Source organism: Ramlibacter sp. (assembly GCF_035548915.1).
Lineage (GTDB): Bacteria > Pseudomonadota > Gammaproteobacteria > Burkholderiales > Burkholderiaceae_C > Ramlibacter.
This window is the reverse complement of the sequence record NZ_DASZSE010000054.1, coordinates 112,509-167,734: the sequence shown is the minus strand read 5'-3', so window position 1 is coordinate 167,734 and position 55,226 is coordinate 112,509. Positions and strand designations below refer to the sequence as shown.

The following is a 55,226-nucleotide window of genomic DNA, read 5'->3' as shown; positions in this document are numbered from 1 at the left end:
GGACAGGGCGCAGTCGTAGGGGTCGTTGAACTGGAGGGGGGAATTGAAATAGATGACCTGATTCTTCAGATTCTCTAGCGCCTGCGGGGAAAACGCCTCGTACTTGTAAAGCCGTGCGGGCTTTTCCATAGTCAGGATTCCGCCCGCTTCGTAGCTGCTTGTTGGGAGCCTTCTGTAGGCTTCACCGATGCCGCACCCTCCGGCAATGGGTTTAGGTTCGCCACGAATGTTGGCAACAGGCGTTTGCCCTCCAGCAGTTCTAGGGTCAGCGTGCGAAGACGTTCCTGTTCACTTTCAAGGCGGCCATGGGCCGTTGGGGAGTAGGTTCCGTTCTTGATCTGCGTCTTGTTGAAGTCGTATCCAACTGCTTTCCCCATTGCGTGGAGAAGTTCTACTAGCAGGTCCACTCTGCGTATGTTCCACGCCTGAGCTTCCATTTTTGTCTGGCCCAAGTGATCTAGGTACTGTTGCCAGACATCGAGGACGGCCTTCTCGGCAGGTCGCTTGGGGGAAAACTCCAAGTCGATTCTGTTGAGTGCTTCGACGTGCTGGGGCGATACGCTGTACGCACGGGTAGCCATCAGAATCTTGAAGACTTGCAGCTTGCGCCCTCGCTCTTCGTTCAGATCGTCCAGCCAACGGGTGACTTGAACAGCGATCAGCGGGCTCAACGCTGTGGAAAGGACCATGAGCACGTCTGTGAGAGTCATGGCTCATCAGTTTAGAGCGGACCTGAACAACTGGCTTGCAAGTTTGTTCAGTTAGCGCAATACCGCTTGACGGTCGCAACGCTAGACCAAACCGACCTCGCGGTCTGGGCGATGCTGGCCGAGTGGCTCATTCTCCACGCCTTCACAAGTTCGGGGTGGCAGCGCGTGACCTTCCAAGGCTCTCCTTGCCCCTGTGGGTCTTGCCGGTGGCCAGCGAGTGCTTCCCGTGCCGTATGCCTGCCCTGCGCCGTGCGTTCGTTGATGCGCTGACGTTCCATGTCCGCGACTTGTGCGAGGACGGCTAGGATTAGCTCGCCTGCACCTTCAGCGATCACGCCGAGCCCCCGAACATCCACCGACACCTTCCGCTTCAGCGGAGCCCGGACAGTGGCCTGAACGTCGAGGGCATCCCGCCTCAACCGATCAACCGCGTAAACGTGGATGGTGTCGTCTTCACGAGCGCACTGGAGCAGTGCAGCGAAGCCGGGACGCTGGGCAGCAGGGATGGCCCCGCTGATACCTTCGTCGGTGAACTCCTTGTCGAAGGCTCCACCCAACGCTGCCCGCTGGCTTTCGATGTTCTGGTCCGTGGTGCTGACCCGGTAGTAGGCGAGGCGGCTCATGTGCTGGCTCGATCATCAAGCGAGATGTTTACAGCGGCAAGCCTAGTCAGCGGAATTTCCATCGGGGCATGGGCTAAATGTCCCTCGCTGCCCGTCGGGACCGCTCATCCGCATGCGAAACACAGTGCTATGCGTCCTACCGAACTCGTCGCCGTAGGTCACGAGGCCCCATACGTACACGATGGCATCGCCGTTGTTCACTTCCATCCGCATTCGCTGCGTCACGTTCTGACCCGTGGTGGCATGCAGGGTATAGGTGTTTCTCGGCCCCATAACTCCCATGCCACCCCCTTCAAGATGTTCGAGGTCGAACTGCAATACTGTGTCTGCATAGACAGTCTGGATGTTGGCTGTGATTCTTACGTCGTGTGCAGGGGTTTGCCCAAAGTTCTCAATTAAGACTGTTGCGGTGAGTGGACCCTCGCCCTGCTCGTACTTGGCGGTGATTTGGCGCACATTGAGATATGCGCGGAGTTGCTTTTCCGCCTTGTCTTGCGAGTCCTTCACAAGTTCTGCTGTGGCACCCCAAAGCTTCTTTGTGAAGTGCACAAGACGGTAGGTGACCCCGACAAGCAAAGCTGTCAGTACCACCAGCCAGAATTCCATGGACTCGTAGAACGGCTCACGTTCCATGGGGCCATGAGAAGACTGCGTTACGTGGGTTTGCTGTGCGGCCATCGCATGATGTTGTCGCCAACCCCTTCAATCTGCCCGCCGATCCGAACTACAGCTGCCACAGTGTAGATTGGAGCCTCTTGGAAAGGAGAGCGCGTGACAAAGTCATTTTGGATTCCACTAGTCCTTGGGCTCTCAGTGCTGGCGCTTGGTTGGGGCTACCCCTCCGCTGAGTCGCTGGGCCTATCCAAGACAAGCGCTACGGTCTTCGGCGCCCTCCTGCTCGCTCTGGCAGGGGGCTTGGCATGGGTTTTCCGTGAAGACGACAAGACGCGGTCTGGAGGACGTGGTGGGGATGCACGTGCTTCCAATGGCGCAACAGCTATTGGAGGCGACGGGGGCCGCTCAGGTGTTGCCAGCGGAGGCGATGGAGGTTCTGCGCGGGCAAGTGGGACAGGGTCACGTGCGAAGGGTGGACGGGGAGGAGACGGATAGAACAGGCCATAGGCCAACTCGGTCACTCTGCCGCGCTCTTCTTGTTTTCGGGGGTCGGAGCGGCGTATGAATGCAATAGCTGCCTCGCCAATTCAATCGCCATTTCTGCTGACATGGTCACAGCATGCGTGTACACCGGCTGGCGTTTGTTTTCATCGACGTATGGTCCCCGGTTCCCAAAGGCAATGCGGACGAAGTCGCCATCCCGGGAAAACATAAAAATTGGTCCCGCAAATTCTTGGATGCCGGCACGAAAGCCAGCCTGCCAGTCATCCGCATCGAGCCCATGAAACTTCTTCGTGTCTGTCATAGGTGGAGGTTCAGTTTGAAGGCTTTGCTACAGGATAAGCCCACGCCGAGCAAAGCGGTATCGGGAGGCGACGCAATGGTCGAAGGCAACGCGAGCACGGCGATGGGGGGCGATGCGGGAGACACCGTAATTGGCCCCGGCGGGTCGGGCGGGTTGGCTCGCGTGGTCGGTGACCGCAGCCATGCATTCGGTGGACGCGGCGGGCGAGGAGGCGTCGGCTCCGGCGGTCCCGGTGGCGATGCTGAGGTGCTGGGCGACGATTCCTCTTGCTATGGAGGAAACGGTGGTGAAGCAAATCAGCGCGACGGCAGAGGCGGACGAGGAGGGACGCCGCACAAGGCCGTGTTCGACATGATGGGGCTCCCATACCGGGACATGAAGCTGCCGTACTGGGCGCCCAACCTGATTCCGGGACGTGGAGGTGACGCAGGCGATTCACCGCAGCACATTGCCCGGCGTCTGATCGTGGAAGAGCTTAAGCTTCGGTACTTCGCCGCAAGCGGTGTTACATACGACCGCATGGATGTGTGGTTTGACCGTGAGATCGTGCCGCTTGCATGGCTGAATGCTCAACTCCGCGCCGACGGCCATGAGTGGTCAGCCGCGATAGTCGATCAGGAGTACGAATGCTCGGACATGGTGCGCTAGGCCAGAGTCGGACCGGGTGATGGCATGCGCTATTCTTTCGGGACTTGGCCGGAATTCGCCGTCCAAGTTTTGTCCAAGCTGCGTTGGTACAGGATGAAGTTTTCAGGCGTCGAGATGGAGGCCCTCACCGCCGTGCAGGTCGGCCTGCTCACCATCTACGACATGTGCAAGGCCATCGACCGCGCAATGACGATGACCGACGTGCGCCGTGCTTCAGAAGCACGGCGGCAAGTCGGGCAGCTGGGTGCTTTCGCCTACTCCCGCGCCTTGACCGAAAACCCCGACAGCGGCGCATGCGCCCCGGGGTCGACCGGCACGTCCGATCGCCGTGAGCTCACCATCACGCACATGCCACCGGGAACCGGCCGCTGCTCGAGCACCCGGAAATCCCGCTCGAGCCGCGCGATCCACCATGCCGGGCCCTGCTGCGTGAGGTGCGCATTGCGGCCGTCGGAAAGCACCTTGGCCGCGGGGCCGGAGTGGGTCGTGAAGAAGCCGTACGGATCGCACAGCGTCGCGAGGTGATCGAGCACGTTGTCCAGCAGGTCCGGCTCGATGTGCTCCAGCACGTCGATGCAGCACACGAGCTCCGCCGGCACGGGCGGCGCGGCGTATTGGGCAACAGCGGGATCGTAGCCCTCGTACACGACCCCCGCGGGCAGTTGCAGCGTTCGCAGAAGCGACCGCTGGCTGCCGCAGCCGTAGTCCAGCAGCGACGTCGCTCCCGTGCTGCGCACGAGCGCCGTGACCAGCGGCCCGTAGACCGCGCCCACGGTGCCGTAGTCGCCCTTCGCGTGCAGTTCGGCCTGCATACGGCGGTAGTCGTCGGTGATGAGGGCGTTCGGTGGAGGCATGGCGCTGTTACTATGCCGCAAATCGGGCCCGTCGATGAAACCGTTCACCCTCTCGTACCGCAACCTGTCCGAAGCGCTCTGGACGCGCGTGCTGGAAAACTCGGCCCCGATGCTGCGCGCGCACGGCGCCGAGTTCTTCGCGCAGATGGGAAGCCTCGAGGAACTGCGCCGCAAGGCGCAGAACAACACCGGCTCGATTCCGGTGGCCACGCAGTGGATGCTGTTCGCGCTGGCCTACTTCGTGGCGCCGGAAATCGTCGCCGAGGTCGGCACCTTCATCGGCAAGTCGGCGATCGCGATCGCCAAAGGCATGGACGCGGCGGGCGTGAACGGCGAAGTGCACAGCTGCGACGTGAGCAATCATTTCGATCTGCCGAAACTCGCGAAGACGCCCGTCACGACCTACCCCGGCTCGGGCTCGACGCAGATGTTCGGCGAGATGGTGGAAGACGGCTATGCCGGCCGTGTGGACGTGCTGCACCTCGATGGCCGGCTCATGAAGGAAGACCTGGCGCTCTTGCCGCAGCTTGCCGCGCCGCGCGCCGTGATCGTGCTGGACGACTTCGAAGGCGTGGAAAAGGGCGTGATGAACCTCATGGCGCTGCGCAACACCGAACGCTTCGGCCGCCATCTGCTCGTGTATCCGCCCGAGCGGCTGCTGCTGGAGCGCTTCGGTTTGCCCGACGTGAGCACGACCGCCTTGCTCGTGCCCGGCGAATCACTCGCGTTTGCGCCTCAGTGAGGCGTTGTCCGCGAGCCATTCCTCGTAGTCCTTCGGAAAGGCCGCCTTGTAGCGCGCCATGTGCCAGAGCGCGGTGGGCTCGTCGTGCAGCACCATCGCGCTGTCGATGGTCGCCTCGATCACTTTCGGCTCGGGCGAGAAATGCAGCATGTCGAGCGCGAGCGCGTGGATGTCGCGCGCGTTGTTGCGAGTAAGCGGCGTGATGCTCAGTTCCGCGAACTTCACCTGCCGCGCGAAGATCCAGCTCGCCCGCGCCTTCGCAAGCGTCTGCTCCCGGTAGGCTGGCGAACGCTCCTGCGGCTGCAGATAGAGCTGGCTGATGCGGTGATAGTCCCACCCCGCGTAGCCGAGCCCGAGCGGCAGGACGCCGAGCGCGACCACGCGCAGGGTGTTGCGCCACATCGGCGCGAGCGCCGCGCGGCCGCGCCCATGCAGCAGCAGCACCGACAGCAGCGTCGCGAGCTGGAACGGGCCATACCAGAGCGGGTATTCGAGCAGGCTGTGCAGGCCGACCACCATGAGCACGCCCCAGGCGAGCTGGCGCACCGGGTCGGTCTCGCGCCAGGGACGATGCCTCCAGATCCACCATGCGAGGCCGCCCACGAACAGCAACGCGATGGGCACGCCGAGCTCCACGGCCACGTGCAGCGGCAGGTTGTGCGCGTTGTCGAGGATGTCGCAAAAGCGCGCGCCGCCATAGAGATGCGCGTAGTGCGCGTAGTCGAGCTCGGCGATGCCCCAGCCGAACAACGGCCGCTCCCCGATCAGCTCCAGCACGTTCGACCACAGCACCATGCGGCTCGAACAGCCCGGCGACGACGACACGCGGTCGAAGAGGCCGGGCGCTTCATACTCCGTGAAAGTCTGGAGCGCGAGCGGCAGCAGAAACGCCGCCAGCACGTAGACCGCGAGTGCGGTGAGACTCAGGCGCGTCGTGCGCGGCCCGCCGCGGTCTTCCCACAGCAGCGTGACGAGCGCGATCAGCAGCAGTTCCACGAGCCCCGTGCGCGAGGTGGACGCGGCGTTGGCCACCGCGAGCAGCGCGATGGCGAGCGCGGCCCAGCGCCGGTCGAGCCCCTGCTTGGCGAGGTAGAGCGCGGCGAGCGTGCCGATGGAGAGCTGGCTTGCGAACTGGTTGCGCTGGCGCAGGTTGCCGTAGGCCGTGCCGGGGTCGGTGTAGTTGGCGAGCCCGAAAGCGATCTCGGTCGCGCCGAAGTACTGCAGCAGGCCGAACAGCGCGGCGACGAGCGCGGCGACGAGCCAGGCCCAGGCGACCAGTTGCGGCTCCCGCCAGGAGGCCAGGCCCAGCACGATCGAGGAGCAGAACCACGCGAACATCAGCGGCACGGCGGCGGCCGACGGGCCGGGCGCGAAGGGCTCGAGCCACGGCAGCACCATGAGGACGAAGGCCACCGCCGCGAGCCACAGCGGCATCGTGGGAGTCACCGGTGCGGCGGTCCACGAGGGCGGCGCGTCGGGTGAAAGGGCCTGCGAACGGGATGGATCGTCGACCGGGGGAATCATCGGCGCGGAAATCGGTGACTGGCTCGGTGGGATCGGGTGGCTCGGTGGATCGACGGATTGCCCCTGGGCACGAAGACGGGCATTATCGTTGCTTCATCGAGGCCGAAGACCTCGAATCCGTCAAGACTGTCACATCCGCCCGCATTTCCGTCTCCCATGGCGACCATCGACGAACGGCTGCTGAACGTGGACCGCCACGGCGCGCTCGCCGTCCCCGCGACCCTCTGGCTCGTGATGGGATGGCTCGCGCGCTACTGGTTCGTGGTGGTGTTCATCCTCGTCTCCTCCCGCCGCGCGCCGGAGACGGTGCGCGTGCTGGGCGGCGACTTCTCCTGGTACATGCTCGCGCTGGAACTCCCCGCGATCCTCATGATCATGACGGCGGGCCACCGAAGCCCCACGGCCAGCCGGCTCTGGCGCGTGCTCTGGGCGCGCGGCCGCGCAATCCTCATCGCGACCGCCGCGATCCACATCGCCGCGACCGCGGCGGCGCTCGCGGCCAGCAGCGTGTGGCGGCGCTGGCCCGAACTCTTCCTCGCGAGCTGTTCGGTGCTGGACATCGCCGTCATCTACGCGCTTGCGACCGACGGATTCTTCCGCCAGCTCTTTTCCGATTTTCCCGCGCCGCCTTCCTCCTAGGGGAGCCTTCGACATGATCCGGATCTTCATCGGCTACGACGCGCGCGAGACCGCCGCGTGGCACGTTCTCACCCACAGCATCCTCGCGCGGTCCTCGCAGCCGGTCGCCTTCACGCCGCTCGCGCTTAACAACCTGAAGGATGTGTTCACGCGCGAACGCAGTCCGCTGCAGTCCACCGACTTCGCGTTCAGCCGCTTTCTCACGCCCTGGCTGAGCGGCTACCAAGGCTGGTCGATCTTCATGGACAACGACATGCTGGTGCGCGACGACATCGCGAAGCTCTGGGCGCTGCGCGACGACCGCTACGCCGTCATGTGCGTGAAGCACGATCACCAGCCGAAGGAGACCGTGAAGTTCCTCGACTACAAGCAGACCGCCTACGAAAAGAAGAACTGGTCCAGCGTCATGCTGTTCAACAACGCGCGCTGCAAGGCGCTCACGCCCGAATACGTCAACACCGCGAGCGGCCTCGAGCTGCACCAGTTCAAATGGCTCGGCGACGACGGCCTGATCGGCGAGCTGCCGCGGCGCTGGAACCACTTGGTCGGCCACGACGAGGCGGACGCCCTCGCCGGCAACGTCCACTTCACGGTGGGCGGGCCGTACTTCGCCGAGACGGCGGATTGCGACTACGGCGACGAGTGGCGCGCCGAGAAAGAAGCGATGTTGCGCGTGGACCAGCGCTCGAAATAAAGCCGCGGCTGTCCGCGCGCGGCGCTCTCAGTGCGTCGTCTTGTTCAGCAGGCGGATGTTGTTGATCAGAAGCGGCCGGTTGACCCCTTCGCGTTCGATCCGCTCCACGCCATGGAACGAACGCTCCGTCTTCGGAAACGCGACGAGGCGATTCGGCAGGAAGTCGATCGTCTTCACCCGCACGAAGTCGTCGAAGGGATGGTGCGGCCCGCCCCAGCACACGAAATTCGGGTCCTTGTGGCGGTAGAGGGACGTGCCGAGGTCGCGCATCGCATCGTCCGCGGGCAGATAGAAGAGGAAGCTCACGAGCCGGTGCGGCGCATCGGTGTGCGGGCCGATGGCGTAGCGCGTCTGGTCGTTCACGAGGAGGGCGTCGCCGCGAATCTGCAGCGCGTTGTCCACGGCGAGGATGTTGGCCAGGCGCGGCTCGAGCGCGTCGCCGAACTTCGCGACGAATGCGGCGGTGAACTGGTCGGTGTACATCCAGGCCGCGAAGTCGCGCCAGAACGCCTGCTGCGCGGGCGTCATGCGCGCGAACTCGTCGTCGGTGAAAAGCACCGTGAGCCGCTCTTCGTAGAGTCCCTGGCTCACGCGGCCGGTCTCGGAGATCGGACGCAGGCTCTCGTGCGTGGGGAAATGCTCCAGCATCTGCCGGTAGTAGTCGGACGGGAACACGTCGTCCACCACCAGATACGGAAACGGATCGTTCACGACCGGTGTCTTCGCCACGCGGTTCAGGAGGTGCGACAGCACGTGCCGCCCGCTCGCGCGGCGCGGCAGCGTGAAGCGGTAGGTCTGGTCGAAGTTGACGTCCGCGGGTGTCTTCGCATCGCGCGTGAAGATGAATTCGCCCACGCCTTCGAACGCACCGTCCTTGCGCAACGCGCCTTTGGCCTGGACTTCGTCGTAGCGAAAGCCGAGCGCGCGCAGCTGCTCGATCGCGCCCGCGTGTTCCTTCAGGTGCGTGTTGAGCTCCACGATGATGCTGCGCACCCGCGGATTCGCGAGCGTGCGCGCCGCGCCCTGCAGCACCTTGTGCTCGAAGCCGTCCACGTCGAGCTTGATGTATTCGGGCACGGGCAGCGCGCCGCTTTCGACGAGATGGTCGATGGTCATGCTCACGCTGCCTTGTTCGAAGGCGGCGGGCCGCGGCTTGAGGTCGAAGCCCACTTCGGCGCCGAACGAGTGGCACGAGCCGCCGGGCGTCAGGTCCGACAGGTACAGCTTGTCGAGCTTGAGTTGATCCGACAGCGCCACCGGAAAGGCGAGCACGCGCGACGAGAGCGCGTTCTCCGCGATGTTGGCGTTCAGGATCGCGTAGTTCTGCGCCTCCGGCTCGAACGCGTAGACCTTCGCTTCGCGCACCTTGGCCGCGAAGATGCTGTACATGCCCACGTTCGCGCCCACGTCGAGCAACACCGCGCCCTTGGGCATCGATTCGAGCCAGCGGATCGTGTCGGGCTCCTTTTGCGCAAGCGTGCGCACGCGCCACACGGTGATCTCGTTGGGCGTGTGGAAGATCATCTCCACGCCGCGGTATTGGATGCGCGCGGCCATCGAGGGCCGGTCTGCGGACGCGGGCGCCGCTGCTGTTTCGGCCGGTGCGGCCGGTGCGGCCGGTGCGGCGCGTGCGGCGGGCGGCGGCGAAACAGAGGCCGAGTCGTTCGCCGCGGGCAGCGTCGATGCCGATCCCGAGACCGCCGCGGCGGCGGCCGCGTCGCGCGGCTTCTCGTGCTTTCTCACCACATCGGAGTCGGGCGCCGCGAGCATTTCCATCACGCCCACCACGCCGGCGGGCGTTGCGACGTCGGAATCGTGCAGCTTCACGAGCACCGCGAAGCCCATGGGAACCCCCGCTCGCGCCACAACCTTGAAATGCCGCTGCAGGCGCGGCAGCCACCATTTCGGGCCCTGCTGGATCAGGTGCGCATTGCGTCCGTCGGACAGCGTCTTGCCCGCCGGCGTCGACTGGATGCTGAAGAAGCCCCAGGGGTCGCAGAGCGACGCGAGGTGGTCGATGACGTTGTCGATCAGGTCCGGCTCGATGTGCTCCAGCACGTCGATGCAGCACACGAGTTCCGCGGGAATCGGCTCCTCGGCGAATTCGGGCACGGCCGGGTCGTAGCCCTCGTACACGGCGCCCGGGGGGAGCTTCAGCGTCGTGCGCAGGCTCTGCTTGCTGCCGCACCCGTAATCGAGCACCGACGACACATCGAGCACGCGCACGAGCTCCGTCACGGCGCGGCCGTAGTAGGAGCCGGCGGTGCCGTAGTTGCCCTTGGAATGCAGTGCCGCCTGCTCGCGGCGGTAATCTTCGGAGATCAGTTCATTCATGGCATCGGCAGGCTGGGCGCCCGTTGCCTGGGGTGGGGAAGACGGGCATGATTTTCGCGGTGGACAGGACAGGATTGTCAGAAATCGACACGGCGCGCTTCGGCGTGCGGATCGCGCGATCCGCACCGGACAGCCTATCCGATCTGGCCGAGGCATGCCAGTACGGCCGCCGCGAAAAAATCCGCATGCTCGTGCTGCGCGTGGCCGCTTCCAACCAGGCGGTGCTCACCGCGGCCGAGGAAGCGGGTGCGCGGTTGATGGACACGGTGGTGACGTGGCGGGGCGCGGCGGTAGCCGGCCACGACTTGCAAGACGGCGTGCGCACCGGCTCGGCGGCCGACGCCGCTGCCGTCGACGCGCTGGCGCGCACGATCTTCGCGGGCTACGCGAACCACTACCGCAACGACCCTGCGCTGGCGCGGGCCGCGGTCGACGAGATCCATCCCTCCTGGGCGGTGCGCGCCTGCCGTGCGGCAAGCGACCGCAACGCCTTTTTGCTCGCGTGCGACGGCGTCGTGCCGGTCGGATTCGCCGCGCTCGACGTCGAACCCGAGGCTGGACTCGCCGACGTCGCGCTCTTTGGCATCGCACCCCATGCCGCGGGCCGCGGCCGCGGCCGGCAACTGCTGCGTCAGGCCGCTTCCTTCGCGGCCGACCGGGGCGCGCGCACGCTCACCTACACCACGCACTTGACGAACCTCCCGGCCCAAAGGATGCTCTGCGCGGCCGGCTTCGTGCCGCACGAGAGCCGCCACACCTTCCACCTCTGGTTCCCCGCGTGAAACCCGCCATCCCCTTCAACAAGCCCTTCATGACGGGGCGCGAGCTGTACAACATCGCGCAGGCCCACTTCTCGGGCCGGCTCGCGGGCGACGGCCAGTACACGCAACGCTGCCACGCCGAACTGCAACGGCTCACGGGCACGCGCAAGGCGCTCCTCACGCAATCCTGCACCGCCGCGCTTGAGATGAGCGCGATCCTCGCGGGCATCGCGCCGGGCGACGAAGTGATCATGCCGTCGTTCACCTTCGTCTCCACCGCCAACGCGTTCGTGCTGCGCGGCGGCGTCCCGGTCTTCGCGGACGTGCGGCCCGACACGCTCAACATCGACGAAACGAAGATCGAAGCGCTCCTCACGCCGCGCACGCGGGCCATCGTCGTCGTGCACTACGCGGGCGTGGTGTGCGAGATGCAGCCGATCCTCGACATCGCGGCGCGCCGGGGCCTCACGGTGATCGAGGATGCCGCGCAGGCGATCCTCTCCACCTGGCATGGGCAGCACGCCGGCACCTTCGGGCGCTTCGGCACGCTCTCGTTTCACGAAACGAAGAACGTGATCTCCGGCGAGGGCGGAGCGCTCCTCGTCAACACCGCCGAGGACGCCGAACGCGCGGAGATCGTGCGCGAGAAGGGCACCAACCGCGCCCAGTTCTTTCGCGGGCAGACCGACAAGTACACGTGGTGCGACATCGGCTCGTCGTTTCTTCCCGGCGAGTTGACCGCCGCATTCCTCGCCGCGCAGCTCGACGAAGCGCGAACCATCACGGATCGGCGGCTACAGCTGTGGGCGCGCTACCACGAGGCTTTCGCGGATCTCGAATCGCGCGGGCTCCTGCGCCGGCCCGTCGTGCCCGCGCATTGCGCGCACAACGCCCACATGTACTACGTGCTGCTGGAAGACCTCGCGGCGCGCACGCGCCTCATCGAGTGGCTGAAGGCCGACGGCATCCTCGCCGTCTTCCACTACGTGCCGCTCGACACGTCGCCCTTCGGACAGCGGTTCGAGCGCGCCGCAAGCGCCTGCCCGGTGACGGCGGACGCGTCGGACCGGCTGCTGCGGCTGCCGCTGTGGCTCGGGCTCGAAGCCGAGCAGCCGCGCGTGATCGAGCGCGTGCGCGCTTTCTTCGGCTGATGTCATCCGTCTTCCGGCTGCTGGCGCGCTTCTTCGGCGCGCGCTCCACCGTCTCGCGGCCCACGCGCGAGCGGATGCGCCGCTGGTGCGGCGAGGTGCAGCGTCTTTGCGCGCAAGGCTCGCTCGCGGCGGCGCAGAAAGCGCTGGATCGCTGCCCGCTCATCGAAGCGCCGCAGCAGGCATTGCAGGCGATCGAGCAGGCCGTGGTGCCGATCCTGCGCCTGTGCGAACGCCAGCGCGACGCCGAGACCGCGCTCGCCACCGAGCGCTGGGCCTACAACCTCGTGAAGCTGTACGAGCGCGCGTCGCATTACGACGCGTGCCTGCGCGCCATGGATGCGCCGCTGCATGCGCTGGGCATGCAGGCCGCGGCCGGCCGCGCGCAGGCTTCGCGCGCAAGTCGCCAACGGGTGCTGTTCTACGTGCACAGCCTTGGCGCCGAGATGGCGCACATGCAGCTGCTGGCCGAACTCATCGAGGCTCATGTGCAGTCCGAGCCGCAGTCCGCGAGCGACATCGGCATCATCGGCCGCGAAGGTCCGCAGGGCCGCTGCGCATCGATCAGGCGCATGGCGAGCCTGGGCGTGAGCATCCGCGAAGTCGGCTTGCGCGAGCCGCTGGCCGCGATGTTCGAAGCCGCGGACGACGAGATGAACCGCCAGCGCTTCGGCCAGCTGATCTTCGTTTCCATCCCCGTGGGCCTGAGCTACGCCTGCGCACGCCTGGGACCGGATCGCGTGGGATGGCTTTCGATGAAGTTCGAGATCGGGGCGATCGAGGCGCTGCGCTGGCGCTACTCGTTCAGCTGCGGACTCAGGCAAGAACGCGAAGCGGGCGGCAAGGCGTGGCTTGCGGCCGCGCCGCTCATGAACCGCCCCCCGCCGCTCGAGACTTCCACGGGCGGGCCGCCGCGCGCCGTCGCTTCGGCGCGGCGTTTGGGCACCGTGCTCTACACCGTAAATCGCGAAGAAAAGATTCGCGATCCGGCGTATCTCGATGCCGTGTGCGACGTGCTGCAGCGCTGCTCCGGCACGGCCTTCGTGTGGACCGGCCACAACGCGCTGCCCGCGATCACCAACGTCTTCGAGCGCCGAGGCCTTGCCGACAGACAGTTCTTCGCGGGCTGGGTCAGTCCCGACGACCTGCTCGGCGCGTGCGACATCTTCCTCGACACGCCCCATCTCTCCGGCACGGTGGCGGCGCGCGCGATGCTGCTCGGCAAGCCCGTCGTGACGTGGGCGGGTTCGCAGGCCTGGATCAACTTCTTCGCGGAAGCGATCGAGCGCGATGCCACGCGCAGCACGTATCCCGAGATCGCGCAAGGGCTGCGCTCACTGCGGGGAAGGGGCATCACGCTCGCGTGCGCGGACGTCAAGGCCTTCGGCGCTCAGGCGGCGCGCCTGGTGAACGATCCTGCGCTGCGTTCGGAGTACGGGGCGCTGCTGCAGCGCATTGCCGAGCGCTACTTCCTGGACTCCGCGCGCGCGGCACGCGACCACTTCGCGAATTTCAAAGGCCTGCCGCTGCCGCCGTGACCCCGTCGATGCTTTCCACCCACTGGCCGAGCGCGATCCAGGCCCAGTAGCTGTTCATGTTGTCGCGGGCGGCCTGGCGCAGGACTGCGAATGCTTCGCCACGTTCCTCGAGCGGTGCCCATGCGGCCAACGCCTCGTCGGCGCGTTCGGCGAGCCGGGAGAATGCCGCGGCCTGCGTCCTGAAGAAGGATGCCGGCATGCCGAAGCCCTGCTTGGCCGGGCGGACCAGATGATCCGGCAGATACCGCGCGAGCACCTTGCGCAGCGCAAGCTTCTGCAGCCCGCCGCCCGTGGCGAGCGGCCGCGGCAGGAATGCCGAGAGTTCCAGCATGCCCGGGCTGAAGAAGGGCGTGCGCACTTCGAGCGAATGGCGCATCGCCATGCGGTCGACCTTCGCGAGCACGCTGCCGGGCAGGTAGCTGTGGAAGTCCACGAGTCGCAGCGTCTCCACCGCATCGAGCTCCTTGCGTGCGAAGGCACCCACGAAGCGCGAGCCGATCCGCGCATCGAAGCGTTGCGCAAAGTCCGGAAAGGCGTGGGCCAGGCTCGGCCAGCTGAACATCGGCAAGCCGCCCTGGAAGTAGCTGCGGGCACATTGCAATTCCTCTCCGACCCGCCGGTCCCACGCGTAGCGGCCCAGGTAGCGCGTGTAGCCGCCGAACAGTTCGTCGCCGCCGTCGCCCGAGATCGCCACGGTCACGTGCCTGCGCACGAGCCCCGAGAGGAAATAGGTGGGCACGCAACTGCGGTCGCCGTTCGGCTCGTCGAGCCGCGCGCCGAACGCCGACGCAGCGCCCAGCAAGTCCTCTTCGGACACGATGTACTGCTCGAAGGGCAAGCCGAGGTGGCGCGCGATCTCGCGCGCGGTGTCGGTTTCGTTGTCTTCGTCGCTGCCCGCGAAGCCCGCGCCGAACGAGCGGATGTCGCTGCCGAGGTCCTTCGCGGCGATCGAGCAGACGAGGCTCGAATCGACCCCGCTCGAGAGAAACGCGCCCACCGGCACGTCGGCCAGCATGCGCGTGCGCACGGCCTGCTTCAGTTCCGCGTGGAGCCCCTCCAGGTAGCGCGCTTCGTTGAACGGCTCACCCGGCCCGGCCAGATCGAATGCGAAGTAGCTGCGCTCGCTGAAACGGCCATCCGCCGCGAAGTGCTGCCAGGTGCCGGGCTGCAACTGCGTGATGCCCGAAAAGATCGTGCGCGGCGCATGCACATAGCGCAGGCTGAAGTAATCGGCAAGCGCGTCGTCCGAGACGTCGCGCGAGAGGCCGGGCAGCGCGAGCAGCGGCTTCAGTTCGGAGCAGAACGCGATAACGTCGCCGCTTCTGGCCACATAGAGCGGCTTCTCGCCCGTGCGGTCGCGCGCGAGCACGAGCTCGCCGCTTTCGCGGTCGTACATCGCGAGCGCGAACATGCCGTCGAATCGTTCGAAGCAGGCGTGGCCCCAGCGCGCCCACGCCTGCAGCAGCACTTCGGTGTCCGATGTCGTATGAAAGACGACGCCTTCGGCTTCGAGCTCGGCCCGCAGCTCGAGGTAGTTGTACAGCTCGCCGTTGTACGCGACGACGTAGCGACCCGCCGGGTCGTGCATCGGCTGGTGGCTGCGCGCATCGAGGTCGATGATGGAAAGCCGCAGGTGCCCAAGCGTGAGGCGTCCTTCGGGCGAAGTCCAGTGGCCCTCCGCGTCGGGTCCGCGATGCCGCATGCGGCGGCACATCTCGCGCACGACTTCGGCTTTCGCGCCGGCCGGCCAGCGCGCGAACCGGTCGAGGATGCCCGCTATGCCGCACATGCTTCGCGACTCCGCGCGGCCGCGTACGCGAGCCACGCATCAAGCGATGTCTTGCGTCCACCCTTCAGATGGACGACGGCGCGCGCATCGAGTTCGCGCGGATCGAGCTTTTCGCCGTATTCGTACGAGTAGTTGAAACTCTCCGTCGGCAACGCCTTCAGCACGGCGCCGCTCAAGTCGAGTTCGCGAAACGCGCTGTAGGGATAGCCGCCGCGCGTGACGGCGTTCAGGCTCAGCTGGCCGCCGCGCCAGCGGCGCACGTCGCCGTAGAACGCCTGCACGCGCTCGTCGTCCACCAGCTGATCGTAGGTGGCGAGGTAGCGGCGAAAGAAGGCTCGCACGGCATCGGGCCGCGCAATCTTGGCCGCCATCACGCCTTCGTTCACCGGCATCATCCACAGCCGGTTGCGATAGGTGACGGCGATGTCGAATTCGCCGCAGAGCCACGGCGCTGTGGGCCCGTTCAGGAAAGCATCGCTGTCCAGGAACAGCGTGTCGGCGGTGAATGACGGCGAGTGCACGTAGGCGCACATCGCGCGAACGCGCTCGTACATCGTGCGGCCCGGCAGGGCGTCGAGTTCGACCACCTGCACGCGCTCCGCGGCGAGCGTGGTGAACGGCGATCCTGGATTCGTGACGAGCCACACGTTCGCGTGCGCGTGCCAGCGTCGCACGCTGTCGAGGAAGGCGCGCAGTACGGCGTGGTAGTCGAAGACCGACGTATCGATCGAGATGTCGCGGTACTTCGCGGTGACGCCGCCCACGTCCACGTGATAGACGAACACGTGCAGGTCCGAAGGTGCCGCAGGCGGAAGGAAGCGTGCGGCACTCGCCTCCACGATCTGGCGCGTGGCCGGCTGCAGTTCGTACCGCATCCGCGAGAAGCAGTGGTCCAGGAGCGCGCGCAGTTCGGCTTCCTTCTGCAAGTCTCCCGGTGGGGGACGGAACTGCCAGTCCGCGGACTGCGACAGCGCCTGTTCGCCTCGCGCTGCGGCAGGATCGGGTATCTGCGGTTGCTGGGCTGGAGGTGCGGCAGACGGCGCGATCGGCCGTGGCGTTCTCGGCTTGGCGACCGGAGCGACCCCCGATCGCCCCCGCTTGGTGAAGGCGAGCTTCAGCAGCCTGAAGAGCATGGGAAGAACCGCCGAGACCGTGAGGGCCGGCCGGGATGCCTCAATGCTCGCCCGACGCGGGCGCCGCGGGTGCCGACGCCTTGCGCGAAAGGTGGACGACGACGGCTTCGGTCGCGAAGTCCACGAACTCGGTGCTGTATCCGAGCTCGGTCAGCTCCCATTTGAACGCGTTGCCCAGGCGCGCCCGGCCGAACCATCCGAGCTTGTGCTGGTCGCGGAATTCGACGGCGGCCGAACACGTGTCTTCCATGATCCGCGTGAGGCGGTTCACGGAGGGCCGCTTGCCGGCCTGTTTATCCAGTTCGGGCGGATAGCGCTTGGCCACGCGGCCCGCGAGTTCGCGCGCGAATGCCTGGACGTCGGTCTTGCTGGAAAAGAGGCCCATGGTGAGCGGGAGTATGGCAGTAAAACGAAGGGGCTCCGCAGAGCCCCCTCGGAATCATCGGATGGAAGCGATCAGCCGCGGCAGGAAGCCGGGGCGAACTTGGCGATGGACGTGTTGCAGGTCCACACCGCCGTCTGGCCCGTCCAGCTCGGGGTGAGCGAGATCGTGAAGGCATTGGTACCCAGGGCAGCCTTCGCGCTCACTTCGATCTTGCCGCTCGTGGACACGCTGCCCGCGTCGACATACTGCGACGAGTTGATCACGACACCCGTGATGCTCGAGCAGCTGTTGTTCTGCTGGCATTGCTCGGTGACGGAGGTGCGGGCCGAGGAAGCGGCCAGCATCATTTCCGACACGCGCGCGCGGATGGTGTAGTCCTGATAAGCCGGCAGAGCGACGGCCGCCAGGATACCGATGATCGCCACCACGATCATCAGTTCGATGAGGGTAAAGCCCCTCTGAAGCTTCTTCATGCACTCTCCTCCTGGGATACGGCCGATCGCCGCCGGGCCGAATCGCAAGTTCCGTACCACGCGAAAAAGGGGCGCTGCGCGCCCCCGGACAGACAATTCTTGACAGCCCCGCCGGCACAATTTGTCAAGTCGACCGGCGGGCGGCGCAAATTGCGCTTAACCGCGGCAGGAAGCCGGGGCGAACTTGGCGATGGACGAGTTGCAGGTCCACACCGCCGTCTGTCCCGTCCAGCTCGGGGTGAGCGAGATCGTGAAGGCGTTGGTGCCCAGGGCGGCCTTCGCGCTCACCTCGATCTTGCCGTTGGTGGACACGCTTCCCGCGTCCACGTATTGCGACGAGTTGATCACGACGCCCGAGATGCTCGAACAACTGTTGTTGTTCTGGCACTGCTCGGTGACGGCGGTGCGAGCCGAGGAGGCGGCCAGCATCATTTCCGACACGCGTGCGCGGATGGTGTAGTCCTGGTACGCAGGCAGCGCGACGGCCGCCAGGATACCGATGATCGCCACCCCGATCATCAGTTCGATGAGGGTAAAACCCTGCTGCAGCTTTCTCATGCTCTCTCACCTCTCGATTGGGAACGGCCTTATGGCCGCAACCCCCAAGGGGCAAATTCCGTACCACCCGTAAAAAGCGTGCTTATTTCACGACTGGAAGGTTCCATGAGCAGGAACCGGCAGGAAACCGGACCGATCCTGTCAACCGGCCCGGGCCTGCGGCCCATCCGTGTCAACCGCGGCAGGAGGCCGGGGCGAACTTGGCGATGGACGTGTTGCACGTCCACACCGCCGTCTGGCCCGTCCAGCTCGGGGTGAGCGAGATCGTGAAGGCGTTGGTGCCCAGGGCGGCCTTCGCACTCACTTCGATCTGTCCGTTGGTGGACACACTGCCCGCGTCGACATACTGCGACGAGTTGATCACGATACCCGTGATGCTCGAGCAGCTGTTGTTCTGCTGGCATTGCTCGGTGACGGAGGTGCGAGCCGAGGAAGCGGCCAGCATCATTTCCGACACGCGAGCGCGGATGGTGTAGTCCTGGTAAGCCGGCAGCGCGACGGCCGCCAGGATACCGATGATCGCCACCACGATCATCAGTTCGATAAGGGTGAAGCCCCTCTGAAGTTGTTTCATTTCGTGTGCTCCTGATGTGGACACGGCCTCGATGGCCGCAGGTCCATACGCCGCAAATTCCGTACCACGCAGCGCACCGACGAGCGGATCGACGAGCGGATCGATTTGTGCGAAAGCTTCGGTCAGCGCCTTGTCAGTGGCGTTCACCGAGCCAGGCGGCAAGCTCGCGCGCGGCACGTGCGACCGGTTCGCTCCAGTCGCCGTGCACGCGTTGCCGCAGCACGGTGACGTCCGCATACCAAGGCATCCGCTCGAATCGAAGTCCGTAGCGCCATTCGGGGATGTCGGGGGCGATGACCCAGACCTTGCGTCCGATCGCGCCCGCGTAGTGAACGGTCGTATTGCACACGGTGACCACGGCATCGAGTGCCGTGATGAGCGCGGCGAATTCGTCGAGGTCCTTGATCGCCTCGGGCCAGTGATGGATTTCCATGCCGGCCGCGCGCGCCGTCTCGAGATCGGCCGCGACGTCGCCGTACTGCAGGTTGATCCACGTCGCGGGGATGTCCTGCACGAGCGGGTAGAGCGTATCGGGCGCGAAGCTGCGCAGCACCTTGCGCGTGAGCTCCACGCCGCCTCGCCACGACAGGCCGATGTACGGTGCCGGCCCGCGCTTCGCGAGTTCGGATTTCCAGTAGTCCACACGCGCGGGATCGGCTTTCAGAAACGGAAGCTGCGGGAACGCCTCGCGGCTGCGGCGAAAGCGCGCGGGCAGGTCCGCGAGCGGCACGTAGCAGTCGGCGCCCCAGGCGTCCTTCACCCATTCGAGATTGCGGTTCTGGTTGCTTGGAATGACATGGCACTGCGCAAACGAGCGCGCGAGCGTGGGCGCGACGCGCGTGATCGCCTCGACGTGCACCTTCTTCGGATTCAGCGCGAGCAGGTCGGGCAGGCACGAGGCGAACATCACCTGGTCGCCGAGGCCTTGCTCCGCGAGCACGACGATCGTGCGGCCTTCGAGCGGCTCGCCTTCCCACATCGGAAACGGCAGCACGCGGAAGAACTTGGTGTGCGCGAGTCCCCGGTACAGGTAGTCGTCCCATCCTTCGGCGTAGCGTTCGTGCAGCAGGCGCAATTGCGCGCGCTGGATGCGCAGGCCCGGCTCGTTGGGGTTGAATGCGAGCAGCTCGTTCAGGATCGCTTCCGACTCCTCGAAGCGTCCCTTGTACGCGAGCGCGAGCGAGTAGCCGCCGAGCGCCGGGTTGCCCTTCATCGGCTTCAGCGCGAAGAGTTCGTCGTAGGTCGCGAGCCCCTCGTCGTAGCGGCACGCCATCACCTGCGACGCCGCGAGCTGCGCGATGAGCCGCGGCCTGCGCGTCGGCGCGAGGTCCACCGCGCGCTGCGCCTCTTCGCTCGCCTCCGCGTAGCGCATGCTCAGGTGCAGCATCTCTCCGAGCGCGCCGTGCGCATCCCAGTCGTCGGGAGCGAGTCGAACCGCCTTGCGCAGGCACGGCTCGGCGGGCTTGAAATCGGTGACCGACGTGTACGTTCGTCCCAATGCGACGAGGGCGAGCGGCTCGTCGGGATGCTGCTTCAGGAACGCGAGCAGCGAGTCGATGCCGCCTTGCACGTCACCTTGCGCCGTGTAGAGTTTCGCGAGCTCCACCGCGAGGCGCGGGTCGTCGGCGTGGCGGCCCGCGAGGTCTTCGGCGGCGTTCATCGCCTCGTCGAAGCGTTCCTGCCGATGCAAGCCGATGATGTCGTGCCAGGCGGCGTCCCACTCGGGCTTTTCCTGCATCCGCTCGGCCCAGGCCGGCTTCTCGGCCTCGCGCTGGTCCACCGCGGGATTGACTGCCGCGAGCTCTTCCGGGGCGCGTGGCGATTCGATCGCGTGCGCCGCGGCCGGAGCCTGCGCCTGCTGCTCCTCGAGCAGCACGAGGTTCTCGCGCGCATTGCGGAATTGCGGGTCCAGCGCCACCGCCTTGTTGAAGCATTGGCGCGCGTACGCGACGTTCCCCTTGGCGGCCTGCACGATGCCCATGTTGTTCCAGCAGGTCTTGTCTTCCGGAAGGGCCCTGAGCGCCGAGCGCAGCAAGCCTTCGGCCACCGGATAGTTGCCGAGATTCACATGGCACAGTCCCAGCTGCGCGAGGAAACGCCCCTCCTGGGGATTCGCGCTGCAGGCGAACTGCGCGTGGCGCAGAGCCGATTCGCCCTCGTTCTTTTCGAAGAGAAGCAGCGACAGCCCGTAGTGCGCATCGGGCTGGCTCGGGTCTTCCTGCAGCACGGCGCGAAAGCGCCGTTCGGCCTCGGCGTCGCGGCCCTGGCGAAACGCGATCTCCGCTTCCAGGCACATCTGCACGCGCTCGCGCGCCGGTGTGTCCGGGTGCAGGTGGCTCACCGCCGCGGCCGCGTCGTCGAGGCGGCCGCGCACGATGAGCGCGCGCACCTCGTCGGGCGTGGAGACGGAGCGCGAGCGCCCGATCGCGTTGCGAAGGATGTTGCGAAGCACGCTACTTGATGCAGACGGACCGCACCTGCTTCAGGTCGGTGATGCCCATCATGATCTTCTCCATGCCGTCCATCTTCAGGGTGCGCATGCCGCTCGCGACCGCTTCGACGAAGATGTCGGCCACGCGCGCGCGCTCCTGGATCAGCTTCTTCACTTCGTCGGTGGCCACGAGCAGCTCGTGCAGGCCGAGCCGGCCCTTGTAGCCGGTCTTGTTGCACTTGTCGCAGCCCACGGCCCGATAGAACTTCAGGCGGCCGCCTTCGCCGTAGTTGTTCACCCAGGTTTCGTAGAGCTTCTTCGCCTCGCCCGCGTAGTCGGCCTTCCAGGCGGTGGTGTGCCGCAGGTCTTCGACGTACTCCGCGATGAAGGTCTTGATCTCCTCCTGCTCGGGGAAATAGCTCTCCTTGCATTCGCACAGGCGCTTCGCAAGCCGCTGCGCGAGGATGCCGAGGAGGGCGTCCGCGAAGTTGAACGGGTCCATGCCCATGTCCAGCAGGCGGATGATGGATTCCGGCGCCGAGTTCGTGTGCAGCGTGGAGAACACGAGGTGGCCCGTGAGCGAGGCTTCGATGCCCATCGACACCGTTTCCTTGTCGCGCGACTCGCCCACCATGATGATGTCCGGGTCGGCGCGCAGGAAGGCGCGCATGACGAGCGCGAAGTCGATGCCCGCCTTCTTGTTGATCTGCACCTGGCGCAGGCCCTTCTGCGTGATTTCCACGGGGTCCTCGGCGGTCCAGATCTTCGTGTCGGGAGTGTTCAGGAACTTCAGGATCGAGTGCAGCGTCGTCGTCTTGCCGGAGCCCGTCGGGCCGCAGACGTAGAAGAGCCCGTAGGGCTTGCTCACGGTCTTCTCGAGGGCTTCCTTGTTGTGCGGCGTGAGGCCGAGCTTTTCCATCGGGATCGGCTCGCCCGCCGCGAGGATACGCATCACGACGTCCTCCACGCCGCCCGCCGAGGGAATCGTCGCCACGCGCAACTCGATGTCGAGCGGGCCCCACTTCTTGAACTTGATCTTGCCGTCCTGGGGCTTTCTCTTCTCGGAGATATCGAGGTCGCACATGATCTTCAGCCGCGTGGTGAGCGCCTGCCGGAAATGCGAGGGCACCTCGATGAAGTTCTGCAGCGACCCGTCGATGCGCAGGCGGATGCCGGTCTTCAGCTTGCCGGGCATCGGCTCGATGTGGATGTCCGAGGCGCGCATGTTGTACGCGTCCACGATCACCTTGTTCACGAACTTCACGAGTTCGTTGTCGGCCGCCGCCGAAGCGGCGTCGCCGCCCTCGTCGGAGCCTTCGTCGTCCACCGGCGCGTTGAGGTCCGCGAGCAGTTCGTCGATCGAGGCGCCGCCGTCGGCTTCGGTCGCGCCGTAGAGCTGCGCGATGGTCTCCTCGAACTCGGTCGCGGTCGTCACGCGGTAGCTGAACTTGTTGTAGCGCTGAAAGACCTGCGGGACCATCTTGGAGCCGCGCACGGCCTCCGGGTCCATGCACATGATGATGAGGCCGTCCGGGGACTCTTCCAGCGGCACCCAGCCTTGCTCCATCAGGAACTCGCGCTTCAGGTTGCCGTGCAGCGATTCGATCTTGATGCGGGTGCCGCTGAACGGCTCGTAGGGCACGCCGAAGAACTTCGCGAGCGACGGGCCGATCTGCGCCGGGCGGATGTGGTAGTCCGCCATCAGGATGTGCTCCACCGGCTTCACTTCCTCGCGCGCCTTCCGGATCGCCTCGGAGAGCTCGTCGGCCGTGATCACGCCTTCCTTCAGGAGGCCGTCGTACTTGGTGGACTTGCGGCGGTTTTGCTCCTCCGCCTTCTGCATGCGCTGGCGGATGGCGGTGGCAAGCGTCGCGCAGAGCTGGTTCGCGCCTTCGATCTCGAGGTCGCCGAAGGGCTGGTCGCTCTTGTTGTTGATCACCTGCACCACGCCGTGCAGGACGTCGCCGTCCAGGATCGGCATGAGCAGCATCTGCTTCGTGCGGTAGCCCGAGCGGCGATCCACCTCCTTGGCGGTGGCGAAGGACAGCCGCGGGTCGATGCGCTTCAGCGCGTCTTCGTCGTAGGCGTCCGAGATGTTGAGCATCTGCTTGGACATCGCGCAGAAGCCCGCGAGGCTTTGCGGGCTGATCGGCAGCTTCAGGTCCTTGTTGGTGTTCAGACCCGTCTTGATCTTCGAGACGATCGCGTTGCGTTCCTCGTTGATCGCGTAGAGCGTGAGCCGGTCGGCGTTGAACAGCTTGCAGATGTCCTGGCTCGCCTCGAGCATGATCTGGTCGATGTTCTCGGTGGCGTGAATCTTGGTGGTGACGGTCTGCAGCTGCTTGTAGAAAAGCGCCTCGAACGTGACGCCCCGCTTCTCCGGCGGGAGCATCTGGGACTCGAAGAACGCCTGCGAATCGCGTTCCAGGTGGGGCTTGAGCACTGCGTTCATAGGTCAAACTCCTGGCCAGCCCGCAGCCACCGGATGTCGTGAACGACGTTCGGACCGAACGGCTGCGTCTGGTCGAACTTCTGGATCTCGGTCATGATCAGCTCGGTCTCGGCCGGCTTGGTGTGCGTGATGAAGATCGGAAAGCGCTTGGACTTGTCGATGTGATCGAGCTCCTCCGCGAGCGCGCTCGGCGACAGGTGCAGGCTGCGCTTGGCAAGCGCCTTCTCGCGGTTGGAAAACGCCGTCTCGATGATGAGCGCGGCCACTTCCATCTGGTTGATGCGGCGCCAGAACGCGGGGTTGCGCTCGGTGTCTCCGGTGAACACCCAGCAGCCCTTGCCCGCCGTGATCGCGTAGCCGCAGGCCGGCACCGTGTGGACCGCGGGGAGCACCTCGATGTACTTTCCGTTGATCTCGAGCGTCTGGCCGACGTGAAGCTCGTGGAAGCTGATGAAGGGCTGCTCGGGCGTCGGAATGCGGCTGAAGTCCGGCCAGATCACGTTGTTCAGAACGTGGCTCTTGATCGCCGCGATCGTGCCCGGCAGCGCATGCACCTGGATCGGCTCGGCGAGCGAGGAGGCGATCGCATCCGTCATGAGCGGCAGCGCGGCGATGTGATCCAGGTGCGAGTGCGTGAGCATCACGTGCTTCACGGCCTTCATCTCGTCCAGGGTCAGGTCGCCCACGCCCGTGCCGGCGTCGACCAGCACGTCGTTGTCGATCAGGAAGGACGTGGTCCGGCAGTCCTTCGAGATCGCGCCGGAGCAGCCCAGAACCCTGACCTTCATTGGTAGCCCTTACTTGGTCTCGAAATTGGTCGCCCCGTCCCACGAGGGATCGAAAGGGAGCAATCTCATCGAGGCTACACGTTCGGAGTACAGCTCGTAAAGGTATTTTTTTGCATTCATCCGCTGCAGATTCAGCAGCAGGACATCGCACTGGTCCCACTCCTGGGCGCGGTAGGCCTTCAGGAACGCGGCCCACGTCTTCAGTTCGTCGGCGACGCTCTTGTCCACGCGGTCGGCAGGGGCAACCGGCCAGAAGATGGCCACCGCCTGCTCCTTGCCCTTGACCCGGACCCGATCGAGCTCCTGCCAGGCGAATTCCGGCGCCAGCCTGCGGGTGGTCTCGCTCACCACGATGTCCACCCCGTAGACCTTGGAAAGGCCCTCCAGCCGGGACCCCAGGTTCACGGCGTCGCCGATCACCGTATAGGCCTGCCGGATTTCCGAGCCCATGTTGCCGACGCACATCGTTCCGGTATTCAGCCCGATGCCGACGCCGATCTCGGGAATACCCTTAGCCCGGTGCTCCTCGTTGATCTTGCGCACCGCGTTGGCCATTTCCATCGAGGTCTTCACCGCGAGCTGCGCGTGGTTCGGGATGTCCACCGGAGCGCCCCAGAAGGCCATCACGCAGTCGCCCATGTACTTGTCGATCGTGCCGCGATTGCCGCGGATCACGTCGGTGAGGCGGTTGAAGAGGACGTTCAGCAGTGCCTGCAGCTGCGTCGGCTCCATCTTCTCGGAGAGCTTCGTGAAGCCGCGCATGTCGCAGAACATCACCGTCAGCTCCTTGTTGGTCGCCTCCATGCTGAAGTTCTCGGCGCCTTGCTTCACCATCTCGTCCACGAGTTCCGGCGGCACGTAGGTGCCGAACATGTGGGCCAGCTCGCGCTTGCTGCGGCTTTCGACAAAGTAGCCGTAGCTCATGTTGAGCGCGAACGCCGTGAGGCACATCACGAGCGCCGCCGCGAGCGGCAGCACCAGGCTGTACGAGAGATAGAACCACGTGTTGATCGCGGTCACGGCGGCGATCACCACCACGCTCAGCATGACGGCGCGCGGCGCCGACAGCAGCGGCAGCCCGAACGCGAGCGTGAGGCCCGCGATCACGAGGATCACGAGGTCGTAGCCGAGCGCGTAGTCGGGCTTCACCGGAATCTTGTTGTCCAGGAGGCCCGAGATCAGGTTGGCGTGCGTTTCGACTCCGGCGTAGGCTTCCCCCACGGGCGTCACCCGCAAGTCCAGCAGCCCCGGCGCCGTGGTGCCCACGAGAACGATCTTGCCCTTGAGCGATTCGGGCGGAATGCGCCCGGCGAGCAGGTCGGCCGCCGACATGTACTTGTAAGAGCCGCCGTGAATGCCGCCGCGGCCGCGGTACGGCACGAGCGTGAGCACGCTCTCGGCCACCGGAATGTCGAACGTGCGCTGCCCGAGGCGCAGCCGGATGCTGTCGAGGCCCTGGTACTGCTTGGGCAGATAGCGCTCGGGCGGAAAGCCGGGCTCGACTTTGGGCATGCCCGAGAGCATGCGAAACATCGCGAGCGCGAGAGACTCGTAGAACTGGTCCTTGTACTCCGCGACGAGCGGCACCGAGCGGATCACGCCATCGGCATCGGGAATCGGATTGAAGAAGCCGGCCTGCGGCGCCGCCTTCGCGAGCTGTTCGATGTTCGAGCCGTAGCCCGTGTAGTGGACGAACTTGATGGGCCGCCCGTTCAGCGCTTCGCGCGTCATCACGGGCGCGGGCAGCAGGCCCGCCTCGCGCGCTTCGCGATCCTCGCTCGTGAAGTAGTAGCCAAGCACCACCGGCCGGTCCTTCAGTGACTTCGCAAAGAGCGCGTCGTAGTCGAGCGAGCCCTGCAGCTGGCTCAGGCGATCGGAAAATCCCGGTGTGTCCTTGAGTTCTCCGGTGGCGAGCTGGCGCAGGCGCTTCAGGCCCGACGTGTCGTCCGGCTCCGGGAACACCACGTCGAAGCCCGCGAGCGCCGCTTTCTGCCGGTCGAACAGTTCGTCGACGAGGTCGGCGAGCCGGTTCCGGCTCCACGGCCAGTGCCCGATCTCCGCGAGGCTCTTCTCGTCGATGTCGACGATGACGATGCGCTCGTCGAGCGTCCCCGGCATGGTGGCGCGCAGGCGCGCGTCGTAGATGATGTCGTCGAGGCGCCCGAGCACGCCGATCGGCAGGATGCCGATCGCATGCAGCAGCGCGAAGACGAGGGGAATCAGCGTGACCGCGATGCGCGAGCCGTGCTTGGCGATCAGGTCCATGATGCCTTCCCGCCCCGAATCCGGCGGGTCAAGCCGCCTGGACGAATTGCATCTGCGTGCCGGCCAGCTCCAGCAAGTCGCCGTTCTTCAGCGTCACCGGCTCCGCGCCGATGGCCGCGCCATTGAGCGTGGGCTTGTTGGAGCCCTCGACGTGCGCGACGACGAAGCCGTGCGGGCGCTTGGTGATCGCGGCCACCGCCACGCCGGGCTTGCCGATGGTCGTCACCACCTTCACGAGGGCGACTTCCCGCCCCGCGGCCGCGCCGGAGAGGACCTTGATGCTCGCACTGATGGAAGACAGGTCCTCCGCCACGGCCGTGGCGGCGCCGGCCGTGGCCCCGGCCGCCGGCTGCGCCCCGGCCGCGGGCTTGGCCACCGGAGGCGGGATCACCCCCGGCTTCATGATCATGGTGCGCTCGAACGTGGGACCGGCCGCTTCGCCGACGAACTTGATCTTGTACTTGCCGATCTCGATCGTGTCGTTATTCTGCAACAGCTGCTTCTTCACGGCCTTGCCGTTCACGTACGTGCCGTTGGTGGAATTCAGGTCTTCGAGGTAAACCTCGTTGCCGCTCATCTGAAGCACCGCGTGTTCGCCGCTCACCGCGAGGTTGTCGATCACGATGTCGTTGTAGGGCCGCCTCCCGAGGGTGGTGCGGTCCTTCGTCAGCTGCACTTCCTTGATGACGACACCGTCGATCGAAACGATCATTTTCGGCATGGTCGACTCCTATCGTTCAAATCCGTTCCTCGACACGCTAATACCAAAAGGCTCGTCGCTATTGTCCCAACAAACGCGAGATCAAGCCTCTTTTTTTGGAGCCGCTGTTGGCCTGGGCCAGCAGAACCGAGATGTTGTCCCGTCCTCCATTCGCGTTTGCCGCATCCACGAGCTGGGCCACCTTCTGCTCCAGCCCACCTTCGCTCGCGAGGATCTTCTGAATGCCCGGGTCGTCGAGCATATCGGACAGACCGTCCGAGCACATCATGTAGATGTCGCCGGGCTCCACTCTGTGTTCGTTCACCTCGAGCAGGACCGCGTCTTCCACGCCGAGCGCGCGCGTCACCAGGTTCTTGTTGGTGGAGGTGGCGGCTTGCTCCGGCGTGATCAGGCCCGCATCCATCTGCTCTTGCAGCAGTGAATGGTCCTTCGTGATCTGCGCGAGATCCGTGCCGCGCAGGCGATAGCAGCGCGAGTCGCCAATGTGCCCGAGCATCAGCTTGCCGTCCTGAAACACCCCGATCACGAGCGTCGTGCCCATGCCGCTGTACTGCGGATTGGAGTTGGCGGCGTTGAAGATGGAGCGGTTGGCGTTGTCGACGCAGATTTCCATCGCGCGGCGCACCTCGCGCGGGTTGGCGTTGCGCCCCGCCTGAGCGAGCCACCGCCCGAGCTCCGACTTGATGAACGTGGTGGCCATGCCGCTTGCGATCTCGCCCGCGTTGTAGCCTCCCATGCCGTCGGCGAGGATGCCCAGTCGCACGCCCTCGTCGAACGTGACGGAATCTTCGTTGTTGTCTCGCGCGAGACCAGGGTCGGTGCGAATGCAAAACTCGTAGTTCATACGGGTCGGACGATCAGGCCTGCGGGTCCTTGCCGCCCTGCCCCGACAAATCGGGCCTGACGAACACGTCCGTCTTTGCGAAGTCGGGTGCGGGGTCGGCTCGATGGGACGCATCATAGCCGGGCGCTCGCGCCGCAGGAACAGCGCTCTGGATCACTGTGCGTTCGTAGCCACTATCCGGCGCCTGCGGCTCGGCGCCCGGCGGCGGCCCCATGATCACGGTGCGGTCGGAATCGGCGGCTTCGTGGGCGGGCTCGCTCGACGCCACGGCCGCGAGCGCCGCCTCGCCGCGCGCCTTGGCGTTGGCGGCGGCCGCCGATGCCACCGGGCCCCCGGCCATCTCCGCCATCACAGCGCGCAAGTCCCCGGCGAATGCGTCGCCGTCCTGGTAGCGCGTCTCCGGGCGCTTGGACAGCGCCACGGCCACGACGTTGGCCAGCCGCTCGGAGAGGTCCCGGCGGATGATTCGGATGTCCGGCGCCTCCTCGTTGGCGATCTTGTACATGAGCTCCGCCATCGAGTCGCCGCGGAACGGCAGCACGCCGGTGAGCATCTGGAACAGCATCACCCCGAGCGAGTAGAGGTCCGAGCGGCCGTCCACCTTCTTGCCCGCGATCTGCTCGGGCGACATGAAGCTCGGCGTGCCGAGCACGAGCCCCGTCTTCGTCTTGCTCGAGTCGGTGATGCGGGCGATGCCGAAGTCGGTCACCTTCACCGTATCGGCATCCGCCTCGTACATGATGTTGGCCGGCTTGATGTCGCGGTGCACGACGTTCTGGCGGTGCGCATAGGCAAGCGCCTCGGCCACCCGCGCCACGATCGACAGCACCCTCGGCACGGGCAGCAGCGCCCCGTCCTTGCAGTAGTCCACCAGGTCGCGGCCCTTCAGGAATTCCATCGCGATGTAGGCGAGGTCGTGTTCCTCGCCCGCGTCGAAGATGGTCACGATGTTCTGGTGCTGCAGGCGCCCGGCCGTCTCGGCCTCGCGGAAGAAGCGCTCGCGCGCGTCGTTCAGCTCCTCGCCCTCGAACTCCTGCGAGAGGGCCATCGTCTTGATCGCCACCACGCGGCCGATCTTCGGGTCCTTGCCCAGGTAGACGACGCCCATCGCGCCCTTGCCGAGTTCCTTTTCCACCTGGTAGCGACCGAGCATCGGCTTTTCGACGCCGCCGCCATCCAGCAGCATCGTGCCACCGGGGTGAGCGGTGCCGCCGCCCAACATCACGGTCTCTGACAGGTTCTTCGCGCGATTGAGCTTGGACTCGAGGTCCTTGTATTTCTTGTTGTGGGTGGCCATGTGCTCGTACACGGCCTGCGCCTTGTTGAACTGGCGCTTGCGCTCGAAGTCGAGCGCCAGATTGTTCAGGTTGTCCATCAGCGGGTCGCTGAAGGGCACGCGCCGGAAGCGATCGAACGCCATGTCGAGCTGGCCCTGGCCCTGCAGCGCGAGGCCCATCATGCGATTCGTCTCGGCCGATTCCTCGTCCGACTTCACCTTGCCCGCCTCGGTCACGAGGAAGCGCTTGGTCGTGAGGGCGAGGTGGCCGATCACGAGCAGCGTCGCGGGCACCATGAGTGCGATCCAGAGCGAGCCCGCCGAGAGCAGGAAATACTCCGACGCCAGCAGCAGCACGAAGAGGCCGCCCGTCACGCCCGCGGCCATGCCGGCCGTGAGGCGCGGCAGCGCCACGACCAGGTAGCCCGCGATCAGGAGGAAGACGCCCAGGCTCGCGAACGTCGACCACCCCGGCTGCACGATGAAGTGCTCGGAGAGGATGCTGGAAGTGACGTGGGCCATCATCTCGGCCGACGAAAGCCCCGCGTAGCCCGGTGTCGGAAAGAGGTTGCCCACGCCGTCGGCCGTGGGGCCGATCAGCACGATCTTGTCGGCGTATTTGGTGGCCGGAATCTTGCCGGAGAGGACGTCGTAGAACGAGTCCATCTGGAAGGCGGGCTTGCCGTCGCGGCCCTTGTAGAACTGCGGGAACATGTGCGCCGACTCGTCGGTGCGGATGCGCAGCTTGCCGATCTGGACCGAGTCGCCGGCATTGAGCTTGATGTCCGCGGGCGTGAGGTTCAGGCTCCTCATCGCCGTGAGCAGCGCCATGGAGGGCACCGCGTTGCCGTCGTAGTTCACGAGCAGCGGCTCCTGCCGCACCGAGCCGTCGACGTCGTTCCACTGATTCAGGTGGCCCACGCCGGCGGCGGCATTGCCGATGATGTCGATCGGCTCCTGAGCCCGCATCGCGGGATGGGAAAAGCCGGCCGTCTCCTTGATCGCGCTTTTCAGCGCGAACGCGGGCAGCGGCTTGTCCACGCGGCCCTGGGGCTCGCCCAGCTGGAAGACCGACGGCACGAGAACGTTGCCGGCCTTTTGCATGCTCGCCGCCAGCTTGGCGTCCGTGTCGAGCGCCCGCTCGGCTTCGCCGATCACCTTGTCCAGCTGTTCGGCGACCCCGCCGGCGGAAGCGGCGCCGGGTCCGAGGACTTCCTTCAGCTTGCGGATGAACAGGAGCCCCTTGTCGGTCTGCGGCTCGAAGAAAAAGACGTTGTCGACGATCACCTTGGCCTTCGCGCCGGCCAGCTTGTCGATCATCTCGGCATGCACGTCGCGCGGCCAGGGCCAGCGGCCGATGTTGGCGATGCTCTGGTTGTCTATCGCGATGATCGCGACGCGGTCCGACGGCTGCCGGCCGCTCGACGTGCTCGCGAAATCGTAGAAACGGCGGTCGAGCGTGCCGATCGCATCCGTGGTGGCGTTCAGCAGCAACACCGCCAGCACCACGAGGACGCCGACGAACCAGTCAGCGCGCCAGAACTGGCCGCGCTTGGCAGATGACGATTTGCTCACTTCCCCGCCCCTTAGACGAACTGCTCGAGTGGCCTGTGTTCGCACACAGGTATGCGCTTCCACGACGCCACCGCCGGGGGCGCAAGGACTCCTGCCGGGGACGTTAACAGACGGCAGGAAGAGCCACAAGGGACTTTGTCACGAGCCCACTACAGTTTGTTGCAAAACTGCGAGTGCCTCGATCCGTCAAGCCGATTCGGCCTCGACGCGCCTCTGGAGAACCTTGCCCAGCAAGACCACGAACGCGGCGCCCGCGCCAGCGGCGGCATAGTGCAGCCACGGATTCGCGTGGGCGAAATCCTGCAGCACGACATCGCTGGCGATCGTCTCGCCGCCGACCCACCCGATCAGGGCGGCGCCGAGCGACACGATGATCGGAAAGCGTTCCATGAGCGTCACGAGCAGCGTCGCTCCGAAGATCACGAGCGGGATGCTGATGGCCAGCCCGAGGATGAGAAGCACGTAGCTGCCCTGGGCGGCGGCCGCGACGGCGATCACGTTGTCGAGCGACATCACGAGGTCCGCGATGAGGATCGTGCGCACCGCGGCCATGAGCGAGCCGCGGCGCCTCACCTCGCCGCCCGCGTCATCCTCTTCCTCCGACAGGAGCTGCACGCCGATCCACAGGAGCAGCAGGCCGCCCACGATCTGCAGATAGGACAGCCCGAGCAGATACGCCGCGACCACGGTGAGGATCACGCGCAGCACGACCGCGGCCCCCGAGCCCCAGAACACGGCGAGCTTTTGCTGGTTTGCCGGCAGCGTGCGCGCGGCCATCGCGATCACGACGGCGTTGTCGCCCGACAGGATGATGTTGATCCAGACGATCTTCACCAGCCCGATCCAGAAGTCGGCACTCTGCAGGAATTCCATGACTTCTCGTCTCCAGGGGCCGCACAACGAAAACGCCCGGGCTTGGGGCGTGCGGGCGTTTTTCCTCTTGCGTGCGAGTTTAGCGGGCGCATCGCCCCGCGCGGCTTCGTAGTTCTGCTTACGGCCGCGGCGAAGTCACAGGAGGGACTTGAGCAGCTTGCCCATCTCCGAGGGATTGCGCGTCACCTTGAAGCCGCACTCTTCCATGATCGCGAGCTTGGCATCGGCCGTGTCGGCCCCGCCGGAGATCAGCGCGCCGGCATGGCCCATGCGCTTGCCGGGAGGCGCGGTCACGCCCGCGATGAAGCCGACCACGGGCTTTGTCATGTGGTCCTTGCACCAGCGGGCTGCGTCGGCCTCGTCGGGTCCGCCGATCTCGCCGATCATGATCACGGCATCGGTGTCGGGGTCGTCGTTGAAGGCCTTCATCACGTCGATGTGCTTCAGGCCGTTGATCGGATCGCCGCCGATCCCGACGGCACTCGACTGGCCGAGGCCGATCTCGGTGAGCTGGGCCACGGCCTCGTACGTGAGCGTGCCGGAACGCGACACGACACCGATGCGCCCCTTGCGGTGGATGTGCCCGGGCATGATGCCGATCTTGATTTCCTCGGGCGTGATGAGCCCGGGGCAGTTGGGGCCGAGCAGCAGCGTCTTCTTGCCGCCCGCGGCTTCCTTCGCCTTCATCCGGTTGCGCACGAGCAGCATGTCCTTCACCGGAATGCCCTCGGTGATGCAGATGACGAGATCGAGGTCGGCGTCCACCGCTTCCCAGATCGCATCGGCCGCGCCGCTCGGGGGCACGTAGATGACCGAGACGGTGGCGCCGGTTTCCTTCCTGGCATCCTTCACCGAGGCGAAGATCGGGATGTCGAAGATCTTCTCGCCCGCCTTCTTCGGGTTCACGCCCGCGACGAAGCAGTTCTTTCCGTTGGCGTATTCCTGGCACTTCTCGGTGTGGAACTGGCCGGTCTTGCCCGTGATGCCCTGGGTGATCACCCGGGTGTCCTTGTTGATGTAGATCGACATGAGCGTATCCTGGGTCGGTATCACTTCGCCACGGCGGCGACGACTTTCTGGGCGGCTTGCGCCATGGTGTCCGCGCTGATGATCGGCAGGCCCGATTCGGCGAGCATCTTCTTGCCCAGTTCCTCGTTGGTGCCCTTCATGCGCACGACGAGCGGGACGTTCAGGTTCACGGCCTTGCAGGCGGTGATCACGCCGGTGGCGATGGTGTCGCAGCGCATAATGCCGCCGAAGATGTTGACGAGAATCGCCTTCACCTTCGGGTTCTTCAGCATGATCTTGAACGCCTCGGTGACCTTCTCCGGCGTGGCGCCGCCGCCCACGTCGAGGAAGTTGGCGGGCTCGGCGCCGAAGAGCTTGATCGTGTCCATCGTGGCCATGGCCAGGCCCGCGCCGTTCACGAGGCAGCCGATGTCGCCATCGAGGCTGATGTAGGCGAGGTCGAACTTCGAGGCTTCGACCTCGGCCGGGTCTTCCTCGTCGAGGTCGCGCAGCGCGACGATTTCGGGGTGGCGAAAAAGCGCGTTGGCGTCGAAGTTGAACTTCGCATCCAGCGCGATGATGTTGCCCTTGCTGTCGCGATTGAGCGGGTTGATCTCCACGAGCGACGCGTCGGTGTCCATGTAGCACTTGTAGAGCTTGCCGAACACCTCGCCCGCCTGCTTCGCCGACGCGCCCTCGAGACCGATACCCTGCGCGATCTCCACAGCCTGCGCGTCCGTGAGGCCCACGAGCGGATCGACGAACACCTTCCTGATCTTGTCGGGCGTGTTGTGCGCGACCTCCTCGATGTCCATGCCGCCTTCGCTGGAGGCGATGAAAGCGACCTTCTGTGTCGCGCGGTCGGTCACGACGGACACGTAGTATTCCTTCTGGATGTCCGCGCCGTCCTCGATGTAGAGGCGCCGCACCTTCTGGCCCTCGGGGCCGGTCTGATGCGTCTTCAGTTGCATACCGAGCATCTGGCCGGCGAGTTCCTTCACCTGCTCGACGCTCTTGGCCACCTTCACGCCGCCGCCTTTGCCACGGCCGCCGGCGTGGATCTGCGCCTTCACGACCCAGACCGGGCCGGGGAGTTTCTGGGCCGCTTCCACGGCCTCCTGCACGGTGAAGGCGGGGATGCCGCGCGGGACGGGCACGCCGAACTGACGCAAGATGTCCTTGCCTTGGTACTCGTGAATCTTCATGAGGTCGCTCTCGAGGGGAATGGAATCCGGGGTGCTGGCGCTTCGCTGTCCGTCCGGTGGGGTGCCGGGCGCGTGCCTGCAGGTCGCAGCGATGAACTGTATCATCGTGCGTCGCACCCATCACAAGCATCTGGTTGGGTCTTCCATAAGCACTTCATACGGATTCAGCCCGCATGGCCAAGGTGTTCATCGACGGTGAGGCCGGTACCACCGGCCTGCAGATCCGCGAGCGCCTCGCGAAAATGGCGAGTGTCGAACTCGTGAGCATCGCGCCGGAGCGCCGCAAGGACGCGCAAGCCAAGCGGGAACTGATGGCGGACGTGGACCTCGTCATCTTCTGCCTGCATGACGACGCCGCGCGCGAGTCGGCGGCCATGGTGGAGGACATCCGGCGGGAGCAAGGTCGCGCACCGCGCGTGATCGATGCGTCGACCGCGCATCGCACGGCCGAGGGCTGGGTGTTCGGATTCCCCGAGCTGGAGCCGGGCCAGGCCGAGGCGATCGCGAAGGCGCCGCGCGTGAGCAATCCGGGCTGCTATTCGACCGGTGCGATCGCCTTGATCCGCCCGCTGGTCGATGCCGGGGCGATTGCCCGCGACTATCCGCTCGCTCTGCCCTGCGTGAGCGGTTATTCGGGCGGCGGCCGTTCGATGATCGAGGCTTACGAATCGGGCACGGCACCGCCCTTCGAGCTATATGCGCTCGGTCTGAAGCACAAGCACGTGCCGGAGATCATGAAATACACCGGCCTCACGCGGCGGCCGATCTTCGTGCCGTCGGTGGGCAACTTCCGCCAGGGGATGCTGGTGCAGCTGCCGCTGCATCTGGACACGCTTGCGGGCTCGCCCACGCCGATGGATCTGCACGACATCCTGGCGGCGCACTATCGCAACAGCGAATGGGTGACGGTGCAGCCGCCCACGGCGGACGGCAAGCTCGATGCGGTTGCGCTGAACGACACCAACAGGATGGAGCTGCGTGTGTTCAGCAACATGGACTATCGCCATGCGGTGCTGGTCGCGCGGCTGGACAACCTTGGCAAGGGCGCGAGCGGGGCGGCGGTGCAGAACCTGCGGTTGATGCTGGGGCTATGGGGCTGAAAGCCGCTGGATCCCCGCGTTCGCGGGGATGACGTTTCGGTCGGTCGAATTCGGCTGGGCGCTGCACTCGTCGCGGCGCAAGCCTCGTCATCCCCGCAGCGGCCTTGTCTCCTCTGCACACCGGCCTCGCCATCCCCGCAGCGGCCTGTCATCCCCGCAGCGGCCTCGTCGTCCCCGCACTGCCCGCGTCATCCCCGCGAACGCGGGGATCCAGTGTCTTGTCCGAGGATTTCCGGCCACAGATCGAGCCAGTACGGATTGCGCTCCTCGATGAGTTGAAGCTTCCAGGCGCGCTGCCACTTCTTCAATCGCTTCTCCCGCACGATCGCATGCTCCATGTCGCCGTGGCGCTCGTACCAGACCAGCCGCTGAACACCGTAGCGCTTCGTGAATCCGTCCATCTCGCGATTGCGGTGCTGCCAGGCACGCTTCACCAGATTGCTCGAGACGCCGATGTAGAGCGTGCCATTGCGGCTGCTTGCGAGGATGTAGACAGCTGGGTGCATGAAAGACTCTGGATTCCCGCCTTCGCGGGAATGACGGGGTGTGCGTCTTCGCGGCAATGACGGGGTGTGCGCCCTCGCAGCGATGACGGGGTGTGCGCCCTCGCAGCAATGACGGGGTGTGCGCCCTCGCAGTAATGACGGGGTGTGCGCCCTCACGGGAATGGCGGGGTGTGCGCCCTCGCGGGAATGACGGCGTGAGCGCCTTCGCGGGAATGACGCGGATTCCACCTATCGCGGAAATAAACGGGGGTCCATGCATTCGCAGACCGACCGCGTCACGCCTCGGTCCATCGCCGCAAATCAGTCCTCGGACGCCCGCAGCACCCGTGCGATCGTCTCACCTGAAAATCCCCGCGCCGCGAGGAACCGCGCCTGCCTGCCGCGCTCCACGGCGTCCCGCGGCGGCTCGCCGAATTTCCTGCGCCACACCTCCCGCGCACGTTCGACCTCGCTCGTGCGAAGCAGGGCGAGCGCCTGCGCCGCGCGCGCCGGGTCCACGCGCTTGGCCAGCAGCTCCTCTTTCACGCGCGCCGCACCGAACCGCGCGGCCTTGCGATGCACGATCGAATCCACAACGCGCTGCTCGTCGAGGAAGCCGCGCGCCTGAAGTTCGTCCAGCGCCCGCGCGAGCTGGCCGGGCTCTTCCTCATGCCCGGCCAGCTTGCGTTCGAGCTCCGCGCGCGAATGCTCGCGGCGTGACAGCAATGCGAGCGCGCGGCCCTTCAGCGAAGGCTTCTTCGCCAAGGGCATCGCGGCTTACTCCTCCTGGCTCGCGTTCGCGTCGGCGGGCAGCAGCGCGATGCCGAGGCTGTCGCGAACCTTGTTCTCGATCTCCCGGGCAAGCTCGGGGTTCTCGCGCAGGAACTCGCGCGCGTTGTCGCGGCCCTGGCCGATCTTCTCGCCGTTGTAGGCGTACCAGGCGCCCGACTTCTCCAGCACCTGGTGCTGTACGCCCATGTCCACGATCTCGCCTTCGCGGCTGATGCCCTCGCCGAAGAGGATGTCGAATTCGGCCTGCTTGAACGGCGGCGCGACCTTGTTCTTCACCACCTTCACCTTGGTCTCGTTGCCGATCGCCTCCTCGCCCTTCTTGATGGTGCCGGTGCGGCGGATGTCCAGCCGCACCGAGGCGTAGAACTTGAGCGCGTTGCCGCCGGTCGTGGTCTCGGGCGAGCCGAACATCACGCCGATCTTCATGCGAATCTGGTTGATGAAGATGACCATGCAGTTGGTCTTCTTGATCGTGGCCGTGAGCTTGCGCAGCGCCTGCGACATGAGCCGCGCCTGCAAGCCGGGCAGGGAGTCGCCCATTTCGCCTTCGATTTCCGCCTTGGGCACGAGCGCCGCGACCGAGTCGACCACGATCAGGTCGACCGCGCCGGAGCGCACCAGCGAATCGACGATCTCGAGCGCCTGCTCCCCGGTGTCGGGCTGCGAGATGAGCAGGTCGGAGACGTGCACGCCGAGCTTCTGCGCGTACTGGACGTCCAGCGCGTGCTCCGCATCGACGAACGCGCAGGTGCCGTTTTGCTGCTGCATCTCGGCGATCACCTGCAGCGTGAGCGTGGTCTTGCCGGACGATTCCGGCCCGTAGATCTCGATCACGCGGCCGCGCGGCAGGCCGCCCACGCCGAGCGCGATGTCGAGACCGAGCGAACCGGTCGAGATGACCTGGATGTCCTCGATCTTCTCGCCCTCGCCCAGGCGCATGATCGTGCCCTTGCCGAACTGCTTCTCGATCTGGGCGAGCGCGGCCTGCAGGGCCTTCGCCTTCTCGTTGTCCGCCGGGCTGATCTTCGTGCCTTTCACTTGCGCATCCATCGGAAGTTTCTCCTTGAGTTTCGTCGGGTTTTTCATTCGGCCTCATCCAGTGGCTTCACGCGCAGGACTGGATGCATCGCCAGTAATGTAACGAGCAGGATGGCGAGAAGTAAACATGATATTTGGTCAGTTTGCCTTATCATCTGGCGATGGCCCGCCCGACCCATCCCGAAGAGCGCTGGCGTGCCACTCATCTCGGCCGCCTGCTCGGCCATGCGGCGCGGCGTTTCGACGAGCGGGTGCTTCACCTGATGGCGCACGACGTCGAAGTGCCGCTCGCTCTCGCGAACCTCGCCGCGCGCGCGCAGGTGAGCGCGGCGCACATCCACATCACGCGGCACGTGGCCCTCGAAGGCTCGCGCCTCACCGAGCTTGCCGAACGCGCCGGGATGACCAAGCAGGCGATGGGCGACCTTGTGGACCAGTGCGAAGCGTGGGGACTCGTCACGCGCGAGCCCGATCCGCGGGATGGGCGGGCGCGCGTCGTCAGGTTCACGCCGACGGGCCTCGCCTGGCTGCAGGCGTTTCAGCGTGCGGTGCAGCAGGCCGAAAGCGAGTTCCGGCGCGAAGTCGGCAGCGACGTCGCGACGGTGGTTGCGATCGGCCTGGAAGCCTACGCCGGGGCGTACGCGGCCCGTTGACCTGATCTCGCGCAACCGCGGCGCGCGGCCCCCTTGCCTAAAATGGCCGCACAAGAGGAGACATCGTCATGCGGATTCTGATCGCCGAAGACGACCAGGTGCTGGCCGACGGCCTGCTGCGCAGCCTGCGCGCTTCCGGCGCGGCGGTGGACCAGGTCTCGAGCGGCACGGAAGCCGATGCCGCCCTCATGACGAACAACGAGTTCGATCTCCTGATCCTCGACCTCGGCCTGCCGAAGATGCACGGGCTGGAGGTGCTGCGCAAGCTGCGCGGCCGCGGCTCGACGCTGCCGGTGCTGATCCTCACCGCCGCCGATGCCGTGGAAGAACGCGTGCGGGGCCTGGACCTCGGCGCGGACGACTACATGGCCAAGCCCTTCGCGCTCTCGGAGCTGGAAGCGCGCGTGCGCGCCCTCACGCGCCGCGGCATGGGCTCCACGAGCCATCTCATCAAGCACGGGCCGCTCGTCTACGACCAGGCCGGACGCGTCGCCACGATCGACGGCAAGATGGTGGAGCTCTCCGCGCGCGAGCTCGGTCTGCTCGAAGTGCTGCTTCAGCGCACCGGCCGGCTCGTGAGCAAGGACCAGCTCGTGGAGCGCCTCTGCGAATGGGGCGAGGAGGTGAGCAACAACGCCATCGAGGTCTACATCCACCGCCTGCGCAAGAAGATCGAGAAGGGGCCGATCCGAATTGCGACGGTGCGCGGGCTTGGGTACTGTCTCGAAAAGATTTCGTGACGCCCCGTCGGGATGCCGGGGCCCCGGCAGTCCCACTTACCCGGGAATGACGCGAATGACGGGAATGACGGCATAGGCCCATGAAGATCTTCCAGCGTGAGCAGCGCTCCCTCTTCGGCGAGATTCTCGACTGGATGCTCACGCCGCTGCTGCTGCTGTGGCCGATCAGCCTCGCGCTCACCTGGCTCGTCGCCCAGAGCATCGCCGCCAAACCGTTCGACCGCGCGCTCGAATACAACGCCCAGGCGCTCGCCCAGCTCGTCACGGTGCAAAGCCAGAAGGTGAACTTCAACCTGCCGCAGCCCGCGCGCGAAATCCTGCGCGCCGACGACTCCGACATGATCTACTACCAGGTGCTCGGCCCGCATGGCGAGTATCTCGGCGGAGAACGCGATTTCCCGCACCCGCGCGAGGACGAATCGGCCGGCACCGGCGAAGTGCGCCTGCGCGACGAGGAGATGCGCGGCCTCGACCTGCGCGTGGCCTACACCTGGGTCAAGGTCGACATCGCCGGGGCGCCCCCCGCGCTCGTGCAGGTCGCCGAAACGCGCGAGAAGCGCTCGGTGCTCGCCACCGAGATCATCAAGGGCGTGATGCTGCCGCAGCTCGTGATCCTGCCGATCGCCGTGCTGCTCGTGTGGATGGCGCTCGTGCGCGGCATCAAGCCGCTCTCGGAGCTCGAAGAGCGCATCCGCCAGCGCAAGCCCGACGACCTGAGCCCGCTCGACGACCGGGCGGTGCCGCTCGAAGTCGCGCCGCTCGTGTCCTCGATCAACGATCTCCTCACCCGGCTGAAGAACTCGATCGCCACGCAGAAGCGCTTCCTCGCCGACGCCGCCCACCAGCTGAAGACACCGCTTGCGGGCTTGCGCATGCAGGCCGACCTCGCCCAGCGCGAGCAGTTCAACGCCGAAGAGCTGAAGCAGTCGCTGAAGCAGATCGGCCGCTCGAGCATGCGCGCCACGCACACGGTGAACCAGCTCCTCGCGCTTGCCCGCGCCGAGGCGAGCGGCAAGACCATCGTGCGCCAGCCGTGCGACCTCGTCGCGATCACCACCGAGGCCATGCGCGACTCGCTGCCACGAGCCATGGACAAGCACATCGACCTCGGCTACGACGGCCCGGAGGCGGGCGCGCCGGGCGTGAAGCTGCAGGGCAATCCGACCCTCATCAAGGAGCTCGTGCGCAACCTCCTGGACAACGCCGTCAACTACACGCCCTCGAGCACCGAGCATCCCGGCGTGGTCACGGTGCGCGTGCTGCCCGATCCGTTCGGCCGCGTGGTCGTGCTGCAGGTGGAAGACTCGGGCCCGGGCATCCCCGAAGCGGAACGCGAGCTCGTGTTCCAGCCGTTCTACCGCGCGCTCGGCACCAACGTCGACGGCTCGGGTCTCGGCCTGCCCATCGTGCAGGAGATCGCGCGCCAGCACCACGCCGAAATCACGATCGAGGATGCACGGCCCGGCCAGGTGCCGCCCGGCGCGAAGGTCGGGGTGCGCTTCCGCCTGGGCGCCGAGGCCGAGGCGGAAACGGCGGGGACGAAAAATCAGCTCGCCTGGTAGAGATTGAGCTGAAGCCGTTCGCGCTCGATCGCGCGAGCCACCGGCGGCAGCGCCGCCACCTTCTGCACGTGGGCCCAGAGCGTGGCAAACCCGGTGGGGTCGATGCCCGCGAAGCCGCCCCAGCGCAGCAGCGTGAGCGCGTAGGCGTCCATCGGGCCGAAGCGTTCGCCCCCGAGAAACGCCTGCGAAGCGCCCACGGTGCGCGCGGCCATCGCTTCGATCTCGCCCAGCATGCCGCGATAGAGCCGCGCATTGAACGCCTTCACCTCGGCCTGCGCTTCGGGCGTGCCCGCGAATTTGTGCGGCATGAAGACGTGGGTGAAGGTCGGGTGGACGGTGTTGTTCATCCACGCGAGCGTTTCGAGGACACGCGTGCGCGCCACGGGTTGCGAAGGCAGAAAGCCCATCCGCGGGAATTTCGCGTCGAGCCACAACACGATCGCGAGGATCTGCGTGATCGTCTCGCTGCCGTCCACGAGAACCGGCACCTGCGCGCGCGGGTTGATGGCGCGGTATTCGGCACTCTCGTTTTCCTTCTTGTGGATCTTCACCCACACCGGCTCGAAGGGCGCCTCGGCCGCTTCCAGCATCGTGTGCGGCACGAACGAACAGGCACCGGGCGCGTAGTAGAGTTTCATCGACATGGCTGTGTCCTTTTCCAGTCAGCGGCAGGCCTTCAGCGCGCTCTTCGCACCGAGGGCCGGCTTCAATTCATCGAGACGCGACCGCAGCGCGTCGTCGAGCGCGGCGAGCGTGAGCTTTTGCCCCTTCACCTCGGGATGCTCCTGCACCACCTTGGCGGTGCGCACGCCGCGCTGAGCGAGCGTGTCGAGCTGCTTCTTCGCTTCGGCTTCGCTCGCGTAGCCGCCCAGCGAGAGGCCGGGCTCCAGCGCGGGATTCGCGATCGCCTCGAACGTGATGCCCAGCTGGCGCAGCTCCGCCTTCTTGTGGGCGACGAGGTCTGCCGACGCGTACTTGCCCATGTAGACGATCCAGCGCGCGGGCTCCACCATCGGGTCGATCGAGTAGCTGCCCGCGGGCCAGCTGTCGAGCGCGGACCTGAGCGCCGCGACCTGCGAATCGTCGAGCGGCCCGGCCTGCATGCAGTCCGGCGGCCGCGCCGCCTGCACCGCCGCGTCCACGCGCTTCGCCTCGTCGGGCTTCAGGATGCGGATCGACTCGGGCTGGATCTGCTGCGCGATGCGCTGCGGCTCCGACTGCTGCGCCGGGCCGAACCCCCATGCGAGCAGCATCCCCTGCGACCACGCGAAGAACGCGGCGTTGGCCAGCAGCAGCACGAGCACGATGAGTCGCCGCATCGCCTCAGGCTCCCGGCCGCACGCTGACTTCGGAGCTGGTCACGACTCGCATGCCTTCGGCCGTGTGCACGAGCAAGCCACCCGACTCGCCCACGCCGTGGGCCGTGCCCGTCGTGCCGTCGGAGAGCACGACCGGCCGGTCGCGCAGCGCATCGCGCGCGTTGAAGCGCGACTGGAACGGCGCGAAGCCGTAGGTTTCGAATGCCTTCACCGCCTCCACGAGCGGCAAGGCGATGCGCTTCAAGGCCTCGGCGGCCGTGATGCCGGGGATCGGCTCCTGCAGCGCCGCAGGCGGCGTCGCGAGGCCCGCCTCGGGGCGCGGCAGGATGTTGATGCCCACGCCGATCACGGCGTAGCGCGGGGCGGGCGAGGACGCATCGCCCGGTGCGGCGGTTTCCACGAGGATGCCGGCGAGCTTTCGGCCGTCGAACCACAGATCGTTCGGCCACTTCAGCTGGATCGCCGGATGCAGGCTTTCGGCAATGGCCGCGCCGACGGCCAGCGAGAGCCCGGACCAGTCGGCGGGCGCGAGCGGCACGCCGAGCGAAAACGTGAGCGACTCCCCCTCGCGGCTCACCCAGCCCCGCCCGAGCCGGCCGCGCCCCGCGCGCTGGTGCTCGGCCACGAACAGCAGCGGCTCGGCCGCGACGGCGCGCGCGCGCCGCATGAGCTCGCTGTTGGTCGAATCGACCTCCGGCACGACCTCGACCCTGAACCCGGGGATGAGCGGCGCCACCGCTTGGCGCAACGCTTCGGCTGTCGAGGTGTCTGCCATTCATTTCTCCTTCAGCGGCGCCGCTTCGGCGCGAGCAAGGTGCCGCGGCAAGACTTGCTGCCGCACCAGCACGGGTACTCGGCCTTCAGCTTCTTCGTGTACGGCTCATCGATGATGAGGCCGTAGTCGTAGTTGAGCTCCTCCCCGGGGCGGATGTTGCGCAGCGCCTTGATGAAGACGCGGCCGTCTTCCTCGTCCGCCTCGCAGTTGGGCTCGCACGAATGGTTGATCCAGCGCGAGGCGTTGCCGCCCACGGCCGCGTCGATCACGCGCTTGTCGTCGACGTGGAAGTAGAAAGTGTGATTCGGGTCGTCGGGGTTCCACGGGTGGCGCTTCTGCGCCTCCTTCCAGCTGATGACCTCGCCGACGTACTCGATGATGGTCTCGCCCTCGGCGATGGGCTTCAGTGCGAAGACGCCCTTGCCGTGCACGCCGGACTTGCGGACCTGGATGCGGCGGGCGGGTTCCTTGTGGGGGGTGGCGGACATCTTGGAAAAAAGTCTGTTAATTTGAATTCGTACGCACGCGCGCGTGCGCGTACGCGCGCGAGGGAAAGGCGAGATTGTAGAGATGTCGACGAAGACACTAGTGATTGCGGAAAAACCGTCGGTGGCGCAGGACATCGTCCGTGCGCTCACGCCCGTGGCCGGGAAGTTCGAAAAGCACGACGAATACTTCGAGAGCGGCGAATACATCGTGACGAGCGCGGTGGGGCATCTGGTGGAGATACACGCCCCGGAAGAGTTCGACGTGAAGCGCGGCAAGTGGAGTTTCGCCCACCTGCCCGTGATCCCGCCGTACTTCGAGCTGAAGCCGGTGGAGAAGACCAAGTCGCGCCTGAACGCGGTGGTGAAGCTCGCCAAGCGCAAGGACGTGACGCAGCTCGTGAACGCCTGCGACGCGGGGCGCGAGGGCGAACTCATCTTTCGCCTCATCGAGCAGTTCGCAGGCGGCGCGAAAGGCTCGCTCGGCAAGCCGGTGCGGCGGCTGTGGCTGCAGTCGATGACGCCACAGGCGATCCGCGACGGCTTCGAGCAGCTTCGCACCGACCGGCAGATGGAAGGCCTCGCGCACGCGGCGCGCTCGCGCTCGGAGGCCGACTGGCTCGTGGGCATCAACGGCACGCGCGCGATGACGGCCTTCAATTCGCGCGACGGCGGCTTCTTCCTCACGACCGTCGGGCGCGTGCAGACGCCCACGCTCGCGATCGTGGTGGAGCGCGAGGAGCAGATTCGCAAGTTCGTGAGCCGCGACTACTGGGAGATTCACGCGAGCTTCCTCGCCGAGGCGGGCAGCTACCCCGGCAAGTGGTTCGATCCGAAGTGGAAGAAGGACGTCGCCACCGGGGAGGGCCCCGGTGCCTCCGAGCCCGATGCCGAAAAGCGCGCGGACCGGCTCTGGTCGGCCGAGCAGGCGCAGGCGATCGCCGATGCGGTGCGCGGCAAGCCCGCCACCGTCACCGAAGAGTCGAAGCCGACCACACAGGCTTCGCCTCTCCTCTTCGACCTCACGTCCCTGCAGCGCGAGGCCAACGGCCGCTTCGGCTATTCGGCCAAGACCACGCTTTCGCTCGCGCAGTCGCTCTACGAGCGGCACAAGGCGCTCACGTATCCCCGGACCGACTCGCGCCACCTGCCGAAGGACTACGTGAAGGTCGTGAAGGACACGATGGCGGTGCTCGCGAAGACCGGCCCCGCGCATCTCGCGCCCTTCGCGAAGGAAGCCGTGGCGAAGGACTACGTGCGGATGACGCCGCGCGTGTTCGACGACGCGAAGGTGTCGGACCACTTCGCGATCATCCCGACGCTGCAGGCGCCGCACGGTCTCTCGGAGGCCGAGCAGAAGATCTACGACCTCGTCGTGCGGCGCTTCATGGCGATCTTCTTTCCGAGCGCCGAATACCTCGTGACCACGCGCATCAGCGTGGCGGCGGGCCACAGCTTCAAGACGGAAGGCAAGGTGCTCGTGAAGCCCGGGTGGCTCGCGATCTACGGCAAGGAAGCGGCCGACGAGGTGAGCGACGCGAAGGAAGGCGACAAGGGCCAGCCGCTCGTGCCGGTGAAGCCCGGCGAGAAGGTGCTCACCGAAAGCGCCGAGCCGCGCGGCCTGAAGACGCGGCCGCCGCCGCGCTACAGCGAAGCGACGCTGCTGGGCGCGATGGAAGGCGCGGGCAAGTGGATCGAGGACGAGGAACTGCGCGAGGCGATGCACGAGAAGGGCCTGGGCACGCCCGCGACGCGCGCGGCGATCATCGAAGGCTTGATCCTCGAGCGGTATCTGCTGCGCGAGGGACGCGAGCTCATTCCCACCGCCAAGGCGTTCCAGCTCATGACGCTGCTGCGCGGCCTCGGCGTGGAAGAGCTCACCAAGCCGGAGCTCACGGGGGCCTGGGAATACAAGCTCGCTCAGATGGAGCACGGCAAGCTCTCGCGCGACGCGTTCATGCGCGAGATCGCCGAGATGACGAAGCACATCGTGAGGAAGGCGAAGGAATACGACCGCGACACGGTGCCCGGCGACTACGCGACGCTCGAGACGCCCTGCCCGAACTGCGGCGGTGTCGTGCAGGAAACGTATCGCCGCTTCAACTGCATCGGCCGCGCGCCCAAGCAGCCGCCGTGCGGTTTCTCGTTCACCAAGCTGCCGGGCGGGCGCGCGTTCGAGCTGCAGGAAGTGGAGCAGTTCCTGCGCGACAAGCGCATCGGCCCGCTGCAGGGCTTCCGCTCGAAGGCGGGCTGGCCTTTCACGGCCGAGCTCGTGCTGAAGTTCGACGAGGAAGAAAAGAACTGGAAGCTCGAATTCGACTTCGGCAACGAAGCCGACCCCGCGGAAACGGGCGAGCTGGTGGACTTCGGCGACCAGCAGCCGCTCGGCAAATGCCCGAAGTGCGGCGGCCGCGTGTTCGAGTGGGGCGCGAACTACCTGTGCGAGCGCTCGGTGCCGACGGCGCAGCATCCCGCGCCGACATGCGACTTCCGAAGCGGCAAGGTGATCCTGCAGCAGCCGGTGGAACGCGCGCAGATGGAGAAGCTTCTCGCCACCGGCAAGACCGACCTGCTCGACAAGTTCATCTCGATGCGCACGCGCCGGCCGTTCAAGGCCTATCTCGCCTGGGATGCGCAGGCCGGCAAGGTGAATTTCGAATTCGAGCCGCGTGCGTCGAAGTTCCCGCCGCGCAAGACCGCATCGGGCACCGCCGCCAAGGCGGCAGCGAAGAAATCCCCCGCCACGAAGAAAACCGCCACAGCCAAGAAATCTCCCGCACAGAAATCCGCGTCCGGCCTCAAACCCAGCCCCGAGCTGGCCGCCATCGTCGGCCCCGAGCCCATCGCCCGCACCGAAGTCATCAAGCGCCTGTGGGACTACATCAAGGAACACAAGCTGCAGGACCCGAAGGACAAGCGCACGATCAAGGGCGACGCCAAGCTGAAGAAGGTGTTCGGCAAGCCTTCGGTGACCATGTTCGAGCTGGCCGCGGTGGTGGGGCCTCACCTCAGCAAGGAGGAGTGAAGCGGGCTGCACCCCGAGCCCGTTTTGGCCGCATCATTCGGCTGCTTTCCCACCCAAGGAGAACGTCATGACATTCCGACTCGAAAGCCCCGACATCGCACCCGATTCGATGATCGACAAGCGGTTCGAATACAACGGCTTCGGCTGCAACGGCGAGAACAAGTCGCCCGTGCTGCGCTTCAGCGGCGCGCCCGCGGGCACGAAGAGTTTCGCGGTCACCTGCTACGACCCCGATGCACCCACGGGCTCGGGCTGGTGGCACTGGATGCTCGTGAACATCCCCGCCGACGTGGCCGAACTGAAGGCCGATGCCGGCAATGCGAGCGGCGCGAACCTGCCGAAAGGCGCGCAGCAGATCCGCAACGACTACGGCGAGAAGGCCTGGGGCGGCATGGCGCCGCCGCCGGGCGATCCGCCGCATCGCTACGTCTTCACTGTCTTCGCCCTCGGCACCGACCGTCTCGAGCTGCCGCCCGATGCGAGCTGCGCGCTCGCGGGGTTCATGGTGAACGCCAACTGCATCGCCAAGGCGAGCTTTACCGCGAAGTACGGCCGCCCCAAAATGTGAGGTCTCATTCAAGAGGAGACCCCGATGACGAAGAAACCGATTGCCTGCGCCGCGCTCCTGCTCGGCGCGTCGCTCACGGCCCACGCCGCCTTCAAGCTCGAAAGCCCCGACATCAAGGCGAACTCGACGATCGACCGGAAGTTCGAGTCGAACGTGTTCGGCTGCTCGGGCGAGAACAAGTCGCCCGCGCTCAAGTGGAGCGGCGCGCCGAAGGATACGAAGAGCTTCGTCGTCACCGTGTACGACCCCGATGCGCCGACGGGCTCCGGATTCTGGCACTGGTTCGTCTACAACATCCCGGCCAGCGTGATGGAACTCAAGCCCGACGCGGGCAACCAGAGCGGGGCCAACCTGCCGGCCGGCGCGAAGCAAAACCGCATCGACTACGGCTTCGCGGCCTGGGGCGGCCCCTGCCCGCCGGAGGGCGACAAGCCGCACCGCTACGTGTTCACCGTGTATGCGCTGAAGACCGACAAGCTCGACCTGCCAGCGGATGCCACCGCCGCGGTCGCGGGTTTCATGACGAACGCCAACGCCGTCGGAAAGGCCAGCTTCACTGCGAAGTACGGCCGGCCGAAGGCGAAGAAGTAGCGCCCTACGCCTTCAGCGCCCCCGCGCGGGCCAGATGCACCTGGTGCAGCGTGATCTTGCGCACCTCGGCCTGGCTCGTCTCGATGTGCGCGCGCAGCAGCATCGCGGCCTGGTCGCCGCGCTTGCGCTGAATGGCCTTCAGGATCTTCGCGTGCTCTTCGTACGTGGTGTCGATGCGCGCCTGCTGCGTGAAGTCGAGCCGCCGCAGGATGCGGATGCGCTCCGTCACGTCGCGATGCACGCGCGCCATCTCGGCGTTGCCCGCGGCCGCGACCAGCGAGCAGTGGAAGTCCTCGTCCCACTTCGCGACGCGCGCGGCGTCCCTGCTGCGCTCGGCCGTAGGCACGAGCCAGATCGCGATCAGCTGCTCCAGGAGCGCGCGGTCCACGCCCCGCCCGTCGGCGCAGATGCGCTGCGCGGCCGTGGTCTCGAGCACCATGCGAAGGTCGTAGAGCTGCTCGAACCGCTCGAAGTCGAAGGGCAGCACGCGCCAGCCGCTGCGAAAGAGCACCTCGACGAGGCCTTCCTGCTGCAGCCGGAAAAGTGCCTGGCGCACCGGCGTGCGCGAAACGCCCAGCCGCTCGCAGAGCTCGCTTTCGGTGAAGCGGTCGCCCGGCACCAGGCTGAACTCGGCCACGTCGCGCTTCAGCTGCTCGTACACCTCGTCCGCGCGCGAGCGGTGCACGTGCGGTTTGCGATTGCGCAGGGCGGGACGGGGCGCGGGCAGGGGCACGGTGCCGACTCTATCAGCGCGACGCAGCCATGGCGCCGAGCAGCTGCGCGCTGGGAGCGGTCCAGCCGACGATCGCACCCTGCGCGCGAATCATCTCGATCGCCGCGGACTTGAACTCGGGAAAGTAGCTCTCCGTGCAATCCTCCAGCAGCAGGCAGTCGTAGCCGCGGTCGTTCGCCTCGCGCATGGAAGTCTGCACGCAGACCTCGGTCGTGACGCCCATGAAGACCAGGTGCGTGATGCCGGCCTTGCGCAGCACGTCGTCCAGCGGCGTGGCGTAGAAGGCGCCCTTGCCCGGCTTGTCGATCACGAGCTCGCCCAGCTCGGGCGCGAGCGCGTCGATGATCTGGTTGCCCGGCTCGCCGGCGACGAGGATGCGGCCCATCGGTCCGGTGTCGCCGATGCGCACCTTCGGATTGCCCCGGTCGCGCTTGGCGGGCGGGCAGTCGGAGAGGTCGGGCCGGTGCGCCTCGCGCGTGTGCACGACGAGGCCGCCGCGCTCGCGCCAGGCGGCCAGCACGCGGCGGCAGGCCGGCACGATGGCGCCGAGCCGCGAGACGTCGTTGCCCAGGCTTTCGCCGAACCCGCCGGGCTCCACGAAGTCGCGCTGCATGTCGATGATCACGAGCGCGGTGCTCGCGGGCTCGAACGCGTAGGCAAACGGGGTCGCGGCCACCTCGATCATGCGTGCGCCTCCACGTGATGGCCGCCGCCCATGTGCGCGCCCAGCACGTGGCGTTCGGCTTGCGCGGCCGTCGTCTCGTGCACGATGCGTCCTTCGCTCATCACGACGATGCGGTCGGCCAGCGCGAGCAGCTCGTCGAGGTCTTCGCTGATGAGGAGCACGGCGCCGCCCGCATCGCGCACGCCGCGCAGGCGCGCGTGAATCTCCTCGACCGCGGCGAAGTCGAGGCCGAACACGGGGTTGGCCGCGATGAGCACGTTGATCTCGCCGGCCAGCTCGCGCGCGAGCACGGCGCGCTGCACGTTGCCGCCCGAAAGGCTCGCGATCGGCGCGGACTCGCCGCGCGTCTTGATGCCGTAGCTCTCGATCCATTCGCGCGCGCGCGAGCGCCACACGCCGAAGCGAAGCCGTCCGCCCCGCGCGAGCGGCGGCCGGTCGAAATCGCGCAGCGCCATGTTCTCCGCGACGCTCAGCACGCCGACGCACGCGTTGCGCAGCGGCTCCTCGGGCAGGCTCCTCACCTTGAGCCGGTGGTTCTCCTCGCGTGACGCGCGATAGGGCTCGCCCATCACCTGCACGACGCCCGCCGCGCGCTCGCGCTGGCCCACGAGCGCCTCGACCAGCTCGCGCTGGCCGTTGCCCGAGACGCCGGCCACGCCGAGGATCTCTCCGGGATGCACGACGAGACCGAGCCCGCGCACGGAGAGCGCGCCGCGGTCGCCGATCACCTGGAGACCTTCCACGGAAAGCGACGCGGACTGCGCGCGCGCGGACGGGCCGACGCGGCCCGGCGCATCCGGCACCGGCTGGCGCACGGCATGCACCTGCGAGAGGTTCTCCTCGGTGATCGCCTCTTCGGCGGCTTCGCCCACCATGTGCCGCGCAAGGAGCGCGGGGCCCGTGTAGCGCACGCTCGTGCCGTGCACGGCCTTGCCCCGGCGCAGCACCGTCACGTCGTCCGCGTACGCCATCACCTCGCGAAACTTGTGCGTGATGATGAGCACCGTGCAGAGCCCGGCGCGCGCGAATTCGCGCACGTGCGCGAGCACCTCGTCGGCTTCCTGCGGCGTGAGCACCGACGTGGGCTCGTCCAGGATCAGAAGGCGCGGCTTCAGATAGAGCTGCTTCAGCAGCTCGAGCTTTTGCTTCTCCCCGGCCGCGAGCTCCGCCGGCCTCGCATCGAGGTCGAGCCGGAACGGCGTGCCTTCCAGGAAGGCCTTCAGCTGCGCGCGCTTCGCCTTCCAGTCGATGAAGGCCGGCGCGTCGCCGCCCGCGAGCAGCAGGTTCTCCGCGACCGTCATGCCCGGCGCGAGCGTGAAGTGCTGGTACACCATGCCGATGCCCAGCGCGCGCGCGACGACTGGATTGACGATCTCGCGCTCGCGGCCGTCGGTCATGATGCCGCCGCCGTCGGGCCGATGAAAGCCCGCGATGCACTTCACGAGCGTGCTCTTGCCCGCGCCGTTCTCGCCCAGCAGCGCGTGGACCGTGCCGGGCGCGACCTTCATCGTCACGCGGTCGAGCGCGGTGAACGCGCCGAAGCGCTTCGTGAGTTCGTAGGTTTCGAGCGCCATGGCCCCGGTCGCCGCCGGCGCGAGCGCTTCGACGGGCGGCATGCTGGTCACAGCGCCTCCATCAGCGCCTGCGACGTGGCGTGCGCGCCGAACACGCCGTGCTGCATCGTGATCATCTTCAAGGCGGCCTCGTGATTGCCGCGGTCGGTCGCCGCCGTGCAGTCCGAGAGCATCAGGCACTCGAAGCCGCGGTCGTTGGCTTCGCGCATCGTCGTGTGCACGCACACGTCGGTCGTGATGCCCGCGAGCACGAGATTGACGATGCCCCGCGTGCGCAGGATCAGCTCGAGATCCGTCGCGCAAAAGGACCCCTTGCCCGGCTTGTCGATGACGACTTCGCCCGCGAGGGGCGCGAGCTCGGGGATGATTTCCCAGCCCGGCTCGCCGCGCACGAGGATGCGCCCGCACGGGCCGGCGTCTCCGATGCCGATGCCGCCCGTGCCGATCTGCCGCGACCGCCAGCGCTTGTTGGCGGGCAGGTCCGAGAGATCCGGGCGATGGCCTTCTCGCGTATGCATCACGAAGTAGCCCGCCTTGCGCATCGCGGCCATCGTCTTTCGGAGCGGCTCGATCGGCGCTCGCGTGAGCGAGATGTCGTAGCCCATCGCATCCACGTAGCCGCCGTGTCCGCAGAAGTCGGTCTGCATGTCGATCACGACGAGCGCCGTGTTGTCGGGCTGCATGTCGCCGTTGTACGGCCACGCGTACGGATGGGCGTCGACGAATCGTTCCATTGGTCACCTCGAGGAAAGTTCGCCCGGGCTGCCCGCCGCGAGCCGGCCCGGCTTGCAGCTCGCGACGAGAATCGCGAGCGTGAGCACGTAGGGCACGATGTTGAAGAGGTGGTAGCCCCAGGAGATGCCCACCGACTGCAGCGCGGGGCCGATCGCGCCCGCGCCGCCGAAAAGGAGAGCCGCCGTCACGCAGCGCAGCGGACTCCAGCGCGCGAAGATCACGAGCGCCACCGCGATCAGGCCCTGCCCGCTGGAGATGCCTTCGCTCCAGCTGCCGGGATAAAAGAGGGTGAGACAGGCTCCTCCCAGCCCCGCGATCATTCCGCCCGCGCTCGTGGCGGCAATGCGGATGCCCGAGACCGAGTAGCCGAGCGCGCGCGTCGCATCCGCCGAGTCCCCCGCCATGCGCACGAGCAGGCCCGCGCGCGTGTTCGCGAAGGCCCACCACAGCGCCACCGCGAGCAGCACGCCGAGCGGCACGAGCGGGTTGATCTGCAGCGCGGCCCTGATGGCGGGCGAGCTGCTCCAGAATCCGAAGTCCAGAGGCGCCAGTTGCGGCGCCTGCGGCTGGATCAGCGGCTTGCCGAGATAGAACGCGAGCCCCGTGCCGAGCAGCATGAGCGCGATGCCCGTGGCGATGTCGTTCACGCGCGGCAGCGAGCAGATGATTCCGTGCAGGGCGGCGAGTAATGCCCCCGCGGCCATCCCCGCGAGCACGCCGGCCCACACCGAGCCGCTCCAGTACGCGCCGCCGAAAGCCGACATCGCCGAGAGCACGAGCACGCCCTCGAGTCCGAGGTTGATGCGGCCCGCCTTTTCCGTGACGCATTCGCCGAGGGAAACGAAAAGGAAGGGCGCACCCACCCGCAACGCGCCGCCCACGATGCCGAAGAGCACGGCCACGATCTGATCGCCGCTCACGCCTGGGCCTCCTTGCGGTTGCCCTGCGGCCGGATCGCGGGCAGCGGGCTCTTCAGCTTCGCCCACACCACGCTCCAGTCGACGTCGCGCAGCGCCTCGCTCGCGAGGATCAGCACGAACGAGATGCCTTGCAGCACGAGCACCGACGCATCGGGCAAGCCGAGCCTGCGCTGCAGGAGGCTGCCGGCCGCGCCGAAGCCGCCGAAGAGGATCGCCACCGGGACGATCGCAAGCGGTTGCTGCCGCGCCATGAACGCCACGAGGATGCCCGCGTAGCCGTAGCCCGCGATGAGGGATGCATTCGCATTGGTGTGGACCGCCGCGACTTCGATCGCGCCGGCGAGTCCCGCGGCCGCGCCGCCGAGCGCGCAGGCGGCGAGGATCAGCCGCCCGGCCGGCAAGCCGACCAGCTGCGCCGCGCGCAGGTTGCCGCCCACCACGCGCACCGCGAACCCCGAAGGCGTCCAGCGCAGCCAGAGCGCCGAGGCGATGCACGCCGCGACGCCGCACACGAAGCCCCAGTGCACGTCCGAGCCGAGGATGCCGCCGATGCGCATGCTCTCGGCGAGCGCGTGCGTCGAGGGCTTGTTGAGCGACGACGGATCGCGCAGCGGGCCTTCCACCAGATGCTTGAAAAGGCCGATGGCCACGTAGGCGAGCAGCAGGCTCGCGATCGTCTCGTTCACGCCGCGCCGCTGCCGCAGCCACCCGGCGAGCATGATCCACGCGCCGCCGACGAGAGCGCCCGCGAGGCAGACGATCGCGGTGCCCGCGAGGCCCGCGCCCGCGGGCAGCAATTGCGCGGCGGCGGCGCAGGCGAGCCCGCCCAGCACGAGCGCGCCTTCGCCGCCGATGATGACGAGACCCGAGCGCGCGGGAATCGCCACGCACAGCGCCGTGAGCATGAGAGGCGCCGCACGCTGCAGCGTGTTCTGCCACGAGAACCAGTCGCCGAACGCGCCCTTGAAAAGAATCAGCCACGCCTCGAGCGGGCTCGCGCCCGCGAGCGCGACGAACCCGCCGAAGAGGATCAGCGCGACCACGATGGCGGCCGAGGAGAGAGCGAAGCTGCGCATGCGGCTTGTGCGTCATCCCCGCGGGGACGACTTCTCGTTGTCTTCAGGCAGCGCTGCCGATCACGCCTTCGACCAGGTAATTCATCTTCTCCAGCTCGAGGTCGGTTTGCTTGTGCGTGGTGCCGGCGGGGATCACCGTCGCGCCCTTGTTGTCCTTCAGCGGGCCCTTGAAGATGTCGAACTTGCCCGCGAGCATCGCGGCCTTCACGCCGTCGGTCGTCTTCTTCGCCGCGTCGCTCACGGCGGGGCCGTAGGGAGATGGCTTGACGAATCCCTCCTTCAGCCCGCCGCGCACGAAATTGGGATGCGGCTTGCCGTTGCGCGCCGCGTCGATGAACGTGTTGTACGCGGTGAGCCAGTTCCATTCGGCGCCGGTGAGATAGGCCTGCGGCGCGAGCTTGGCCTGGCTCGCGTGGTAGCCGCACACCATCTTGCCGCGCCTGGCGGCGGTCTCCACGATCACCTTGGGTCCGTCCACGTGCATCGTGAACACGTCCACGCCCTGGTCGGCGAGGCTGTTCGTCGCTTCGGCTTCCTTCACGGGCAGCGACCAGTCGCCCGTGAAGATCACCTGCGTCGTCGCCTTCGGGTTCACCGAGCGCGCGCCCATCGTGAAGGCGTTGATGTTGCGCAGCACCTGCGGGATCGGCTTGGCGGCGATGAAGCCGAGCTTGCCGCTTTTCGTCATGTGCCCCGCGACGACGCCGTTCAGGTACTGGCACTCGTCGATGTAGCCGAAGTAGCTCGCCGCGTTCTTCGGATGCTTGCCCTCGGTCCAGAGGCCGCCGCAATGCGCGAAGCGCACGTCCGGATACTTGGCCGCCATCGCGAGTACGTGCGGATCGAAGTAGCCGAAGGACGTCGGAAAGAGCAGCGTCGCGCCGTCTTGCCGGATCATGCCTTCCATCGTCTTTTGCACGGCGGCGGTCTCGGGCACGTTCTCTTCCTCGACGACCTTGATGCCCGCCACCTTCTTCAGCTGCGCGGCGGCCTCGGCCTGCGCCTGGTTGTAGCCGTAGTCGTCGCGCGGGCCGACGTAGATCACGCCGATCGTGATGGGCTTGGCTTGCGCGAACGCGAACGGCGCGCTCGATGCGGCCCCGAGAGCGGCAAGCGTCTTCAGGGTGTCGCGGCGGTTGAACTGCAGGCTCATGGTTTTCTCCTCAGAGCGGTTGGCGAAACGAAAGCAGGATTCATGCAAGAAGCGATACGTGTGCGGCGACGACGCGCCATCCGTCGGACGTGCGCAGCCAGGTCTGGCTCTGGCGACCCGTGCGGCCGCCGCGCCGGAATTCGACGTTGGCCGTGGCGAAGTCGCGGCCGTAGGTCGTGATGACCTTCTTCACGATCTCGCGCGCGAGCCCCGTCGCGGGGCGCGCCGCGCGGAACGCGGCGATGGCGTCGTAGCCGTACAGGTTCTCCGTCGCGCCGTAGCGCAGCGTGTGCGGGCTCGCCCAGAACAGCTCGTCGAGCGCGGCGACGTCGTTGGTGACGAGCGCGTGTTCGTAGCGGTCGAACACGCTGCTCACTTCCTCGAGCACGTCCGGCCGGTTGATTTCCATATGGTTCACAGGTGCGCCGCTCCCGACTGTTCCAGCACGCGCGCCGCGCGCAGCGCGATGTCTTCGCGCCAGGCAGCGGCAATGAGCTGCACGCCGATGGGCAGGCCGCCCGTGCTCTGCGGCCACATCGGCGCGGCGACCACGGGGCAACCCGCGAACGAGATGGGCTGCGTGAGCAGGCCCATCGCGGGGCGGCAGGGCTGCCGCGAGCCGTTGATGTCGAGCCACTCCGTGCCGAGGGTCGGCGCGTGCACGGGCGTCGCAGGCGCGATCAGAAGATCCCACTTCGAGAAGAGCGCATGGATCTTCTCGCGATGGACGCGCCGGAAGCACTGCGCGTTCAGGTACCACGAGGCGGGTTCCAGCGCGCCCGCGATGAAGCGATCCACCGAGAGCGGCTCGAAATCGCCGGCCCGCGTGCGCAGGTCCTGCAGGTGCAGACTGCCGCCTTCCGCGGCTGTCACGATGAATGCCGCGGCACGACCGAGCGCGGCGTCGGGCCAGGCCACCTCTTCGCTCGCCCCGAGGGTCGACGCCGCCGCCGCCACGGCCGCGCGCGCGGGTGCCGTCGCGTTGTCCTGGAAATACCCGCCCAGGATGCCGATGCGCAAGCCCGCGATGCCGCGTTCGAGCAGATGATGCACCGGCTGCGAGCGCAGCGCATGGCACCCGGGGTCGAGCGGGTCGGGCCCCTGCAGCGCGTCGTAGGAAAGCGCGAGCAGCCGCACGCTCGCGGCAAGCGGTCCCAGGTGGTCGAGGCTGTGCACGAACGGATAGCTGCCGCGCCGCGAAAGGCGCCCGAAGGTGGGCTTCAGGCCCCACA

The 55,226-nt window shown here is 66.7% G+C and carries 54 protein-coding genes and 1 pseudogene (2 of these 55 cut by a window edge); 15 read left to right on the top strand and 40 right to left on the bottom strand.

The genetic code is table 11. The features are described 5' to 3' along the window. From VHA82_RS24895 to VHA82_RS24875, 5 genes are all read right to left on the bottom strand, one after another. Positions 1–129, bottom strand: partial view of a DUF2971 domain-containing protein gene (locus VHA82_RS24895; protein ID WP_325548372.1) — the start only. 675 nt of this gene lie to the left of the window's left edge; 129 of the gene's 804 nt are visible here — the first part of the coding sequence; the start codon lies at positions 127–129; the stop codon falls past the left edge of the window. 2 nt (positions 130–131) lie between these two features. Then, a complete protein-coding gene (locus tag VHA82_RS24890; RefSeq protein WP_325548369.1) occupies positions 132–710 on the bottom strand; it encodes a DUF6680 family protein in 579 nt (192 codons plus the stop codon). Positions 711–757: 47 nt separating this feature from the next. Beyond that, positions 758–1,333 carry a recombinase family protein gene (locus VHA82_RS24885; RefSeq protein WP_325548367.1) on the bottom strand — a complete coding sequence of 192 codons (576 nt, stop codon included), beginning with the start codon at positions 1,331–1,333 and terminating at the stop codon, positions 758–760. Between the two features lie 42 nt (positions 1,334–1,375). Next, positions 1,376–1,966, bottom strand: coding sequence for a hypothetical protein (locus VHA82_RS24880; protein ID WP_325548365.1), 591 nt, complete (start codon positions 1,964–1,966; stop codon positions 1,376–1,378). Between the two features lie 499 nt (positions 1,967–2,465). After that, positions 2,466–2,753 carry a hypothetical protein gene (locus VHA82_RS24875; RefSeq protein WP_325548363.1) on the bottom strand — a complete coding sequence of 96 codons (288 nt, stop codon included), beginning with the start codon at positions 2,751–2,753 and terminating at the stop codon, positions 2,466–2,468. Positions 2,754–2,828: 75 nt separating this feature from the next. On the opposite strand from VHA82_RS24875, the gene VHA82_RS24870 reads away from it, so the two are divergent. Both VHA82_RS24870 and VHA82_RS24865 read left to right on the top strand, forming a co-directional pair. After that, entirely contained in the window at positions 2,829–3,401 is a 573-nt protein-coding gene (locus VHA82_RS24870) for a hypothetical protein (RefSeq protein ID WP_325548360.1), read from the top strand. A gap of 102 nt (positions 3,402–3,503) precedes the next feature. Then, positions 3,504–3,672: pseudogene (locus VHA82_RS24865) on the top strand (cyclic pyranopterin monophosphate synthase MoaC); the annotation flags it as partial. Here the strand turns inward: VHA82_RS24865 and VHA82_RS24860 are convergent. Beyond that, on the bottom strand, positions 3,656–4,255 hold the full coding sequence (locus VHA82_RS24860; protein ID WP_325548358.1) for a methyltransferase domain-containing protein: 600 nt from the start codon (positions 4,253–4,255) through the stop codon (positions 3,656–3,658). The pseudogene VHA82_RS24865 and the gene VHA82_RS24860 sit on opposite strands and share 17 nt — an antisense overlap. Positions 4,256–4,289: 34 nt before the next feature. Between VHA82_RS24860 and VHA82_RS24855 the strand changes: the two genes are divergently transcribed. Beyond that, complete coding sequence (locus VHA82_RS24855; RefSeq protein WP_325548356.1) at positions 4,290–4,997, top strand: class I SAM-dependent methyltransferase; 708 nt, start codon at positions 4,290–4,292, stop codon at positions 4,995–4,997. On the opposite strand, the gene VHA82_RS24850 is transcribed toward VHA82_RS24855, so the two are convergent. Beyond that, positions 4,974–6,521: a PglL family O-oligosaccharyltransferase gene (locus tag VHA82_RS24850; protein ID WP_325548354.1), complete on the bottom strand. Its 1,548-nt coding sequence runs from the start codon at positions 6,519–6,521 to the stop codon at positions 4,974–4,976. The genes VHA82_RS24855 and VHA82_RS24850 overlap by 24 nt on opposite strands. Positions 6,522–6,677: 156 nt before the next feature. Here VHA82_RS24850 and VHA82_RS24845 point away from each other — a divergent pair, with 156 nt between their 5' ends. Both VHA82_RS24845 and VHA82_RS24840 read left to right on the top strand, forming a co-directional pair. Next, the gene (locus tag VHA82_RS24845; RefSeq protein ID WP_325548352.1) at positions 6,678–7,160 is read left to right on the top strand and encodes a DUF2919 family protein; all 483 of its coding nucleotides are present in this window, start codon (positions 6,678–6,680) and stop codon (positions 7,158–7,160) included. A gap of 13 nt (positions 7,161–7,173) precedes the next feature. Then, positions 7,174–7,854: a glycosyltransferase gene (locus VHA82_RS24840; protein WP_325548350.1), complete on the top strand. Its 681-nt coding sequence runs from the start codon at positions 7,174–7,176 to the stop codon at positions 7,852–7,854. Positions 7,855–7,881: 27 nt separating this feature from the next. Here VHA82_RS24840 and VHA82_RS24835 read toward each other — a convergent pair whose 3' ends face one another. After that, complete coding sequence (locus VHA82_RS24835) at positions 7,882–10,188, bottom strand: FkbM family methyltransferase (RefSeq protein WP_325548348.1); 2,307 nt, start codon at positions 10,186–10,188, stop codon at positions 7,882–7,884. Between the two features lie 74 nt (positions 10,189–10,262). Between VHA82_RS24835 and VHA82_RS24830 the strand changes: the two genes are divergently transcribed. The 3 genes from VHA82_RS24830 to VHA82_RS24820 are packed head-to-tail and all read left to right on the top strand — an operon-like array spanning position 10,263 to position 13,635. Beyond that, positions 10,263–10,970: a GNAT family N-acetyltransferase gene (locus VHA82_RS24830; RefSeq protein WP_325548346.1), complete on the top strand. Its 708-nt coding sequence runs from the start codon at positions 10,263–10,265 to the stop codon at positions 10,968–10,970. Next, a complete protein-coding gene (gene rffA, locus VHA82_RS24825) occupies positions 10,967–12,100 on the top strand; it encodes a dTDP-4-amino-4,6-dideoxygalactose transaminase (protein WP_325548344.1) in 1,134 nt (377 codons plus the stop codon). Before VHA82_RS24830 ends, rffA begins: the two co-directional genes overlap by 4 nt. Next, the gene (locus VHA82_RS24820; protein ID WP_325548342.1) at positions 12,100–13,635 is read left to right on the top strand and encodes a hypothetical protein; all 1,536 of its coding nucleotides are present in this window, start codon (positions 12,100–12,102) and stop codon (positions 13,633–13,635) included. The genes rffA and VHA82_RS24820 overlap by 1 nt, the downstream gene beginning before the upstream one ends. Here VHA82_RS24820 and asnB read toward each other — a convergent pair. The 16 genes from asnB to sucC all read right to left on the bottom strand — a co-directional run bounded on the left by asnB (position 13,610) and on the right by sucC (position 33,985). Then, entirely contained in the window at positions 13,610–15,424 is a 1,815-nt protein-coding gene (asnB, locus tag VHA82_RS24815) for an asparagine synthase (glutamine-hydrolyzing) (protein WP_325548340.1), read from the bottom strand. The two genes, VHA82_RS24820 and asnB, sit on opposite strands and share 26 nt — an antisense overlap. Further along, positions 15,412–16,557, bottom strand: a complete 1,146-nt coding sequence (locus VHA82_RS24810) for a hypothetical protein (RefSeq protein WP_325548338.1) — start codon at positions 16,555–16,557, stop codon at positions 15,412–15,414. The genes asnB and VHA82_RS24810 overlap by 13 nt, the downstream gene beginning before the upstream one ends. A 40-nt stretch (positions 16,558–16,597) precedes the next feature. Continuing rightward, positions 16,598–16,942 (bottom strand): hypothetical protein, encoded by a 345-nt coding sequence (locus VHA82_RS24805; protein ID WP_325548336.1) that lies wholly within the window; start codon positions 16,940–16,942, stop codon positions 16,598–16,600. Positions 16,943–17,013: 71 nt separating this feature from the next. Continuing rightward, entirely contained in the window at positions 17,014–17,415 is a 402-nt protein-coding gene (locus tag VHA82_RS24800; protein WP_325548334.1) for a pilin, read from the bottom strand. 156 nt (positions 17,416–17,571) lie between these two features. Further along, positions 17,572–17,973 carry a pilin gene (locus tag VHA82_RS24795; RefSeq protein WP_325548332.1) on the bottom strand — a complete coding sequence of 134 codons (402 nt, stop codon included), beginning with the start codon at positions 17,971–17,973 and terminating at the stop codon, positions 17,572–17,574. Positions 17,974–18,145: 172 nt separating this feature from the next. Continuing rightward, on the bottom strand, positions 18,146–18,694 hold the full coding sequence (locus VHA82_RS24790; RefSeq protein WP_325548330.1) for a pilin: 549 nt from the start codon (positions 18,692–18,694) through the stop codon (positions 18,146–18,148). After that, the gene (locus VHA82_RS24785) at positions 18,681–20,999 is read right to left on the bottom strand and encodes a tetratricopeptide repeat protein (RefSeq protein ID WP_325548327.1); all 2,319 of its coding nucleotides are present in this window, start codon (positions 20,997–20,999) and stop codon (positions 18,681–18,683) included. The genes VHA82_RS24790 and VHA82_RS24785 overlap by 14 nt, the downstream gene beginning before the upstream one ends. Before the next feature lies 1 nt (position 21,000). Continuing rightward, positions 21,001–23,430, bottom strand: a complete 2,430-nt coding sequence (locus VHA82_RS24780; RefSeq protein ID WP_325548325.1) for a GspE/PulE family protein — start codon at positions 23,428–23,430, stop codon at positions 21,001–21,003. Continuing rightward, on the bottom strand, positions 23,427–24,218 hold the full coding sequence (locus tag VHA82_RS24775; protein ID WP_325548322.1) for a 3',5'-cyclic-nucleotide phosphodiesterase: 792 nt from the start codon (positions 24,216–24,218) through the stop codon (positions 23,427–23,429). Before VHA82_RS24775 ends, VHA82_RS24780 begins: the two co-directional genes overlap by 4 nt. Before the next feature lie 9 nt (positions 24,219–24,227). Then, positions 24,228–26,483: an adenylate/guanylate cyclase domain-containing protein gene (locus VHA82_RS24770; protein ID WP_325548320.1), complete on the bottom strand. Its 2,256-nt coding sequence runs from the start codon at positions 26,481–26,483 to the stop codon at positions 24,228–24,230. A 28-nt stretch (positions 26,484–26,511) separates the two neighbouring features. Continuing rightward, a complete protein-coding gene (locus VHA82_RS24765) occupies positions 26,512–27,204 on the bottom strand; it encodes an FHA domain-containing protein (protein ID WP_325548317.1) in 693 nt (230 codons plus the stop codon). A 58-nt stretch (positions 27,205–27,262) separates the two neighbouring features. Continuing rightward, on the bottom strand, positions 27,263–28,048 hold the full coding sequence (locus tag VHA82_RS24760) for a Stp1/IreP family PP2C-type Ser/Thr phosphatase (protein WP_325548315.1): 786 nt from the start codon (positions 28,046–28,048) through the stop codon (positions 27,263–27,265). Between the two features lie 13 nt (positions 28,049–28,061). Beyond that, the gene (locus VHA82_RS24755; RefSeq protein WP_325548313.1) at positions 28,062–30,899 is read right to left on the bottom strand and encodes a serine/threonine-protein kinase; all 2,838 of its coding nucleotides are present in this window, start codon (positions 30,897–30,899) and stop codon (positions 28,062–28,064) included. A gap of 186 nt (positions 30,900–31,085) precedes the next feature. After that, a complete protein-coding gene (locus VHA82_RS24750; RefSeq protein WP_325548311.1) occupies positions 31,086–31,772 on the bottom strand; it encodes a TerC family protein in 687 nt (228 codons plus the stop codon). Between the two features lie 135 nt (positions 31,773–31,907). Next, the gene (sucD, locus tag VHA82_RS24745; protein ID WP_325548308.1) at positions 31,908–32,801 is read right to left on the bottom strand and encodes a succinate--CoA ligase subunit alpha; all 894 of its coding nucleotides are present in this window, start codon (positions 32,799–32,801) and stop codon (positions 31,908–31,910) included. A 20-nt stretch (positions 32,802–32,821) separates the two neighbouring features. Next, positions 32,822–33,985 (bottom strand): ADP-forming succinate--CoA ligase subunit beta, encoded by a 1,164-nt coding sequence (gene sucC / locus VHA82_RS24740; RefSeq protein ID WP_325548306.1) that lies wholly within the window; start codon positions 33,983–33,985, stop codon positions 32,822–32,824. Positions 33,986–34,158: 173 nt separating this feature from the next. Here sucC and argC point away from each other — a divergent pair, with 173 nt between their 5' ends. Beyond that, entirely contained in the window at positions 34,159–35,085 is a 927-nt protein-coding gene (gene argC / locus VHA82_RS24735) for an N-acetyl-gamma-glutamyl-phosphate reductase (protein WP_325548303.1), read from the top strand. A gap of 188 nt (positions 35,086–35,273) precedes the next feature. Here the strand turns inward: argC and VHA82_RS24730 are convergent, their stop codons facing one another. The 3 genes from VHA82_RS24730 to recA form a co-directional block, all read right to left on the bottom strand. Beyond that, on the bottom strand, positions 35,274–35,591 hold the full coding sequence (locus VHA82_RS24730; protein ID WP_325548301.1) for a GIY-YIG nuclease family protein: 318 nt from the start codon (positions 35,589–35,591) through the stop codon (positions 35,274–35,276). Between the two features lie 300 nt (positions 35,592–35,891). Next, the gene (gene recX / locus VHA82_RS24725; RefSeq protein ID WP_325548297.1) at positions 35,892–36,341 is read right to left on the bottom strand and encodes a recombination regulator RecX; all 450 of its coding nucleotides are present in this window, start codon (positions 36,339–36,341) and stop codon (positions 35,892–35,894) included. A gap of 6 nt (positions 36,342–36,347) precedes the next feature. Continuing rightward, complete coding sequence (gene recA, locus VHA82_RS24720) at positions 36,348–37,412, bottom strand: recombinase RecA (RefSeq protein WP_325548528.1); 1,065 nt, start codon at positions 37,410–37,412, stop codon at positions 36,348–36,350. 149 nt (positions 37,413–37,561) lie between these two features. Here recA and VHA82_RS24715 point away from each other — a divergent pair, with 149 nt between their 5' ends. The 3 genes from VHA82_RS24715 to VHA82_RS24705 all read left to right on the top strand — a co-directional run bounded on the left by VHA82_RS24715 (position 37,562) and on the right by VHA82_RS24705 (position 40,355). Beyond that, positions 37,562–38,053: a MarR family winged helix-turn-helix transcriptional regulator gene (locus VHA82_RS24715; RefSeq protein WP_325548295.1), complete on the top strand. Its 492-nt coding sequence runs from the start codon at positions 37,562–37,564 to the stop codon at positions 38,051–38,053. 68 nt (positions 38,054–38,121) lie between these two features. Then, positions 38,122–38,793 (top strand): response regulator transcription factor, encoded by a 672-nt coding sequence (locus tag VHA82_RS24710; RefSeq protein ID WP_325548293.1) that lies wholly within the window; start codon positions 38,122–38,124, stop codon positions 38,791–38,793. Between the two features lie 80 nt (positions 38,794–38,873). Next, positions 38,874–40,355: a sensor histidine kinase gene (locus tag VHA82_RS24705; protein WP_325548291.1), complete on the top strand. Its 1,482-nt coding sequence runs from the start codon at positions 38,874–38,876 to the stop codon at positions 40,353–40,355. Here the strand turns inward: VHA82_RS24705 and VHA82_RS24700 are convergent. The 4 genes from VHA82_RS24700 to VHA82_RS24685 are packed head-to-tail and all read right to left on the bottom strand — an operon-like array spanning position 40,340 to position 42,937. Further along, positions 40,340–40,999: a glutathione S-transferase family protein gene (locus VHA82_RS24700; protein ID WP_325548288.1), complete on the bottom strand. Its 660-nt coding sequence runs from the start codon at positions 40,997–40,999 to the stop codon at positions 40,340–40,342. The two genes, VHA82_RS24705 and VHA82_RS24700, sit on opposite strands and share 16 nt — an antisense overlap. Positions 41,000–41,017: 18 nt before the next feature. Continuing rightward, positions 41,018–41,674: an SPOR domain-containing protein gene (locus VHA82_RS24695; RefSeq protein WP_325548286.1), complete on the bottom strand. Its 657-nt coding sequence runs from the start codon at positions 41,672–41,674 to the stop codon at positions 41,018–41,020. Between the two features lie 4 nt (positions 41,675–41,678). Continuing rightward, positions 41,679–42,449: a biotin--[acetyl-CoA-carboxylase] ligase gene (locus VHA82_RS24690; RefSeq protein ID WP_325548284.1), complete on the bottom strand. Its 771-nt coding sequence runs from the start codon at positions 42,447–42,449 to the stop codon at positions 41,679–41,681. Positions 42,450–42,460: 11 nt separating this feature from the next. After that, a complete protein-coding gene (locus VHA82_RS24685) occupies positions 42,461–42,937 on the bottom strand; it encodes an SET domain-containing protein (RefSeq protein ID WP_325548281.1) in 477 nt (158 codons plus the stop codon). 82 nt (positions 42,938–43,019) lie between these two features. Between VHA82_RS24685 and VHA82_RS24680 the strand changes: the two genes are divergently transcribed. The 3 genes from VHA82_RS24680 (at position 43,020) to VHA82_RS24670 (ending at position 47,118) form a co-directional block, all read left to right on the top strand. After that, entirely contained in the window at positions 43,020–45,959 is a 2,940-nt protein-coding gene (locus VHA82_RS24680; protein ID WP_325548279.1) for a DNA topoisomerase III, read from the top strand. A 67-nt stretch (positions 45,960–46,026) separates the two neighbouring features. Further along, positions 46,027–46,527 carry a YbhB/YbcL family Raf kinase inhibitor-like protein gene (locus tag VHA82_RS24675; protein WP_325548277.1) on the top strand — a complete coding sequence of 167 codons (501 nt, stop codon included), beginning with the start codon at positions 46,027–46,029 and terminating at the stop codon, positions 46,525–46,527. Between the two features lie 24 nt (positions 46,528–46,551). After that, positions 46,552–47,118 carry a YbhB/YbcL family Raf kinase inhibitor-like protein gene (locus tag VHA82_RS24670; RefSeq protein WP_325548274.1) on the top strand — a complete coding sequence of 189 codons (567 nt, stop codon included), beginning with the start codon at positions 46,552–46,554 and terminating at the stop codon, positions 47,116–47,118. A 4-nt stretch (positions 47,119–47,122) separates the two neighbouring features. Here VHA82_RS24670 and VHA82_RS24665 read toward each other — a convergent pair whose 3' ends face one another. The 9 genes in view from VHA82_RS24665 to VHA82_RS24625 are tightly spaced (at most 43 nt apart) and all read right to left on the bottom strand, a layout consistent with a single transcriptional unit that may run on beyond the window. After that, positions 47,123–47,845 (bottom strand): GntR family transcriptional regulator, encoded by a 723-nt coding sequence (locus tag VHA82_RS24665; protein WP_325548526.1) that lies wholly within the window; start codon positions 47,843–47,845, stop codon positions 47,123–47,125. Positions 47,846–47,864: 19 nt separating this feature from the next. Next, positions 47,865–48,536: a cysteine hydrolase gene (locus tag VHA82_RS24660; protein ID WP_325548271.1), complete on the bottom strand. Its 672-nt coding sequence runs from the start codon at positions 48,534–48,536 to the stop codon at positions 47,865–47,867. After that, the gene (locus VHA82_RS24655; protein WP_325548269.1) at positions 48,533–50,152 is read right to left on the bottom strand and encodes an ABC transporter ATP-binding protein; all 1,620 of its coding nucleotides are present in this window, start codon (positions 50,150–50,152) and stop codon (positions 48,533–48,535) included. The genes VHA82_RS24660 and VHA82_RS24655 overlap by 4 nt, the downstream gene beginning before the upstream one ends. A gap of 5 nt (positions 50,153–50,157) precedes the next feature. Continuing rightward, positions 50,158–50,844 (bottom strand): isochorismatase family cysteine hydrolase, encoded by a 687-nt coding sequence (locus VHA82_RS24650; protein ID WP_325548267.1) that lies wholly within the window; start codon positions 50,842–50,844, stop codon positions 50,158–50,160. Between the two features lie 3 nt (positions 50,845–50,847). Next, positions 50,848–51,765: an ABC transporter permease gene (locus tag VHA82_RS24645; protein ID WP_325548264.1), complete on the bottom strand. Its 918-nt coding sequence runs from the start codon at positions 51,763–51,765 to the stop codon at positions 50,848–50,850. Beyond that, entirely contained in the window at positions 51,762–52,841 is a 1,080-nt protein-coding gene (locus VHA82_RS24640; RefSeq protein WP_325548261.1) for an ABC transporter permease, read from the bottom strand. Before VHA82_RS24640 ends, VHA82_RS24645 begins: the two co-directional genes overlap by 4 nt. 43 nt (positions 52,842–52,884) lie before the next feature. Continuing rightward, entirely contained in the window at positions 52,885–53,994 is a 1,110-nt protein-coding gene (locus VHA82_RS24635) for a BMP family ABC transporter substrate-binding protein (protein ID WP_325548259.1), read from the bottom strand. A gap of 40 nt (positions 53,995–54,034) precedes the next feature. After that, positions 54,035–54,403 carry an oxalurate catabolism protein HpxZ gene (hpxZ, locus tag VHA82_RS24630; protein ID WP_325548523.1) on the bottom strand — a complete coding sequence of 123 codons (369 nt, stop codon included), beginning with the start codon at positions 54,401–54,403 and terminating at the stop codon, positions 54,035–54,037. 5 nt (positions 54,404–54,408) lie between these two features. Beyond that, positions 54,409–55,226: the 3' portion of an AtzE family amidohydrolase gene (locus VHA82_RS24625; RefSeq protein ID WP_325548256.1), read on the bottom strand. The gene runs 553 nt beyond the window's last position; 818 of the gene's 1,371 nt are visible here — the last part of the coding sequence; its start codon lies beyond the right edge, outside the window — the gene reads right to left on this strand; its stop codon occupies positions 54,409–54,411.

What these genes read in the sequence shown, in the direction of transcription:
- VHA82_RS24760 (WP_325548315.1), bottom strand. Translation starts at nt 28,048, where the DNA reads ATGAACTACGAGTTTTGCATTCGCACCGACCCTGGTCTCGCGCGAGAC.
- sucD (WP_325548308.1), bottom strand. Translation starts at nt 32,801, where the DNA reads ATGTCGATCTACATCAACAAGGACACCCGGGTGATCACCCAGGGCATC.
- VHA82_RS24880 (WP_325548365.1), bottom strand. Translation starts at nt 1,966, where the DNA reads ATGGAACGTGAGCCGTTCTACGAGTCCATGGAATTCTGGCTGGTGGTA.
- VHA82_RS24765 (WP_325548317.1), bottom strand. Translation starts at nt 27,204, where the DNA reads ATGCCGAAAATGATCGTTTCGATCGACGGTGTCGTCATCAAGGAAGTG.
- VHA82_RS24775 (WP_325548322.1), bottom strand. Translation starts at nt 24,218, where the DNA reads ATGAAGGTCAGGGTTCTGGGCTGCTCCGGCGCGATCTCGAAGGACTGC.
- argC (WP_325548303.1), top strand. Translation starts at nt 34,159, where the DNA reads ATGGCCAAGGTGTTCATCGACGGTGAGGCCGGTACCACCGGCCTGCAG.
- VHA82_RS24710 (WP_325548293.1), top strand. Translation starts at nt 38,122, where the DNA reads ATGCGGATTCTGATCGCCGAAGACGACCAGGTGCTGGCCGACGGCCTG.
- recA (WP_325548528.1), bottom strand. Translation starts at nt 37,412, where the DNA reads ATGGATGCGCAAGTGAAAGGCACGAAGATCAGCCCGGCGGACAACGAG.
- asnB (WP_325548340.1), bottom strand. Translation starts at nt 15,424, where the DNA reads ATGTGCGGCATAGCGGGCATCCTCGACCGGTTCGCGCGCTGGCCGGCC.
- VHA82_RS24750 (WP_325548311.1), bottom strand. Translation starts at nt 31,772, where the DNA reads ATGGAATTCCTGCAGAGTGCCGACTTCTGGATCGGGCTGGTGAAGATC.
- VHA82_RS24860 (WP_325548358.1), bottom strand. Translation starts at nt 4,255, where the DNA reads ATGCCTCCACCGAACGCCCTCATCACCGACGACTACCGCCGTATGCAG.
- VHA82_RS24870 (WP_325548360.1), top strand. Translation starts at nt 2,829, where the DNA reads ATGGTCGAAGGCAACGCGAGCACGGCGATGGGGGGCGATGCGGGAGAC.
- sucC (WP_325548306.1), bottom strand. Translation starts at nt 33,985, where the DNA reads ATGAAGATTCACGAGTACCAAGGCAAGGACATCTTGCGTCAGTTCGGC.
- VHA82_RS24885 (WP_325548367.1), bottom strand. Translation starts at nt 1,333, where the DNA reads ATGAGCCGCCTCGCCTACTACCGGGTCAGCACCACGGACCAGAACATC.
- VHA82_RS24640 (WP_325548261.1), bottom strand. Translation starts at nt 52,841, where the DNA reads ATGCGCAGCTTCGCTCTCTCCTCGGCCGCCATCGTGGTCGCGCTGATC.
- VHA82_RS24655 (WP_325548269.1), bottom strand. Translation starts at nt 50,152, where the DNA reads ATGCCGCCCGTCGAAGCGCTCGCGCCGGCGGCGACCGGGGCCATGGCG.
- hpxZ (WP_325548523.1), bottom strand. Translation starts at nt 54,403, where the DNA reads ATGGAAATCAACCGGCCGGACGTGCTCGAGGAAGTGAGCAGCGTGTTC.
- VHA82_RS24845 (WP_325548352.1), top strand. Translation starts at nt 6,678, where the DNA reads ATGGCGACCATCGACGAACGGCTGCTGAACGTGGACCGCCACGGCGCG.
- VHA82_RS24705 (WP_325548291.1), top strand. Translation starts at nt 38,874, where the DNA reads ATGAAGATCTTCCAGCGTGAGCAGCGCTCCCTCTTCGGCGAGATTCTC.
- VHA82_RS24730 (WP_325548301.1), bottom strand. Translation starts at nt 35,591, where the DNA reads ATGCACCCAGCTGTCTACATCCTCGCAAGCAGCCGCAATGGCACGCTC.
- VHA82_RS24675 (WP_325548277.1), top strand. Translation starts at nt 46,027, where the DNA reads ATGACATTCCGACTCGAAAGCCCCGACATCGCACCCGATTCGATGATC.
- VHA82_RS24680 (WP_325548279.1), top strand. Translation starts at nt 43,020, where the DNA reads ATGTCGACGAAGACACTAGTGATTGCGGAAAAACCGTCGGTGGCGCAG.
- VHA82_RS24715 (WP_325548295.1), top strand. Translation starts at nt 37,562, where the DNA reads ATGGCCCGCCCGACCCATCCCGAAGAGCGCTGGCGTGCCACTCATCTC.
- VHA82_RS24690 (WP_325548284.1), bottom strand. Translation starts at nt 42,449, where the DNA reads ATGGCAGACACCTCGACAGCCGAAGCGTTGCGCCAAGCGGTGGCGCCG.
- VHA82_RS24835 (WP_325548348.1), bottom strand. Translation starts at nt 10,188, where the DNA reads ATGAATGAACTGATCTCCGAAGATTACCGCCGCGAGCAGGCGGCACTG.
- VHA82_RS24780 (WP_325548325.1), bottom strand. Translation starts at nt 23,430, where the DNA reads ATGAACGCAGTGCTCAAGCCCCACCTGGAACGCGATTCGCAGGCGTTC.
- VHA82_RS24855 (WP_325548356.1), top strand. Translation starts at nt 4,290, where the DNA reads ATGAAACCGTTCACCCTCTCGTACCGCAACCTGTCCGAAGCGCTCTGG.
- VHA82_RS24670 (WP_325548274.1), top strand. Translation starts at nt 46,552, where the DNA reads ATGACGAAGAAACCGATTGCCTGCGCCGCGCTCCTGCTCGGCGCGTCG.
- VHA82_RS24685 (WP_325548281.1), bottom strand. Translation starts at nt 42,937, where the DNA reads ATGTCCGCCACCCCCCACAAGGAACCCGCCCGCCGCATCCAGGTCCGC.
- VHA82_RS24650 (WP_325548267.1), bottom strand. Translation starts at nt 50,844, where the DNA reads ATGGAACGATTCGTCGACGCCCATCCGTACGCGTGGCCGTACAACGGC.
- VHA82_RS24700 (WP_325548288.1), bottom strand. Translation starts at nt 40,999, where the DNA reads ATGTCGATGAAACTCTACTACGCGCCCGGTGCCTGTTCGTTCGTGCCG.
- VHA82_RS24890 (WP_325548369.1), bottom strand. Translation starts at nt 710, where the DNA reads ATGACTCTCACAGACGTGCTCATGGTCCTTTCCACAGCGTTGAGCCCG.
- VHA82_RS24850 (WP_325548354.1), bottom strand. Translation starts at nt 6,521, where the DNA reads ATGATTCCCCCGGTCGACGATCCATCCCGTTCGCAGGCCCTTTCACCC.
- VHA82_RS24800 (WP_325548334.1), bottom strand. Translation starts at nt 17,415, where the DNA reads ATGAAGAAGCTTCAGAGGGGCTTTACCCTCATCGAACTGATGATCGTG.
- VHA82_RS24805 (WP_325548336.1), bottom strand. Translation starts at nt 16,942, where the DNA reads ATGGGCCTCTTTTCCAGCAAGACCGACGTCCAGGCATTCGCGCGCGAA.
- VHA82_RS24660 (WP_325548271.1), bottom strand. Translation starts at nt 48,536, where the DNA reads ATGATCGAGGTGGCCGCGACCCCGTTTGCCTACGCGTTCGAGCCCGCG.
- VHA82_RS24840 (WP_325548350.1), top strand. Translation starts at nt 7,174, where the DNA reads ATGATCCGGATCTTCATCGGCTACGACGCGCGCGAGACCGCCGCGTGG.
- VHA82_RS24770 (WP_325548320.1), bottom strand. Translation starts at nt 26,483, where the DNA reads ATGGACCTGATCGCCAAGCACGGCTCGCGCATCGCGGTCACGCTGATT.
- recX (WP_325548297.1), bottom strand. Translation starts at nt 36,341, where the DNA reads ATGCCCTTGGCGAAGAAGCCTTCGCTGAAGGGCCGCGCGCTCGCATTG.
- VHA82_RS24820 (WP_325548342.1), top strand. Translation starts at nt 12,100, where the DNA reads ATGTCATCCGTCTTCCGGCTGCTGGCGCGCTTCTTCGGCGCGCGCTCC.
- VHA82_RS24810 (WP_325548338.1), bottom strand. Translation starts at nt 16,557, where the DNA reads ATGCTCTTCAGGCTGCTGAAGCTCGCCTTCACCAAGCGGGGGCGATCG.
- VHA82_RS24795 (WP_325548332.1), bottom strand. Translation starts at nt 17,973, where the DNA reads ATGAGAAAGCTGCAGCAGGGTTTTACCCTCATCGAACTGATGATCGGG.
- VHA82_RS24875 (WP_325548363.1), bottom strand. Translation starts at nt 2,753, where the DNA reads ATGACAGACACGAAGAAGTTTCATGGGCTCGATGCGGATGACTGGCAG.
- VHA82_RS24695 (WP_325548286.1), bottom strand. Translation starts at nt 41,674, where the DNA reads ATGCGGCGACTCATCGTGCTCGTGCTGCTGCTGGCCAACGCCGCGTTC.
- VHA82_RS24635 (WP_325548259.1), bottom strand. Translation starts at nt 53,994, where the DNA reads ATGAGCCTGCAGTTCAACCGCCGCGACACCCTGAAGACGCTTGCCGCT.